The sequence below is a fragment of the Filimonas lacunae genome, from assembly GCF_002355595.1.
GTDB lineage: Bacteria > Bacteroidota > Bacteroidia > Chitinophagales > Chitinophagaceae > Filimonas > Filimonas lacunae.
The window spans coordinates 2422201-2479871 of sequence record NZ_AP017422.1 but is presented as its reverse complement, the minus strand read 5'-3'; the positions used below and the strand labels follow the sequence as shown (position 1 = coordinate 2479871).

At 44.1% G+C, this 57671-nt stretch carries 46 protein-coding genes and 3 tRNA genes (2 of these 49 only partly in view); 17 read left to right on the top strand and 32 right to left on the bottom strand.

What is annotated here, in order from left to right:
* The 14 genes in view from FLA_RS09710 to FLA_RS09650 are tightly spaced (at most 42 nt apart) and all read right to left on the bottom strand, a layout consistent with a single transcriptional unit that may run on beyond the window.
* A protein-coding gene (locus FLA_RS09710; RefSeq protein ID WP_076380284.1) for a contractile injection system tape measure protein crosses the window boundary here: on the bottom strand, positions 1 to 939 show its 5' end (the start). 2562 nt of this gene lie to the left of the window's left edge; 939 of the gene's 3501 nt are visible here — the first part of the coding sequence; the start codon lies at positions 937 to 939; its stop codon lies beyond the left edge, outside the window.
* Positions 936 to 3767 (bottom strand): hypothetical protein, encoded by a 2832-nt coding sequence (locus FLA_RS09705; RefSeq protein WP_076380283.1) that lies wholly within the window; start codon positions 3765 to 3767, stop codon positions 936 to 938. The genes FLA_RS09710 and FLA_RS09705 overlap by 4 nt, the downstream gene beginning before the upstream one ends.
* 8 nt (positions 3768 to 3775) lie before the next feature.
* Positions 3776 to 4567: a hypothetical protein gene (locus FLA_RS09700; RefSeq protein ID WP_076380282.1), complete on the bottom strand. Its 792-nt coding sequence runs from the start codon at positions 4565 to 4567 to the stop codon at positions 3776 to 3778.
* An 11-nt stretch (positions 4568 to 4578) separates the two neighbouring features.
* A complete protein-coding gene (locus FLA_RS09695) occupies positions 4579 to 8385 on the bottom strand; it encodes a hypothetical protein (protein WP_076380281.1) in 3807 nt (1268 codons plus the stop codon).
* A gap of 16 nt (positions 8386 to 8401) precedes the next feature.
* On the bottom strand, positions 8402 to 8818 hold the full coding sequence (locus FLA_RS09690) for a GPW/gp25 family protein (RefSeq protein ID WP_076380280.1): 417 nt from the start codon (positions 8816 to 8818) through the stop codon (positions 8402 to 8404).
* A gap of 4 nt (positions 8819 to 8822) precedes the next feature.
* Positions 8823 to 9119, bottom strand: coding sequence for a PAAR domain-containing protein (locus FLA_RS09685; protein WP_076380279.1), 297 nt, complete (start codon positions 9117 to 9119; stop codon positions 8823 to 8825).
* Positions 9120 to 9132: 13 nt separating this feature from the next.
* Positions 9133 to 10938, bottom strand: a complete 1806-nt coding sequence (vgrG, locus tag FLA_RS09680) for a type VI secretion system tip protein VgrG (protein WP_076380278.1) — start codon at positions 10936 to 10938, stop codon at positions 9133 to 9135.
* A 3-nt stretch (positions 10939 to 10941) separates the two neighbouring features.
* Complete coding sequence (locus FLA_RS09675) at positions 10942 to 11607, bottom strand: CIS tube protein (protein WP_076380277.1); 666 nt, start codon at positions 11605 to 11607, stop codon at positions 10942 to 10944.
* Positions 11608 to 11613: 6 nt separating this feature from the next.
* Positions 11614 to 11781, bottom strand: a complete 168-nt coding sequence (locus tag FLA_RS31445) for a DUF5908 family protein (protein ID WP_159445133.1) — start codon at positions 11779 to 11781, stop codon at positions 11614 to 11616.
* Between the two features lie 18 nt (positions 11782 to 11799).
* On the bottom strand, positions 11800 to 12255 hold the full coding sequence (locus FLA_RS09670) for a phage tail protein (protein WP_076380276.1): 456 nt from the start codon (positions 12253 to 12255) through the stop codon (positions 11800 to 11802).
* A 3-nt stretch (positions 12256 to 12258) separates the two neighbouring features.
* Positions 12259 to 12714, bottom strand: coding sequence for a phage tail protein (locus tag FLA_RS09665; protein WP_076380275.1), 456 nt, complete (start codon positions 12712 to 12714; stop codon positions 12259 to 12261).
* Between the two features lie 26 nt (positions 12715 to 12740).
* Complete coding sequence (locus tag FLA_RS09660) at positions 12741 to 14243, bottom strand: phage tail sheath family protein (RefSeq protein ID WP_076380274.1); 1503 nt, start codon at positions 14241 to 14243, stop codon at positions 12741 to 12743.
* Positions 14244 to 14263: 20 nt separating this feature from the next.
* A complete protein-coding gene (locus FLA_RS09655; RefSeq protein ID WP_076380273.1) occupies positions 14264 to 15100 on the bottom strand; it encodes a hypothetical protein in 837 nt (278 codons plus the stop codon).
* A gap of 42 nt (positions 15101 to 15142) precedes the next feature.
* A complete protein-coding gene (locus FLA_RS09650) occupies positions 15143 to 15691 on the bottom strand; it encodes a DUF4255 domain-containing protein (RefSeq protein WP_076380272.1) in 549 nt (182 codons plus the stop codon).
* A 129-nt stretch (positions 15692 to 15820) separates the two neighbouring features.
* On the opposite strand from FLA_RS09650, the gene FLA_RS09645 reads away from it, so the two are divergent.
* Positions 15821 to 17860: a hypothetical protein gene (locus FLA_RS09645; RefSeq protein WP_096510877.1), complete on the top strand. Its 2040-nt coding sequence runs from the start codon at positions 15821 to 15823 to the stop codon at positions 17858 to 17860.
* Positions 17861 to 18030: 170 nt separating this feature from the next.
* Here the strand turns inward: FLA_RS09645 and FLA_RS09640 are convergent, their stop codons facing one another.
* From FLA_RS09640 to FLA_RS09605, 8 genes are all read right to left on the bottom strand, one after another.
* Positions 18031 to 18876 carry a VOC family protein gene (locus FLA_RS09640; protein WP_231940415.1) on the bottom strand — a complete coding sequence of 282 codons (846 nt, stop codon included), beginning with the start codon at positions 18874 to 18876 and terminating at the stop codon, positions 18031 to 18033.
* Positions 18877 to 18897: 21 nt separating this feature from the next.
* Complete coding sequence (locus FLA_RS09635; RefSeq protein ID WP_076380270.1) at positions 18898 to 19305, bottom strand: hypothetical protein; 408 nt, start codon at positions 19303 to 19305, stop codon at positions 18898 to 18900.
* 152 nt (positions 19306 to 19457) lie between these two features.
* Positions 19458 to 20906, bottom strand: a complete 1449-nt coding sequence (locus tag FLA_RS09630; protein ID WP_231940414.1) for a TolC family protein — start codon at positions 20904 to 20906, stop codon at positions 19458 to 19460.
* Positions 20890 to 24081 (bottom strand): efflux RND transporter permease subunit, encoded by a 3192-nt coding sequence (locus tag FLA_RS09625; RefSeq protein WP_076380268.1) that lies wholly within the window; start codon positions 24079 to 24081, stop codon positions 20890 to 20892. Before FLA_RS09625 ends, FLA_RS09630 begins: the two co-directional genes overlap by 17 nt.
* Before the next feature lie 24 nt (positions 24082 to 24105).
* Positions 24106 to 25188, bottom strand: a complete 1083-nt coding sequence (locus tag FLA_RS09620) for an efflux RND transporter periplasmic adaptor subunit (RefSeq protein WP_076380267.1) — start codon at positions 25186 to 25188, stop codon at positions 24106 to 24108.
* A gap of 173 nt (positions 25189 to 25361) precedes the next feature.
* Positions 25362 to 25781: a hypothetical protein gene (locus FLA_RS09615; protein WP_076380266.1), complete on the bottom strand. Its 420-nt coding sequence runs from the start codon at positions 25779 to 25781 to the stop codon at positions 25362 to 25364.
* A 178-nt stretch (positions 25782 to 25959) separates the two neighbouring features.
* Positions 25960 to 30636: a DUF3320 domain-containing protein gene (locus tag FLA_RS09610; protein ID WP_197705879.1), complete on the bottom strand. Its 4677-nt coding sequence runs from the start codon at positions 30634 to 30636 to the stop codon at positions 25960 to 25962.
* Positions 30637 to 30895: 259 nt separating this feature from the next.
* Positions 30896 to 31792 (bottom strand): helix-turn-helix domain-containing protein, encoded by an 897-nt coding sequence (locus tag FLA_RS09605; RefSeq protein ID WP_076380265.1) that lies wholly within the window; start codon positions 31790 to 31792, stop codon positions 30896 to 30898.
* A 178-nt stretch (positions 31793 to 31970) separates the two neighbouring features.
* On the opposite strand from FLA_RS09605, the gene FLA_RS09600 reads away from it, so the two are divergent.
* Positions 31971 to 32957 (top strand): aldo/keto reductase, encoded by a 987-nt coding sequence (locus FLA_RS09600; RefSeq protein WP_076380264.1) that lies wholly within the window; start codon positions 31971 to 31973, stop codon positions 32955 to 32957.
* Between the two features lie 80 nt (positions 32958 to 33037).
* On the opposite strand, the gene FLA_RS09595 is transcribed toward FLA_RS09600, so the two are convergent.
* Positions 33038 to 33727 carry a hypothetical protein gene (locus FLA_RS09595; protein WP_076380263.1) on the bottom strand — a complete coding sequence of 230 codons (690 nt, stop codon included), beginning with the start codon at positions 33725 to 33727 and terminating at the stop codon, positions 33038 to 33040.
* Positions 33728 to 33787: 60 nt separating this feature from the next.
* On the bottom strand, positions 33788 to 35083 hold the full coding sequence (locus FLA_RS09590) for a hypothetical protein (protein ID WP_076380262.1): 1296 nt from the start codon (positions 35081 to 35083) through the stop codon (positions 33788 to 33790).
* A gap of 329 nt (positions 35084 to 35412) precedes the next feature.
* On the opposite strand from FLA_RS09590, the gene FLA_RS09585 reads away from it, so the two are divergent.
* Entirely contained in the window at positions 35413 to 37002 is a 1590-nt protein-coding gene (locus FLA_RS09585) for an ABC-F family ATP-binding cassette domain-containing protein (protein WP_076380261.1), read from the top strand.
* Between the two features lie 17 nt (positions 37003 to 37019).
* A complete protein-coding gene (locus FLA_RS09580; protein WP_076380260.1) occupies positions 37020 to 37937 on the top strand; it encodes a hypothetical protein in 918 nt (305 codons plus the stop codon).
* Between the two features lie 2 nt (positions 37938 to 37939).
* Here FLA_RS09580 and FLA_RS09575 read toward each other — a convergent pair whose 3' ends face one another.
* Positions 37940 to 39805, bottom strand: a complete 1866-nt coding sequence (locus FLA_RS09575; RefSeq protein WP_144264073.1) for a helix-turn-helix transcriptional regulator — start codon at positions 39803 to 39805, stop codon at positions 37940 to 37942.
* A gap of 199 nt (positions 39806 to 40004) precedes the next feature.
* Here FLA_RS09575 and FLA_RS09570 point away from each other — a divergent pair, with 199 nt between their 5' ends.
* Entirely contained in the window at positions 40005 to 40226 is a 222-nt protein-coding gene (locus tag FLA_RS09570) for a hypothetical protein (RefSeq protein WP_076380258.1), read from the top strand.
* Positions 40227 to 40320: 94 nt separating this feature from the next.
* Here the strand turns inward: FLA_RS09570 and FLA_RS09565 are convergent, their stop codons facing one another.
* From FLA_RS09565 to FLA_RS09555, 4 genes are all read right to left on the bottom strand, one after another.
* The gene (locus FLA_RS09565; protein WP_076380257.1) at positions 40321 to 41898 is read right to left on the bottom strand and encodes a Na+/H+ antiporter; all 1578 of its coding nucleotides are present in this window, start codon (positions 41896 to 41898) and stop codon (positions 40321 to 40323) included.
* Between the two features lie 111 nt (positions 41899 to 42009).
* Positions 42010 to 42094, bottom strand: a tRNA-Tyr gene (locus FLA_RS31135).
* Between the two features lie 7 nt (positions 42095 to 42101).
* Positions 42102 to 42172: transfer RNA gene (locus tag FLA_RS09560), tRNA-Gln, on the bottom strand.
* Between the two features lie 136 nt (positions 42173 to 42308).
* Positions 42309 to 42379, bottom strand: a tRNA-Trp gene (locus FLA_RS09555).
* Between the two features lie 539 nt (positions 42380 to 42918).
* Between FLA_RS09555 and katG the strand changes: the two genes are divergently transcribed.
* Entirely contained in the window at positions 42919 to 45195 is a 2277-nt protein-coding gene (gene katG / locus FLA_RS09550) for a catalase/peroxidase HPI (RefSeq protein WP_076380585.1), read from the top strand.
* Positions 45196 to 45276: 81 nt separating this feature from the next.
* Here the strand turns inward: katG and FLA_RS09545 are convergent, their stop codons facing one another.
* Positions 45277 to 45834: a biliverdin-producing heme oxygenase gene (locus tag FLA_RS09545; RefSeq protein WP_076380256.1), complete on the bottom strand. Its 558-nt coding sequence runs from the start codon at positions 45832 to 45834 to the stop codon at positions 45277 to 45279.
* A gap of 362 nt (positions 45835 to 46196) precedes the next feature.
* Here FLA_RS09545 and FLA_RS09540 point away from each other — a divergent pair, with 362 nt between their 5' ends.
* Entirely contained in the window at positions 46197 to 47498 is a 1302-nt protein-coding gene (locus FLA_RS09540) for a MutS-related protein (protein ID WP_076380255.1), read from the top strand.
* Between the two features lie 47 nt (positions 47499 to 47545).
* Here the strand turns inward: FLA_RS09540 and FLA_RS09535 are convergent, their stop codons facing one another.
* Positions 47546 to 48346, bottom strand: coding sequence for an alpha/beta hydrolase (locus FLA_RS09535; RefSeq protein WP_076380254.1), 801 nt, complete (start codon positions 48344 to 48346; stop codon positions 47546 to 47548).
* Between the two features lie 233 nt (positions 48347 to 48579).
* On the opposite strand from FLA_RS09535, the gene FLA_RS09530 reads away from it, so the two are divergent.
* From FLA_RS09530 to FLA_RS09490, 9 genes are read left to right on the top strand one after another with little or no spacing between them, the layout of a single operon-like run.
* Positions 48580 to 49161: a TerD family protein gene (locus FLA_RS09530; protein ID WP_076380253.1), complete on the top strand. Its 582-nt coding sequence runs from the start codon at positions 48580 to 48582 to the stop codon at positions 49159 to 49161.
* 6 nt (positions 49162 to 49167) lie between these two features.
* Positions 49168 to 49827 carry a TerD family protein gene (locus tag FLA_RS09525; protein ID WP_076380252.1) on the top strand — a complete coding sequence of 220 codons (660 nt, stop codon included), beginning with the start codon at positions 49168 to 49170 and terminating at the stop codon, positions 49825 to 49827.
* A 43-nt stretch (positions 49828 to 49870) separates the two neighbouring features.
* Positions 49871 to 50425 carry a TerD family protein gene (locus tag FLA_RS09520; RefSeq protein WP_076380251.1) on the top strand — a complete coding sequence of 185 codons (555 nt, stop codon included), beginning with the start codon at positions 49871 to 49873 and terminating at the stop codon, positions 50423 to 50425.
* Positions 50426 to 50431: 6 nt separating this feature from the next.
* On the top strand, positions 50432 to 51043 hold the full coding sequence (locus FLA_RS09515) for a TerD family protein (RefSeq protein ID WP_076380250.1): 612 nt from the start codon (positions 50432 to 50434) through the stop codon (positions 51041 to 51043).
* Positions 51044 to 51091: 48 nt separating this feature from the next.
* On the top strand, positions 51092 to 51685 hold the full coding sequence (locus FLA_RS09510) for a vWA domain-containing protein (RefSeq protein WP_231940413.1): 594 nt from the start codon (positions 51092 to 51094) through the stop codon (positions 51683 to 51685).
* A 2-nt stretch (positions 51686 to 51687) separates the two neighbouring features.
* Complete coding sequence (locus tag FLA_RS09505) at positions 51688 to 52326, top strand: vWA domain-containing protein (RefSeq protein WP_076380248.1); 639 nt, start codon at positions 51688 to 51690, stop codon at positions 52324 to 52326.
* Between the two features lie 44 nt (positions 52327 to 52370).
* Positions 52371 to 53789, top strand: a complete 1419-nt coding sequence (locus FLA_RS09500; protein WP_076380584.1) for a PP2C family serine/threonine-protein phosphatase — start codon at positions 52371 to 52373, stop codon at positions 53787 to 53789.
* A 4-nt stretch (positions 53790 to 53793) separates the two neighbouring features.
* A complete protein-coding gene (locus tag FLA_RS09495) occupies positions 53794 to 55305 on the top strand; it encodes a helix-hairpin-helix domain-containing protein (protein ID WP_076380247.1) in 1512 nt (503 codons plus the stop codon).
* 9 nt (positions 55306 to 55314) lie between these two features.
* Complete coding sequence (locus tag FLA_RS09490) at positions 55315 to 56331, top strand: TerC family protein (RefSeq protein ID WP_076380246.1); 1017 nt, start codon at positions 55315 to 55317, stop codon at positions 56329 to 56331.
* A gap of 200 nt (positions 56332 to 56531) precedes the next feature.
* Here FLA_RS09490 and FLA_RS09485 read toward each other — a convergent pair whose 3' ends face one another.
* A complete protein-coding gene (locus FLA_RS09485; protein WP_076380245.1) occupies positions 56532 to 56969 on the bottom strand; it encodes a hypothetical protein in 438 nt (145 codons plus the stop codon).
* 190 nt (positions 56970 to 57159) lie between these two features.
* Between FLA_RS09485 and FLA_RS09480 the strand changes: the two genes are divergently transcribed.
* Positions 57160 to 57671: the 5' portion of an AraC family transcriptional regulator gene (locus FLA_RS09480; RefSeq protein WP_076380244.1), read on the top strand. Its footprint extends 226 nt past the window's final position; 512 of the gene's 738 nt are visible here — the first part of the coding sequence; the start codon lies at positions 57160 to 57162; the stop codon falls past the right edge of the window.

Genomic DNA, 57671 nt, shown 5'->3' with positions numbered 1-57671 from the left:
TGTTGCTACACCATTACTTTCAGTGGGCAAAGCGGCATTATGCGTGTGTAGTTCTTCTTCCAGCACCACTTTCATAAACCAGGTTAAACGGGCGTGTTCAATATCTACCCCTGCTGCATACAAAGCCTGGTACAGCAAGCCCAGCAACGCCGTATAGCCTACGTTAAAGTGTGCCGACATTTGGCGCAGTGTGCTTTTGATAAACATTTTGCGGCTGAACCAGGTTTCTTTTTCTGCCAGCAGAAAGGAAAGGATAAACAACCACAGCGCACGCTGAAAGTCTTCTGTACCCGATTTTACCAGGGCGTATTGTTCCTGCTGCCGGGTAATGCTTTTATGATAAGCAAGGATGAACAGGCTTTCTGCCGGTTCCAGCACTTCCACTATTTTTTGAATAACAGATTCGTTGAACTGCCAGGCAATGCGGCGGCGCACACTTTCATTTTTGCCTTCGCGCAACAATACAGCACGTAACTCTTTGCTATAGTTCTTGTACAACCGTTCTATTACATCTTCCAGTTCGTACACCGTGCTCACGCCTGCCCACCAGGGAAAGCTACCCGTTTGTAAAAAGTATACCAGCAGGCGCAAATAGCCTGCTTCTGTAGTAGTGATAGTATAATCGATAGTAGCACCCGCAGCCGGCCGGCCACCGGGTGTAAAAGAAAAATCAAATGCTTTGTGTAATGCCTGTAACAAACGTTCCGGCAGTTCTTTTTCCAGTTGCTCCAGGGTAATATTGCCCAGGTCCAGCGTAAGGGAATCTATTTTGATGTGTACACCATCCGGTATCGATTCGCTGAAAAACTGCTGTAACAGACTTTCCAGCTGGTAGGTAAACAACCGGCTGATCCTGTTTTGCAGTTCATGCGCCTTTTCACGCGGACGTAAGCCCACATCAAACACCAGGCTTTGTATGTGACTGCTATCATCACTCACAACAGGTTGTATTTAGAAGCTTCCATTAAAAACAGGGTCAGCTGCTCGCTGTAAAAGCTGGTATCGAACTCGTTCCTGTCCCGCAAAGACTGTCCCCATTTCTGGTATATTTCTTCAAAACGTTTCATACGGGGAATGTCCAGCCATAAAAAGGTAGGCTGCATATGCGCAGGCAAATGTGTAAGAAAAAGACTTTGTGCAAACTCGCGAAACCCTTTGTCCTGGAAGCGGCGCGGCCAGTCGGGAAATACGATGGTGGCTTTCCCGTTGAAAAAATCTTCTGTGCCAACGGTTTTATCTTTCCGTTGCACCTCATATTTAAAGCGGGGATAAAAATTGGTATTGCGATAGCGGTATTTCTCCAGTGCCAGGCGGGTTTTACCGGCCAGCTTTGCCTGCTCTTCTTCACTTAACAATTCTACATTGGACACAGGCATGGGTTCGGCGCTATCATTAGGCGCGCGGTAAATAGTAACAGCTGCCTGCAACGCGCGCAACCACTCTATATCTGTTTGTTTTTTGCGTTGTAGCTCCAGCAACTGCCTGATGGCTTCTTCCCGTTGTTCCCAGGTAAGCCAGTCGCGCTGGCTTAACAACAGCTTCCCTTTTTCATCATAAAAACGGAAGGCAAACACTTTTGACTCATGGGATGGTGCAAGCAGTAGGTGCTCTACCACATGAAAGCCTTCTGACGCAATGCTGATGTTGATTAATTTATCAATGAAAGTACGCAGGCCTTCCACGGCTTTAATACGGCTGGAAAAACGGCCAATAGCCACCCATTCGTGCGAGCCGTATTTTTTTATGGTCACCAGGTAATCGCCGGTGCTTACGGGGTGCGGCACTATTTTATAAAAACCAGGATCGGCCCCTTTATTAAAAAAGCCTACGTGCACCTGGCTCACCGAAAAGCTGGCATCCAGCGGCAAATTCTCATCTACCCACAACTCTAATGCTTTATCATCTTCTTCATAGGTTTTGTAAAAAGCCATCTGTGCAGCCGGTTTGGCGCCACTGCTTTTTACCAGGTTGCCTAATGCGTTCACGGCATTAAAAGTGCCCCGCTGCTGAATATGCAGCAGCAAACGCATGTTATTGGCAAAACCTACCCGAATTTCGTCGGATCCAAATTTCAGGTAGTTACGGGCCAGCGTTCTGTTATTATTGATCAACCGGGCGCTTTGCAGCAACGCACTTTTCCAGCGCAATTCTTCATCTATACGCTCTGCGGCATTGGATTGTTTGTAATAAAATTCGTACAACATTACCGGGTAGTGATCCGGTATAATATTAAACCTGCTTAACAAATGATCCAGGCTACGCTTTTTACGCTTGCGGTATACTTCGTCTGTTTCTACAATCTTTTGCAGCGCACTTACATAAGCATTTCCGGCATCCTTCATAAAGTCTTCCCAGGTAGTATTCTTGCTATCTGTAAAAGCTTTGATGATGTCAGATGCACCGGGCACGTTGTATAAAGGTTGTACAAAATAGGTTTTGGCTTTACCGGCATCTACTTCGTAAGAGTACAGATCGCCTACATGCGCCAGTTGCGACAGGTATCCGGCAATCAACTGCTCAAACAACATCAGGTAAGCTTTCAATTGTTTCATCACCGCTTTGCGGGCAGGTGTTTCATACTCTTCTATGCCATCTACCCCCAGGCGGTAAATAGCCGGAAAGTAGTTTTGCAAAGAAGTATACTGTTCGGTATTCCGGTATTTGCCTTTCACGCATTCCGCCACCACTTCATCGTGCATCTTCTCAATAAACCCTCTTTGCACGCTGGCACGTAAACGCCAGAGCAAACTATCAAACACCGCCCCGTTCACGGGTAAGGGCTGATCATCGTAAAACAATTTCACATCGGCATCATCCGGGTTAAACACCAGCAATGGAAAATGATACCGGTCCAGCTGCAACGGCTTTATGCCTTGCTTCTTGCCTGCCAACCCTATTTCCAACCTGCGAATATGCAACACATCTTCCATGCCCGAAATAGCCTTGATCAGCTCCGCAGGATCTATCTGCGTGGTCATCTTCTTCAACTCTTCATCGGGCACAATACCCCCTTTGAGGTTAGGCCCGGCGTAAATCTGTTCGTAGGAATATCCCCTGGCCAGCATTTCTTTTTCGGTATAGAATATAAACGGCGGGTTTAATGCTTTTTCCAGCCGGTGGTATATCTGGGCCAGTATCTCTTCGGGTATGGCTTTTTTAAACAGTACAATCTCGGCGTGTATGGTCATTTCCTGCGGTTGCAGCACCACAAAGGTTTCATACTCTTCTCCTACGTTACGCACCTCGTTCAATACTTCTCTTACACGGTTCACCACCTTTTTTGTTTCCGCTTCTGCTTCCTGGCCGGGCTTTAGCTGTTGCTGCCATTTTTCGTACAGCTGTATAACCACCTTATACCTGCCACGGGAATAAGTTTTGGTATAGGGCGATAAAACAGGCTCCAGCCATATGTTGTTCACTTCATAAATACTGTCAACTACATACTTGCGTAAATCGGTGATAGTAACAGGCGAAGAGGTTAATATCTGCTCCCGGCTAAAGAAAGAATTGGTGGCATAGTTCACCTGTCCTTTGTCGTCGGAAAGCAGGTCGGTAATAGGCACACTGGTACGATAGGCCAGATCGGTTAAAGCAAAACAGATCTGCTCCAGGATAGTAACGCCGGGATCGTGCAGGTTAAAGTCAGTCCATACTTTACCCGAATATTGCTGCACCAGTTCTACGGCCCTTTTCCTTAACCAGGCAAAGTCCATAGCCGGATTACTCTCGTAATTCTTTTCTATCGTAACAGGTTGCTGAATATCCATGCCTTCCCTTAATAGTAATAGGTGTCTGGTAAAAACTTGGTATCATCCCACAGGCGGGTGATATTATAATAGATCTGTACCCCATTGCCGTAATTGCTGCTGGTTTTTATTTCCAGTCTGAAATCGTGCGTGCCGTTGCTGCGCCATCTTAACTTAATCTTGTTCCAGAAAAAGCCGTAATGCGCGCCTGTACGGCGTATGTTGCTGCTGCTTTTACCAAATGCGCTTAATGCAATGGCATGCATAATAGCAAAGCGTCCGCTGGCTTTACGGCCGGTACGCGCCACTACCTCAAATGCCTGGCAGTTATCGAGGTTGGTGGCAATGGGATGCCATTGACCATCGGCTTTTACACTGCCCTGCTTATAGGTACCGGCACGGCCTTCCATGCCTGCAAAACCTTTTACATCCAGCTTAAAATCTTCGTTACAGTGTTTGCCCAATCCCAGGCTGCCATTGCCGTGAAAATAAAAGGTATCGTCTTCCTTTTTCTCTTTACGGGCATCCTGCAATGCCACCGGGCTTAGCTTCAAAGCTGTTTTTTCCTTCTCATCCCGCTCAAATACAAAAAACGGGTCCAGGTCGTCTATGTTCCTGTACAGGGCCATAAAACGACCGGAATGCATAGTAGAAGCTATGATCATCCCGTTATCATCGTCCTTTGAAAAACCATCGTCCTGCTTGTTGATCATAGAATCAATCAACGTGCAAAAATGATCTTCCGATGGTATTTCACCATTGCGGAAATGCTTTTTCAGCTCTTCCCTGCTACGCGTTTTTGTATTCTCAAATGCAGCCATCACGTTTTTATTTAAAGGTCAATTTGAATATCTATCAGTCCTTCTTCCCGTTTGCCCCAATCACGCTGTTGTTTTTCGTTGTGCGTGATGCGGCGGTATATAGTCAGTTCATCCCCTACTATAAAATCGCCAATGCCGGAAGCACCGGGTTTTTTATAATCAGGCGAATCAATAATTGAAACCAGGTGTGTGTCAGATGCTATCAGCACGGCATCGGGCCTGCTGGCTTCCATGTATTGCACCTGGTCTACAGCACTATCCACCACCACGGCATCAAAATGACCGGTAATCATATCCTGCCGTTTGTAAAAATGCAATACCGAAAACGAGGTTACATACCGTACATAAGGTTTACGTTTAATATCGTCCAGTATATCCTGCACATATATTTTACCACCTATTTTTAAATCGTGCCCCTGACCATACAGCCACGGGTTTACAAAGCGGTTGATATCCTCGTTCAGCATTTTGATATAATACCCATCATTGGTGTTCACCCCGTCTTTCTGTATCTGAATGCTGCAAACGATCTTTATTTTTTCATATACCGGGTTACCCACTTCCACGGTGGCAAATACGGATAGCTGCCGGCTGATAAACTGTTTTATACGCAACAGCATATCCAGGCTCACACCCGGCTCTTTACTCAGGTAACGGCCATCTTCTTTTTCACGCGGGATAACAATAATCTGCAGGTTAATGGCTGGTAAAATAAGGTCGCGCGCATCGCCCGAACCAATACATTTCACCATCATAATTTCGGGAAAGGCATCCAGTATCACCTGGGCAATGTCCAGGCTGGTACGTGGACGTTGTTTATGCCGCAAACGTTCGCTGATGCGCAGGTAGTATTGCTGCTTGCTTTCTTCGGGCCTGCCGCCAAAAGAAGGGAACAGTTGCCAGGTTTGCAATATCTCCGGCACTTTGCGTTTAAACCCTTTTATGGAGCCTGGTGGTATCCAGGTGCTATACAGGGTTTGTGCAGTAGATTCTTCTTCCTGCACGCGTGTGGCCGAAACAGCCTGTGTAAACACAGCTACCGCACGCCCGCCACTGCTATGGCTGCTATTAATAGATGCTTTTATCCAGTAACAATCTTCACTTACAATGGTGTTACCGGTGGCTATGTCATCAGGTAGTTTTAATACAATAATACCCGATTCTATAAAGTTGTGAGTGCTGTCGGATAGCACATCCGAATGTTTCAGATATTGCCATTTGTTATTTTTCAGGTAACTCCATTTCACCTTTTCGGTATCATGTGCCGTATGATGAAACTTCATTTCCTCTATCTGAAAAAGGAAAGATACTTCCTGCCCCGGCACCACCTGTTGCAGGCCTATCAGCAAATTGCTTTCCTGGTCAAGCCTGGGCACAAAGGAGATATCTGTCGTATCTTTTCCGGGATATAAGGCGGCATAGCCAAAGGGATATAAATGTATCAGTGATAAATAAGCGTCTTCTTTATTTCTGCCCCTGTTCAACACTTCTGAATGCTCCAGTGTGTAGCTTACCTCTACCGACTTCATCACCGGTATATAAGGCTGCTCGGGCACCGGCACTTTTTTGGCAAAACGTTTGGCGTTGTGCATCACCGCTGCCGGAAACAGGATCGGGTATAAACGATGCCCAAAAGCATCTGCCGGTTGCAGCAGTTCTATACGTACTGCCCCCTCTTTAAAAGCCCCCTGCGCAATGGTTTCTTTATTCAGCAGCATGTTGTTACTGAAAGCAAAAGCCACACCGCCCATATCAGGCGTAACGGTGTCTTTGCTTAAAAACAAATGCCTGTCTTCATCGCGCCAGGTGTTAAACAAAGACACCACCTGTTGCGGCGTAGCTGCGGGCGGGGTTTTACCATTGTTCAAAGGTGCAATGCTTACCGTAAAGCTATCATTCTTCACATGGTTATTATAACCGGCAAAGTAGGTTTCAAAACCACCTGCTTCTGATGGCAGGTCAAACCATTCCATCTGTAGCGAAAAGCTGCGGGTGAAGCGGTTAAATATATTCGTATTCTTAAGATCGAGATAACTGCCTGTGGCCGGCACCGGGCCAAAAGGCTGAAACGGCGTAGCGGCATTTACAGGCCCATAGTTGTTTTGTATCTCCACCATGCGCGAACCTGTTACCTGTGCTATTACGGAAATACGGCTTAGTTCCATATTACGTAAAAAGCCAAAGGCATTGTGGAACGAGCTGTTGTTCACTTCCAGCTTTAACAAAGGCCAGTTGCATTCATAACGGCCCCCATGCAGTTCGGGCTGGTAAACACTTACCGCCTTATCGGTATCGTATAGTTTAAATTTCAGTTCCAGGTAAGGATCGGATGCATTGTCCATATCAAACCGCAGGCTGTACTTCTTAATGGCCATCCATCCCTCTTCCCCGGTAACAGACACCTCAAATGCCTGGCTTAACAGCTGATGCACCACCAGCGATTTCTCGGCATCGGTAACACCTGAAAAGTTCAATATATAACTTTTGAAGAAGCGGTAAGAGTCGGGTTCCAGGTACATTTTCACCTGCATTAACCGGATGCCATCTTCTACATATAATAAGGGCGAGCCTATCAGCAATCCCAATACACCGTCGTCCATAGTTCGCTGACTCAGGGGCAGCTGGGTTTGATCTTCTCCCATCAAAGGCCAGGGCTCGGCCGTGCTAACACTGGCACTAAATGCATCGGGTGTAACCACGGGATAATCCCCTTTAAATACGCGTACTTCTTTAATGCTCTTGTATTCGTACTTCTCGCCGGCTGAAAACTGTACCTGCTTGCTTACAAAACCGGTTTTCAGTTCTTTAATAACGGCCTGACCTATCACGGTTTCCTGATCAATACGATATACAGCGCCTTTTACGGTACCGGCAATATCTGCCAGTAATAACTCCCCTTCCGGTAAGGCCAGCCTGCTTATTTGTGGCCCGGGTTGCAACACCAGGTGCACTTTATCCGGCACAGAAAGCCTGTGTTCTATGCCCAGTATCTGCTGGTAATATAAATCAAGATGGCGCTGGGTAATATGGTTCATTTGCTGCTGCAATAAGCCATGCAGGTCCAGGAAAGCCATATATAAACCCAGGTGCGAATCGTATTCTTTTTCATCCGACCGGTGCTGCAGGTAATACTGCGCAGCCACTACCAGCTGGCTGTATTTATCACGCAAATCGGTAAACAAACTATTTAAAGCAGCGGCCAGCACCTTCACCAGTTTTTTGGTAGAGCCTGTTGTAAACAGGTTTTCGGTAGCTGTTGCCGGAAACTGTAAAGGCTGTGGCAGCAGTGATGCAATTTCAAAATGGGCAATGCCCGGCACCAGGTATAATGCCTGGCTATATAAATGAATAAACCGGGCCGATAACTGGTAACAATCTTCGGTAACGCTCGCTACCGGCAATGCCTGTGCCCTGTTGCGCGAATGACTGCTTTTTACCCTTGTTTTTACCAGTATGTCTACCGCATCAAATAAAAACACAAATAGAGGATTTAACGCAGCCCCCAGCTCCACATCCGTTTCAGCACGCAGCAATGCCTGCTGCATCAGCTCATATTCTTTCAGGGCTGTTTTAATATCAATGCGCCCGATCAGGGTGAGCAGCACATCCATGTCCAGGTCAAAAAACTCTTCCCACGTGCCTTCTATCCTGTTTTGCAGGTTATAGTAATTAAACAGTTTGGCAAGCTCAATAGTAAAACTGAGCAGCTGCCCCGAATCGCGCTCGTCCGGTTTAAAATACCCCGGATGCAGCGCACGTGGAAAACGCTCTGACTGGCTCAGTCCATCTCTTATATCTATGTTTACGTGCCTGCTCATGAATGATTACATACAACTAATCTGATACATTGGTGCCTTCCAGGAAATAGAAAGGATATACAATGTTATGTCTGGTATTGGTGATAATGACTGTAAAAGCTATTTCTAAATGCACCAGTCCTTCCAGCTCGTTTTGCTGAATAACCATGGCTTCTAAAAATTTTACCCGGGGCTCAAAATTCAATAACGCCTGCCGGATAAGATCGTTAATGGTGCTGATGAATACACTGTCTACGCGTTCAAACACCATGCGGCGTAAGGCACAACCGAACGTAGGTTGCATCACGCGTTCGCCCGGCACTGTGCCCAGTATAATACGAATGCTCTGGATAATATCTTCCAGCTCGCTTACCATATTTACCGACATATGCAATTTGTCGAACGAAGGCGGAAACGACCATCCCCTGCCTAAAAAAGATTGTTGCTCATCCATGGGCTTATCCTCCTATCATTACCGTGGGACATCCAAGTATAATAGAGCCACCATGTGCACAGGTATCGCCCATGCGCGCCGCAGGCTTGCCGCAGATCATAACGGTAGCGGAGCCTTTCACTATTACATCGGGCGGACCTACGCAAACCAGGTTATCTCCCATTACGGCAGCCGGTAGTTTACCAATCAGTACCGTAGGTGCGCCAGGCCCTATAATGGGCCCGCCAACATGCGGTATGGGAGGTAAACCCGGTGTTACCATCGGGCAGGTATGCATATCTGTTAATCTTGCAGCCATCATAATTGTTACATTTTTAGTTAATCATCACCAAACCGCCTTTTACAGTGGTTTGTCCCGCTGCCGATAATTCAGCGGTAGCATTTCCTTTACCCACAAACCCGGCCTGCGCAGTAAGGTTTACATTCATACCTGATGCTTCCAGGTTTTGCGTAGCCGATATACTTACCTTACCCGTAGCACTGATACTTACATTACCCGTAGCGCTTAAAGTAATATCCTTACCGCTGTTTAAGGTAATGCCACTATTATTCATTTTAATGCTGTTGCCGTTCTGATCCACTACTTCTATCGCCTTATCCTGATCGGTCAGGGTAATGGTGTTACCTCCAGGCGTAGTAATAGAGATGATCTTATTTTCATCATCAAACTTCACCACCAGCTTGCTTTTGGTAGTAATAGATTTGATATAATTGTTTTCATCTGCGGGTGGCAGGTTAGGCTGCTTAACGCTGCTATACAATGCCCCCAGCACTACCGGGTAGCGTGGATCATTTTCCAGGAAACCTACTACCACCTCATCTCCTATCTCTGGCCAGAAACCCGAGCCGGCACTACTGGTGCCGTAGAAATTGGCATATCGCGCCCATACATCACTTGCGGTTGCAGCATTGGTAGCCAGTGTAACCAGTATACGGTAATGCGAATCGGGATCTTGCGTCAGTTGTTTTACGGTACCTACCTGCAACCCCTGAATACCGGGCACCTGGCCGGTGGCAGGCAGATAGGAAAAATCATTCATGGTATTTACACCTTTGCTATCCAGCCCTATGCGCACCTTCGTTCTCCATTTACCTTCTTCCAGTGTATGCGTAACCGCCGATATAAAGGCATTGCCATTAAACTTTTTGCCCACACCGGTTAATGCTATTAATGAGCCGGTTTTAGGCAATGCAGAGCCTATAAACACCACCTCACCACGTATAGCCGCTAAACGCATGCGCAATAAATGGCCATCAGCCCACGATTGCAGCTCGTCTGTAGCCATAGGTGTAACAGAGTTTAAGGTAGTTGCCAGCTGGCCCAATTTACCCGATAAGGTTTTAGCCGTTACGCTGCCCTGTGCATTCACAGAAGGCTCCGCTGCCGAAGCTTCCTGTAACTTCTGGTTTTTAATATCCCAACCGGTTGCCTTAACAGATGGCGCCTGCTTTTCGGCACTCAGTTCGGCCTGGAAACTCATCAACCCTTCTCCCGGCCCTACAGTTATTACCGGATCGGCACTTACCTTGGGTTTTTGAATAGTAAAGGTGTCGGTATCCATCAATATCAACATACCATTAAACTCAGCACGCGACAATACCAGGTCCCAATCGGTACCCAGCTTCTGTAAAAAGCCTTCGTTTTGAAAGCTGGTGCTGGTAACAGACGAACTTAAACCATATGTACTTAAAATAGCGGAGATAATATCGCTATCTACTTTATTCTGAAAGAAAGCTTCCGTTCTGCCAAAGGTCATGCTTACCGCATTATGCTTGCATACCAGTTTCAGGTTATAGTTACCTACAGTAGCATTAGCTTCCAGCCCATGCTTTACTATTACCCCGGTAAACAGGCTGGTTTCCCCCGCATCGCCATAGCCCGCCGTAATAACAATAGGATTACCCGGTGTAAAATCATCAGAATCGGTAAAAGGAATAGAACTGCCGTCTTCCTCAGCATCACCCGACAGGGTAATTTCCGCATAGGAGATTTTATTCACCTCGTGATGCACACGAATAAAACTTACGGTGTAAGCATCGTTAATACCATTTCCATTTACCTTAACGGTATACCGCAACGAATCGTCTGCTAAGTTCTGTACGGGGGTAGGTGCAGGCATACGTTATTTTTTTAGTGGTGGAAAATACAACTGCATCCCCGGTTTTAAGTGATATATGTTGTCTAATTTATTGTAACGGGCAATTTCCAGGTAATAAGCACTATCACCATATATCTGGTAACTCATCAACGGCAGGGTATCTCCTGCCTTCACTACCCGCATATGTGTAAGGTCGGGCGAATGATTGTCTGCTTCTTTCGCCTTGGTTTTGTTATCAATAGTTGATTTTAAGGTAATGTCTACCGTGGCGCGCAAAGCAGTGCCATCGGGTTTAAACAGTGTGTAGTTGGTATTGAACTGTGTACACACTCCCTTAAAAATAAGGCTACCCCAGGTAACTTTTACAAAAGGCGGTTTGTGCATATCACCATTGTAGGTGTATACCACTTTTTCCAGTTTACTAATATAATCCTGCACACTACTGGCACCCAGTAAAGGAATAACACCTGTGCCGTCTACCATTAACCCATTCAGGTTTAAAGAACCACTGGCCACACCTGCAAACGCCAATGAACCGGCAGGATTATTAATCTCCGGTTCTTCTTCATAGTTTACGCTATTGTTTTTGGTGTATTTTTCCGGGTTTACCAATGCGTTTATACTACCCAGCGCGCTACCTGTACAAGCGGGGTTATTGTAACTCTGTAACAATAGTTTTACCAACGACATAGTCTATTATCTCTCCAGCGAATTTTCCAGTTTTGTTTTAATCTGATCCATGCACTCTTTCACCACCTGGTTTTTTAAAGTCTGCAGTGTTTTAGCCAGGTCGGCCTGCTGTTGCCTGCCTGCCTGTTCTTCTACCGTTACTTTAATCACCAGCTCTCTTATTTCCAATGGCATACCGCTTCTCCTTCTGCTTTAGATATTGGTTCTTGTAAAATAAGTATATGCCAGCTCCAGCGACTCAATGGCTAATGCGTTATCCATGGCCCTGAACGGATCTGTTTTGATAGCTACCGGGTAGGCATTTTTAATGCTCCAGGTAACAATAGGCTTTTTCTGTTCGTCTATCAGCCTTACCTGCACCGGTTGCGGATCAATTAAAAAATTTTGTAAGGCATCAAACACCCAGGTAGTAAGCGGGGAGCCTACCAAAAGCCCCCGCTTTAATACCAGGTTATCATATTTAGCCCTGCCGGGAAGCCTGGTGGTATACAGGTTTACGCCTCCTTCCTTTAACTCTTCGGTTCCAAGCGTAGCGTTTAAACCGCTTACCTCCTGAAACATACCTTCCCCCACCTGGTTCATGGTGCCGACTTTTACATCGAACATAAAGCCCCGCGGGATATTATATGGATAATCCTTATTACTCATTTATTACGATGTCTTCAGTGTAAAGCCTTCGTGTGCTAATTCAATGGTTTCTACCGCTGCTTCGTTGGCATCTGACTTCATATCAGTGATGGTCATTTTGCAGGGGAAAGCATTGGTAAGGTTCCAGGTCATGGCTTCCTTATTGTTTTCGTCCAGCAGGTTAATTACCACCGTTTGACGTGCAATGGTGTTCATTTTAATAGCATTGTACATCGTCCACAGCTTGGTATCGGTCTGGAATATGCCTTTTTTCAAAGTAACGTTACCAAACTTCTTAATACCTGGCATTTTAATGCTGGTATAGCTTTGGCTATTGCCAACACGGTATTCAATTACCTGGGTTTCAGAGCTAAGGCCTGTTACTTCCTGGAAAAGAATTTCATCGCTGCCAATTTTCACAGAGAACTGAAACCTAACCAAAGGCCATATCGTATTCTGTGCTGATCCATTATCTGCCATAAAATATTATTTTTTAATAGTGGAGGTTATGATTGTTGTTGTTGTTGCTGGAAAGTGATTTCGATAAATTCAGCAGGACGAACTACGGCTACTTTCACCGTAATGCGCATAATACCGTCCAGGATATCGTTAGCGGTCATGGTGCTGCCTAAACCAACACTCACGCTGTAAGCCTGCTCAGGAGCAGCACCTACCAGGGCGCCTTGTGTCCACAGGTTATACAGGAAATTGTTAAACATGCTGCTGATGGTGATCCAGGTGCTGGAGTTGTTAGGCTCAAACACATAAGTGCGGGTTGCCAGTTTCAGGCTCTGCTCAATCATAATCAGCGTTCTGCGCACGTTAATATAACGCCAGTCCTGGCTGTTGCCGTCCAGGGTTCTTGCACCCCAAACCAGTATACCTACGCCAGGGAAAGGACGGATTACGTTTACAGATAAACCTGCCATCGCATCTACGTTCAGGTTTTGCTGCTGCTGGTTAGAAATGTTTACAGAAGGGGCGTTTACACTGTTTACCGAAATGTTAGCCGGCGCTTTCCATACACCGCGTGAGCTATCTACCGCAGTGTAAATACCTGCAATAGCCCCAGAAGGTGGCAATTCGTTCAGCTGCGACCTCATTTCTTCCAGTAAATGCGTGTAAGTGATACTGGTAGCTTTTAACGACTGGTGATAGTTCTTTTTCACAATCTCGTTCAGGTCGGCCGGAGCAGTAGCCTTAAACTTAGTTACTACATCTTTCACCTGTGGTTCTGGTAATATAGCAGACAGGTCAACTGCATCGTCGAAGTTTTCGAAAGTCAGTTCTGTAGGCTGTATCACCGAGGTTTTTAACCAGGGATAATATACCGCACCGTAATTCAGGTAAGCATTACCAATTCCGTTACGGAAGCCGCTTACTACATCATCGGTAGTTTGAGTAGGCTCCTGGTGCTCCACGTCGAAAATGCCAAAACGGCTTTGCGTTTTATAGCAATGCGCCAACACCTGCTTATAAATGTCGTAAGTATCTGATGGAGGTAATGCCACGATATCAGGTATTACTACCAGGGTGGGCTCCTGCTCTTTTTCCAGCAACTCAAACACGTTAGGCTTGGTAGTGCTGCCAATGAAATCTTCTTTCAGCACGGGCAACTCAGTTTTACCCTCGTAGGTATCTACTGCTAAAATGTAGCACTCACTGCCTCCATTGGCATAGAATAAACGGATGCTATTGAAAAAATATAAATTGTTATCTTTTTTAATTTTCAAAATAGAATCCTTTCCGTTCAGGCTAAACGGCTCCAGTTTGCTGGCCGGATCATAAGCTTCTACCGTAAACTTTGCATTGAATGCGCCGCCAAACCACTCTGCATACTCTGCAAAAGAGGTTACTTTGGTGGGTTTAAGTTTCAGGCTTTTCCCAAACCTTACTGCTTTTTCAGTATACCCTATAAATACGGGTATAGCCGTTGCCACAGCTACTGCCGAGCCGGGAAAGGCGTTTTGTTCTTTAATGTAGACCCCAGGTGTCTTAAAATCAGACATAACATTGTGGTTTTTTGTTTTTATAAAATAATCTCCGAATAAGAACGAAGGGATGCGGTATCAACACTGGTGTCGATAACCGATAAATGGGTAATATCGGGCGCCGGCAATATCTTCTTCACTACTTTAAACCGCCCTGTTACTTCATCATACTGCTCTACCAGCTGCCAGTCTCTGTTGGGTATTTCGTGAAAAGCTATTTTTTCGCCCGAAACAAAACACAGCGCCTTCCGGTTGTCGGGCAGTGTAATCCATTCCGGTCCTTTAAAAACTGCTTTCGATTGCTTGCCTACAATAGCAGGCTTTTCCAGTTGCTGCAAAAAGCTGGTAGATAATATGTAACGCCAATAGGTTTGCCTGGTGGCAAACTGTACTGTATATAATGCGGCAGTAAGTTGCTTCAAATGCAAACTCATTACTGCAAAAGGCTTTACCGGAAAAAATGCGGTGTCTTTCTGTACGGTTTCATCCGTTACCACAATGTCGTTATCTGCAAATTCACCGGGATGCAATTTTTCATTGCCATGGGTGTTGGAAAATTGAAGCAGGTTTTTGCCCGGAACATAGGCATCCAGCGCTTCGGTATATTGTAAAAAATAAGGATCGGAATTGAGTATATAAAAGCGAAGGACAATATCATGATCACACACCTGCTCACGGCTCCGGGAGGTGCCATATACCAGGCTGTTAAAACAGATGACAAATCTGTTTTCCTGTGTTTTTAATAGCAGGTCGTGCTGCGCCAAAAGCCATTCTGTTTCCTTTGCAGGTAACACGCGAAAGACTTTCAGCTTTTCATCACTGAAATAACTATGTGCAAAGGCAACAGTTACCAGTGGGCTGAAACGGCTATCCATAAGGCAACTTTTAAGCTAAGGGTTAAATTTATTTATAGAGTTTTATATGCTTCCAGCTGTTGAAATTCCCTGAATCACCGGCCTGTATTCCCTGCTCACTTCTGCATCATAGGTTAACATTCTAACGCGGTACATCACCGAAGGCATGTATTTAGCCCCCAATGTTGCCCACAAATTGTTTAACCTGTCCAGGCCACACGTTTCTATCTCCACCGAAATCTTTTCTATACTGTCATGCAGGGCCGGGCTGTTCGCCCTTGTAAACACAGGCTTCTGCTGCATGAAAGAAATAATCAGCGAAAGAAATTTTAATCCTTCCGAATAGTTGTTACTGGAAAAATACACCGCAAACATCACCTGCAAATTAACACTCACACTGGGGGCATCTCTGGTAAGAACTCCTTTGTTAGCTGCCGGTTCTTTTTCAATATTTACTAAGGTTAACGCTATCTTATTTTCACTAGGTATTGCTACTGTTCCATCCTGATTTACCAGTGAACTTAGCACCACTTTATCCTCAGGTATTTTTAGCCTTACCCTGAAATACTCATTTAACTCATCAGCTATACATGTCAAACTTTCGTAAATCATAAGAACAGTATAGGCGGGTAAAACTAGATTATATTTTTTAAAGTTGCTAATACATAAATAATTTTTAATTTCAAGCCGCCTTTATACATTTTGCTCTTTCGTTATGAAAAGAAAATTTACCCTGCCTGTATGCTTCCTAATAACCTTACTGCTTGTTTGCGGCCTGCATTCCAGCGCATTTCCCTATATCCATTATCCCCCAAAGACACTGCTGCAAAGGCTTTTGAAGATACTTTAAAGTCCAAACAAGGAATTTTAAAGTCCATTGCACAGTTCTTTAAATTCAGAGCCAACGCGCAAAAGAGGGAGAAAGAAAGGGTTTTAAACATTATAAAAAGTCTTTCTATCGGTGACTCCATACGCATTACAGCCGACAATCTGAAGCTGATGATTGCTACTATTGCCGACAAGCAAGACCAGCATTACGACACTATTATGGCGTTGATAGATTCGCTGCAAAGCCGCTTCCCGCTTGTAACAACGCTGAAAGATATCACGCACCCCACTACCGACTCTACCGGCGTTACTGACTCTACAGTAACCGATTTAGATATCAGTGAAATTATTAAAAAACTTTTACCTCCTTCTCCCGGAAAACCGTTAACCAAAAAAGAAAAAGAAGAGCGTGCGCAAAAAACCACCACCACGCGCAACATCATAGATATGGGGCCGCAAAGCTTTCGTAAACGGGAAGGGATATCTATTAAAGATTACTCTCTCACCTTACGTAAGCTCACTTCCTTTTATGGCTTTTATAACACAGCCGAACCATATGACTCGCGCAACACTCCCTTTAAAGAGTTTGACTGGTGGATATATGATGCCCTGCAGTTCAATGGCAAAACCGGCAACTTCACGGCATTAAACAACTGGAACACCATACCCAACATTGCAGACACCGCTAAAAATGCCGGTTGTAAAATAGCCTTCACTATTCAACTGGCTAATCCCACTACCACCAGCAGTTTTTTAAAAAGTGTAAAAGCACAACATAAATTATCGGATGGCATACTGGAACTACTGAGCAAACGCCCGGCAGATGGCATCAACATTCACTTTGCCACACTGGACGAAAGCGACAGAAACAGGTTCACCGACTTTGTATCCTTTTTATCTAAAGCTGTAAAGCAGGCGCATCCCGGTTTTCAGGTAGCCCTTACCCTACCTGAGGAAATTACTCCTACCTATATAAACATATCTGATTTAGATTCTTCCTGCGATGCGTTTTTTATTAACGACAGTTCAGCAGTATCTTATTTCCTGAGCCAAAAAGTACCCGCATCCAAATTCATTTTTACCGTACCAGCCAACGCTTACGAAGCCAGTGATTTACCTGCCATTACCGGAAGATTTGAAATGGTTACAGACAACAAGCTCGGTGGCGCCGGTATTTGTTATGTAGGTAATAATGTTAATTATATAGATGTATGGAACTCCATGCTGTACACACTTACTACTATCGATACCACACTGGTAAAAGACAGCACCATCACCAGCACACATCCTTTTACCTTCTGGGAAAAACTATACCGCCGTTTAGCTTTATACAACTATATCATCACCAATCCCTGTGAAGAATGCTTTGAACATATACAGGGCGACTCTTCTATCAATTATCTCTTACAATATGTACACGACCTGGGACTTGATACAGTTGTAAGAGGATATAATAAACAGCAACTACAAAGACGTGACCGGCCGGCAGATCTGCGCCGGGTATTGGTTACCGAATTTGAATATCTCAGCAATGAGCTTACCCGGTTTCTTTTATGCGCATCCCTGATCATGCTGCTGGGCTGTATTATATTCGGCGTTGTGTATGTTTACAACCTCAAGAACAAGGGCGACGACTGGAGCTATAAAAAACCAGTAGCCCGTATACTCATGGCCTTCACCATCCTGCTTACCCTATTTGCCTTTTCGTATGTGTTTGTAAACGACCAGTTGCCTTTCTTTGGCGTAGGTAACACCGTTAAAATACACTGGGAAACGATAGGGATTAAATCGGGTAGTTACTTCAAAAAATCATTAAAGTGCATGCCCGATCCGGATTGTGTAAACATATCCTTGTATACCTTACTGGGCATTATTACCCTGGGTGGTATTGTAGGCATATTAACCGCAAGATTTCTGATATTACCGTTGTTAAAGCAGAATGATGTGCCTTAGTAAAAGAGTAGAAGATTCAATACTTTTTAAATTGGGTTTGGGTTATCAATAAAGGGTTACGCCGCAAAGATATCCGGCGGTCATATATATCCAAAATAAATCTGATTAACATACAATGGCCCGTTGATACGCATTGTACAACGGGCCATTTATTGACAGAAAATATTATTTTATGCGTTTTCCAATTCTGCTTTGATCAGTTTCTTCATTTTCAGCATCTTTTCCACTGCCCGCGGCCCTTTTTCCGGGTCATTGAACAGCTTCCCTATATTATCCGGTATTATCTGCCAGCGAAGGCCATATTTATCTACTAACCAGCCACAGGCCACCTCTTTACCACCATCGGCAGTTAAGGTATTCCAGTATTGGTCAATTTCCTCCTGGGTAGCGCACTCCACCACCAGCGAAACCGCATCGGTAAAGCCAAAACCATGATTATACGAACTATCCATAGCCATCACCCAATAGCCATTCAGCGAAAACTGCGCATGTTTCACATTGTCTGTGCTATCTCCCTCCCCTTCTGCATATTTCAGAATGCCCTGTATGCTGGAATGAGGAAACACGGTCGTGTAATAATGAATCGCTTCTGATGCCTTACCGGCATTATCACCTGTGAACATTAGTGTAGGAGATATCCTTTGCTCCTGTTCGGTTTTAGTGCCGGTATACAGCTGCCACGAAATGCCATATTTATCAGCCACCCAGCCGTATTTATCACTCCAGGGATAAGTGCCCAGCTCCATCATCACCTTCCCCCCTTCAGCCAGTGCCTGATAGTATTTTTCGGTTTCCTCTGCAGTGTCACTCAGCACCATAAAAGAGATAGCAGGTGTGGGCTGTGTGTCGGGCCCATCATTCAATAACATCATTTTTTGTCCGTGCACGGTTATCTGCACTACAAAAGGCATACGCTGCGCCACAGCAGCATGGCCAAAAGTGCTGATGTAAAAATCAGCGGCTTCTTCTGCCTTTCCTTTCAGAATAAAGCAAGGGTACATGGAATTATTTATCATAATGGAAATTTTAATCGTTACTTATTTCATCCTTACCATACAACGGCAAAGCCCCAGGCTTAAATACCATTCAATGCAAAAACCGTCCGCCGCCATTCTCTCATCCGCTATCAGCTGTTCAAATGCCTGCCCTATACCAGGCCGGTTTTTCATAAAATCCGGTACATCTATATACAGGTAATCTCCTTTCGCCAAACAAATGGTTTCCAGCTGAAACCGGTCCAGCTCGCCTTTATCCAAAGCGGTAACGCCCGCTTTGTAGAGAATAATGCCCTTTTCATCGCGCCGCGACAGGCCAAAATAATTGCGCCTGTCCACGTTAGGCACCAGGGCATGCAACGTTTCATGCGCCTGCCTTACGCCTTCGGGAAACGAACTGGCAGTAACGCAATGCACCAGCATATCCTCGGTTAATGTGGTTGTTTTCACTGTTACGGTTTTTGTAGTGTAAACTTACACCACTCACCGGCAGGTGACCGGGTGCAAAAAAGACATAAAACCGGGTATTTGAGACGTAAAAGGGCCGGCAAAAGCCGGCCCTTATTCATACACATCACACAATAGTTAAAAGCCTGAATATATTACCAGCCGCCGCCTAATGCACGGTACACATTTACCATCGCATTCATTTGCTGCTTTTTGGTTTCTACCAGTTCAAACTTCGACTCCAGCGCATCGCGTTGGGTCATCAACACTTCCATATAATCTGCACGCGCCGATTTAAACAGGGCATTTGAAATGTCAATGGATTGCGTTAATGCATCTACCTGCTGCGATTTCAGATCGTAGCTTTTTTCCAGGTTGCCTATTTTAGACAACTGATTGGCTACTTCTACATACGCGTTAATCACCGTTTTCTGGTAATTATACACTGCCTGTATCTGTTTGGCACTGGCATTCATATAAGTGGCTTTAATGGCGTTCCTGTTTACCAGTGGCGCCATTAAATCGCCAGCCAGGGAATATAAAATACTCTCCGGGGTATGTAAGAAATAAGAGGGGTTAAATGCCTGGTAACCGAAAGCGGCCGATATACCCAAAGAAGGATAAAACTGCGCTTTGGCTACTTTAATGTCCAGCTTGGCAGCTGTAATTTCCAGCTCGGCCTGCCTGATATCCGGACGGTTGGCCAACAGTTGTGCCGGCATACCTGCATGAATAGCGGGTGGAACCAGGCTATTGAACGACTGGTCGTTACGTGCAATAGGCTGTGGATAGCGACCTAACAGAAAGTTGATCTTATTCTCCGTTTCCGTAACCTGCTGTTTAATATCATACTGCATGCTCTTCGTTTTCAGCACTTCAGCCTCAAACTTTTTCACCGCCAGCTCTGTAACGCGGGTGGCTTCTTTCTGCATCTTTACAATTTCCAGCGCGCTGGTTAAAATTTCGATATTCTTATTTACAATATCCAGCTGGTTGTCCAACGCCAGTAATTCATAATAAGAATTGGCCACCTCTGCAATCAGGTTAGTGATTACAAAGTTCCGGCCTTCCATACTGGCCAGGAAATGATTGTAAGAAGCCTTGGTGGCATTATGCAACTTGTTCCAGATATCTATTTCCCAATTGGCATACACCCCCAGCAGGAAATCACCTACCGGTTTCGGGTTTTCTTTATCGTCTACAATAGGCACTTTCTCTTCCAATGCACCCTGTAGCGTGTATTTGGCTGCCTTCTCTGCCCCTACCCCTGCTCTCACACCTACAAAAGGTAAATACTCCCCTTTGCGGGCACGTACCTCGTTGCGGCTCATTTCAATTTCCTGTAAGGTAATGTTCAGCTCCTGGTTGTTTACCAGCGCTGTATCAATCAGGGCATTTAAGTAAGGATCTGTAAAGTATTCTTTCCACTTAATCTTGGCAGCGCTAAGTGTATCCTGCGAGTTGCCATAACTCGCAGGAAGATTATTGTTTTCAGTTTTCTCCACAACAGCGGGCAGCTTACATGCAGTGATACTGAGTGCTGCCGAAGCAATTGCCAGGCTGCTATATTTCAATTTTTTTACCATGTTATTCTCCTTCTTCATTGTGTGAAAAATCATCTATCTGATGCACGAATCCTTCGGACAGTGAAGTCTCTTCTTCAAACTTAATCAGCTTGCGACCGTTGGCCAGTGAACCGAAAATGTAGTACAAACCAGGCACTATAATTACGCCGAACACAGTACCGAACAGCATACCACCTAACGCAGCGCCACCCAGTGTGCGGTTACCGATGGCACCTGCACCTTTGGCAATTACCAATGGTATCAAACCTGCGATAAAGGCGAATGAGGTCATTAAGATAGGACGGAAACGCACTTTAGCGCCTTCTATGGCTGCCTCGGTAATGGTAAGACCTTCTGAACGTTTCTGCACCGCAAACTCCACAATCAATACGGCGTTTTTACCTAACAGCCCCACCAGCATGATCAAACCTACCTGAGCATAGATGTTGTTTTCCAGGCCCATCATTTTCAGGAAGAAGAAAGTACCGAAAATACCTACCGGTAAGGAGATGATCACCGCCAGCGGAATGATAAAGCTTTCATATTGTGCAGCCAGTACAAAGTATACGAATATCAATACAATCGCGAAGATGTAAATGGCTTCGTTACCCTTGTTCGCTTCATCGAACGATAAACCTTCCCAGGCAATATCATACCCTTTAGGCAGTTTTTTAGCCACTTCTTTCACCGCTGCAATGGCGTCGGCGGTAGTATAACCTTCGGCAGGTAAACCCTGGATAGCCGCAGAGTTGTACATGTTATAGCGGGTAATCTCATTGGGGCCCTGGGTTTTCCTCAGTTTCATAAACGCAGAGTATGGCACCATTTCACCCTGATCGTTCTTTACATATAAATTAAGGATGTCGGAAGGCAATCTTCTGAACTGCGGATCGGACTGAACATATACTTTGAAGAAACGGTTGAACTTGATAAAGCCCTGCTCGTAAGTACTACCGATCATGATGTCCAGGTTTTCCATGGCCTTGCCTATTGACACCCCTTTCTGCATAGCCAGATCGTTATCCACTTCCAGCTCGTACTGAGGATAGTTGGCCGCAAAGAAGCTGAACAAACCTGTTAGTTCTTTATGCTTGGCCAGTTCTTCCATAAACGCTTTTTGCACCTTGTCAAAATCCTGGTAATCGGTAGTGGTGTTTTTATCCAGCAAACGCATAGAGAAACCACCGGAAGCACCAAAGCCCGGAATAGCTGGCGGTTCAAAGAATTCAATTTTGGCACCCAGATCTTTGGATTTCTCTTCCAGCTCCTTCATGATCTCGGTAACCTTGTGTTTTCTTTCACCCCATGATTTCAGGTTAATTAAACAGGTACCGGCGTTGGAACCGCGGCCTTCTGTCATAATCTCATAACCTGCCAGTGACGATACAGATTCTACGCCGTCAACCTCTTCACAAATCTTCTGTAATCTGCGCGATACCTCGTTGGTGGTTTCCAGTGTGGAACCCGGAGGCGTTTGAATAATGGCGTAAATAGTACCCTGGTCTTCAATAGGAATAAAGCCGGAAGGCAGTGATTTATTCACAAAATAAGTCCCGGCACAGAAAGCTATCAACACGATGAACGTAACCCATCTTCTGTTAACAATCCTTTTTAATATGCTTACATAACCGCCGGTCATTTTATCAAAGCCACGGTTGAAGCTATCTAGTGCACGGGTAAATAAATTTTTCTTTTTCGGATGACCATGATGGTTTTTCAACAGCATGGCACATAATACCGGCGTAAGCGTAAGGGCGATGATAGCCGAGATTACGATAGAGCTGGCCATGGTGATAGAGAACTGACGGTAGAATGTACCTACAGGTCCGGACATGAACGAAATAGGAATGAATACCGACACCATCACCGCGGTAATAGCGATGATAGCACCACTGATTTCACCCAGCACCATCTTCACTGCTCTGTAAGGTGAAATATGCGGATGCTCTTCAAACTTCGCATGCACCGCTTCCACCACCACAATGGCGTCATCGACCACAATACCAATAGCCAGTACCAACGCAAACAAAGTAACCAGGTTAATGGTAATACCAAAAAACTGGATAACGAAGAAGGCACCTACCAGCGATACAGGTACCGCCAGAATCGGGATCAACGTAGAGCGCCAGTCGCCCAGGAAGATGAATACCACAATAGCCACCAGGATAAACGCATCACGCAGCGTATCAATTACCTGCTCAATAGAAGCGTCCAGGAATTTAGATACGTCATAGCTGATTTTGTAATCCAGGCCCGGAGGGAAGGTTTCCTTCATTTCCTCCAGCTTCTTTTTCACACTTTCAATTACCTCGTTGGCGTTACTGCCATAGTTCTGCTTTAATACGATAGAAGCGGATGGATGCCCATCGAGGTTAGAATAAATATCAAAGAATTCACTACCTAACTCTGCTTTACCAATATCTTTTAAACGAATGCGCTCACCGTTGGCGTTGGCGCGTACAATCACATTTTCGTATTGCTCCGGTTCACTGAAACGTCCTTTATAGGTTAATACGTATTCGAGTGACTGCGCTTTAATACCAGAGCTTTGACCTATACGTCCGGGACGGCCTACAATACTTTGTTCGCCCAGCGCTTTCATTACATCATCTACAGAAACATTGTATGCACGCATACGATCCGGGTTCAGCCATATACGCATGGCATAGGTACGGCTACCTAATATCTGTGAACGTGCTACACCCTTGATACGGTTAATTTCAGGGAGCATTTTTACGTTGGCATAGTTGTACAGGAATTTTTCATCCATGTTCTTATCCTTCGCATACAGGTTCACATACATCAACATACTGGGCTGTATGGGGGTGATTACCACCCCTTCGCGCTGTACCAGTTCAGGTAACAGCGGCATTACCTGGTCTACCCGGGTCTTCACCCGTATCACCGCCTGGTTGGGGTCGGTGCCCGGCTCAAAAATGATTCTTAATGTGGCTTCACCCGCACTGGTGGCATCTGTGGCCATGTAACGCATGTCCTGCACACCATTGATGGCGTTTTCCAGGGTAATGAGTGTGGATTGCACCAGTACATCGGCACTGGCGCCGGGATAGGCAATAAAGATATTGACCGTAGTAGGCGCAATATCGGGAAACTGGGAGGTTGGCAATTTGAGGATTGCCAGGGTACCCATAAATACAATAACAATCGAAATCACTATCGCAAATACAGGCCTATGTATAAATTTAGAAAACATAATTTCTGTCTTTTGGTGATACGATTATTCAGCATATAATTCCAGGTGCGATAACACTTCTTCTGGCTTCTCAAACTTGTATTCTATCTTTTCATTTTCTTTTACCTGACGCAAACCTTCCAGCAGGATTTTATCGCCTGTAGAAAGGCCTTCCTGAATGATGAAAATATGTGGCAACTCTGCTCCAATTTTGATTTCTCTGGATTGCACCTTGTTGTCTTTATCAATCACGTACACATATTTCTTTTCCAGTACTTCAAAAGTGGCTTTTTGTGGAATAAGCATAGCGCCTTTCAGCGGGTCAGTTACCCTTATAGCACCAGTTTCGCCATTACGCAGCAACCCTTTAGGGTTAGGGAATGTAGCCCTGAATGCAATGTTGCCGGTTTCGTTGTTAAAATCGGCTTCAATGGTTTCTACAATACCCGGATGCTCAAACATTTCGTTGTTGGCCATACGCAGTTTCACTTTCAGTTTTCCCTGCGCTTTTACCATTTGCTGGTAGTTCAGGTACTCCTGCTCAGACACGTTGAAATACACCCACATCTGGCTGTTATCGCTTAAGCTGGTCAGTAATTCACCTTCTTCTACCAGGCTACCCAGCTTCATGTGTAAACGATCTATCAAACCATCAAAAGGCGCCCTGATTTCTGTAAAGGCCAGGTGTGCTTTTGATAATTCCAGCTCTGCTTTAGCCTTGCCCAGCTTAGCTTTAGCCATAGCCAGTTCATTTTTAGATACAATGTTCTTATCTGCCAGTGGCTGTGTGTTGGCTACTTCAATTTCAGCAGCATTTACTTCGGCCTGTGACTTCTGCATTTCTGCTTCGTACAACAGGGGCATGATCTTAAACAGCAGCTGTCCTTTCTTTACAAACTGCCCTTCATCTACATAAATATTCTGGAGGTAACCCTTTTCCTGGGTTCTCAGTTCAATGCTACGGATAGAACGAATTTGTGCTACATAATCTTTGGTAACAGTGGTGTCCATTGTAATGGGCGATGTTACCAGGAATTTAGTAGCTTCTTCTTTTTCTTTTTCTTTTGGTTTGCAACTTGTATGGTATACTACCACATACAAACTCACGAACAGAAGGATTCTCTTCATATTGTTTCTGGGTTATTAGTTAGGACTATTTTGATAATGTGTTTGTGAAAACTATTGCATAGCAAATGCTAACCTCTATAGCGAAAAGCTATGACGGCAAGCAATACATCGTTAAATGGCATAGAGAGGTATGGGCACAGATAATTAGCCCGCATAAAAAGCCACACTGATTATCACACGCGAATGCTGCGGTGTACGATGTACTTGCTGGAAGAAGAATAGGAAAAATGCTTACAGAATGGTAAGCGGTTGTTATGGATACAAACGAAGTTCCCAGGAACCTGGGTGAATATAAAACTTACTGTGAAGTTGGAGATTTCGGAATACTTTCTGAAAGAGATAGACTCATCATCATCTTCTACTTCCGTAGCATCCTCTTTATCATACACACTGTTTTTACCGGATGCCGCATCATTAAAACTGAATACCTGAACCTCGTGGCAGTCATCTACATGACTGGCTACTAATTCCAACAGTATTTTATGGGGCGATTGTGCCAGACCGGCATGGTAAGAATGGGCGTGCAGCTGACCGTTCCCCTTAAACAGGAGAAAACTTATAGATAGTATAATTCGGAGTAACCACCTAGTCATCTGAGGTCAAAAATAGGGTGAAGTTCTTTAAGTAGTTCAAATTGTGAATTGTTAAATATCTAAAATACAGTTACCCACAGGAGAAAAGCACCTTAAAATTGTCCAAAACACAGATTTAAACCTTAAAAATACGTGCTTGTCGCAGTTTTGGATGTACAAAACGGACAAGCACCTGTTTTTATCGGCCAGTTTGAGCGGTTAACACCTCGCCTTCTTTTTGAATAATCCGTTTATCTACACTTATATCAATCACCTTTAATATCTCTTTCCGGGTTTCTTCCGTGGTACGGGAAAAACCAAGCATACGGGCTACAAATGGCACCGCAGCATCCGGCGAAATGGCTATAGAGCTTTCCACCACCTGTTTAATGGCCAGGCTAATTTCTTCCGGGGCCACATATTGTATCTTTTTAGAAGTAGCCGGCAGGTGGCTACGCTCCCGCACTATAGGTGTATCCATGGTATGATGCCAGAGAAAATCTTCTTTCACGATAATACGGCCGTTTTGTACCGCATGCTGTATAGCCTGCTGCAACGATTCCCGGATGCGTCCCCCCAGCTTGCCCACACCTGCTGCCGTTAGCACGCGTTTAGCCGCTTCTTCAAAATGCACCGGGCTTTCTACCTTTACCACTTCTTCCACCCAGCCTGATAACTTGCTCACCGGATGCAGGTGCATTTCCTGGCCGCTGATTTCTGCGGCCGATAACACCGCAAACTGGTAAGATGGTTGCAACACTTCCTGCATCACCACTTCTTCTCTTATCAGCCCGCCCTTCGATTCCTGCATTTCTTCCTCTATGCTATCGTCCAGGCTTAGCTGCACTTTGGCAGCTTCTATGATTGCTATCAAACGCTGCAATTCCCTGTCGGGGTTACGATACCAATCTGTACTCCACACCTGGCATATCTGCCAGCCCATTCCTTTCAGCACCTGCTCGCGTAAGCGATCACGGTCACGGGCCGATTTAGCAGCAGCATAAGTAGCACCATCACACTGAATGCCCAGCACATAACGGCCAGGATGTTCCGCATCCACTACCGCCATATCCAGGTAAAACCCGGCACTTCCCACCTGCTTCCTCACAGTATACCCTGCCGCTTCCAGCCCGGCAGCCACTACATCTTCAAAAGGAGCCGCTTCTGTTTTACGGCGTTCATCCCCCATATCCAGCTTGCCATATTGCGCAAAGAACAGGAAGTTTTTCAGGGCCTTGATGCCAGGCCTGTCGCTGTTCACATCTGCCGCCGTAATATTGGTGAACACCTCGCAACGTTGTTTGGCCCTGGTGATTAATACGTTTAAACGCCTTTCGCCCCCTTCATTATTCAAAGGACCAAAATTCATAGGCACTTTACCTTCCTCTGTTTTACCGTAGCCTATGCTAATGAATATCACATCTCGTTCATCGCCTTGCACGTTTTCCAGGTTCTTTACAAAAAAGGGTTCGTGGCTATGATTTTTAAAGAAAGCTTCGGTTTCCGGATGCTTTCTTCTTTGTATTTCCAATGCCAGTTGAATGGCCTGCATTTGCGAAGTGCTGAAAGCAACTACTCCTAAAGTTTGTTTAGGATGTTTTTGGGCATGGGCTATTACAGCCGCCGCTACCGTTTCGGCTTCCTGCTGGTTGGTACGGCTTTTACCCCTGTCGTAAACAGCATCGGGCAAATGATGAAACACCAATCCCATCTGGTGTTGCGAACCCGGACTAGGAAATATCACCAGTTTGTTTTCATAAAACTCATGGTTGGATAAACTGATGAGCGATTCGTGCCTGCTTCTGTAATGCCAGCGCAACATAAGATGCGGCGCACCCTGCCCATCGCACATGCCTAAAATGCTTTGCACATCGGCAGTCATGTTCTCTTCTTCATCCACCTCTTTATTCATGGTATCGAAGAAGCTGGTGGGTGGCAACTGCCTGGAATCGCCCACTACAACCAGCTGCTTGCCCCGAATGATAGCTCCTAGCGCTTCAACAGGACGCACCTGGCTGGCTTCATCAAATATTACCAGGTCAAACTCCAGGCTACCTGGCGCTAAAAAGTTGGCAATAGACATAGGGCTCATCATAAACACAGGTTTTATGGCCTGTATAGCCATACCCGCTTCCTGCATCAGCCTGCGCACAGGCATATGTCTTGCACGTTTATTAAACTCTGTTTTCAGCACATTCACCTGTCCGCCTGCTTCTGCTCTTGGCACATTTTCCCAGTGCTTTAAAGCCACGCGGGCGCGGTTATATTGCAGGCTCAGTACATCCAGCTGCTGAAACTTCTGCACGATCTCTTCGTGTGTAGCCCTTTCAAATTTCCGCAATGCCCCCAGGCTTTCAAAGGCTTGCTGTATCAGGTGTTCATACCATATCTTTTGCAATAACACGGTAAGATATTCCTGTGCATGATCCCAATGAGTAGCGGTTTGTACCAACCCGTCAAAGCCTTCCTTATGCACCGCATCAACCAGGTTATTCCACCCGATAGCTTTATGAATTTCGGGCAGGTTGTTGGCCCAGGCATGCAACTTTTCCTGTTGTGCAGTAAAATAAGCATTACCAAAAGGCACGCCCTCTATGGTGTAATCATGGGTAAAACCCAATTGTTGTAATGCCTGGTTTATAGCAGGCTCGTAAGTGGCAAAAGCTCCGGTAAGTGCAGCGGTGAAAGCTTCCAGCTCTTTGGTATCAGTGGCTTTAGCCAGGTATTCCAGTAACGAAGCCGGACATTTACCCGCAGCAATTTGCTGGTGCACTTCTTTTACATAACGAAACACTGTTTGCAACACCTCCCAGTTCGATCTGTTTTTTTGCCACCGGATGCCAAACAAAGCAGCCCCTAACTCCTCATTGGCATTAATCACCGTTTCGGCTCTTTTAGCGCCTAATATGGCATCTACATAAGCCAGCTTGCCGGCCACCTCTTTAGGTAAACCCACTGCTGTTACAGAGGCCAGTTGCCTTACACTTTGTTTATACCTGCCTATTAAAAAGCGGTACCATACATTACCATAGGCTACCAGGTTTTGTCTTATCTCCAGCACGGGCAAATCCCATGCTTCCGGTAATAAAACTGTTTTATATTCTGCCTGTATCTGCGCATATATCTTTCCCTGCTCCAGCAACTCTTCAATAGCATCTGCCTGTTGCAACCATAACGGACTGGTTATATCCACACCCTGTAAACCCGGGTTACGCAACGCCAGCTGTGCTATATCCAGCAAAGTATACACAGCCTGTTTTTGCAAAGGCGCCTGTAAGTTCAAATGCTGCGACAAAGCCGCAGCTCTGTGTTGCAGTTCAGTAATCACTGTTATGACATGATGCAGCACCGGCGGCATTTTCTCCTCTTCATGCTTTAGCAACACCCTTAACCCGCTGCCCTGAAACAACATGCGGGCAGGTGTACCGGTGTCTTTTACCTTGGCCCGTATTTTATCGGCAGCCGCTTCAGCATAATGCATTTTATACGCATCCCAGGCAGCAATGTCTGGTATAGGAATCACTGGCAATGCTACGCCAGCAAGCCGCTGATTGGCCTGCAGCAACAAGCCAATAATCTGATGTGGCGATAATCCGCTTTGCGCTATCGTTTTATTCACGGCCTTACTATAATCGTTCAATTCTTCCTTATAACCTGCCAGTAAGGATATTTCTTTTTCCAGGTGGGCTAAGGTGGGGCGTCCCAGATCCAGCACACGCCGTAACTCTTCGTGTAGTTCTTTCTTATTCGCTTTGTGACTATGCAGCTCCAGACATGCCACGCCTAATTGTATATTATCTAACCGGCGTTTTACCACATCCAAAGCCGCCATTTTTTCTGCCACAAACAACACCTTCTTGCCTTTGCCCAATGCATTGGCTATAATATTGGTAATGGTTTGCGATTTACCAGTACCCGGAGGACCCTGTATCACCAGGTTGCGGCCTTCATCTACCGCCAGCATAGCCAGCGCCTGCGAGCTATCAGAATCTATTACATACAAAAGTGCATCAGCACGGGCATCTTCATCCAGATTGTCCGCTTCGGTAGTGGTAGGCGGCGCATCGGTAAACCCTTCGTGAAAGATGGCTTGTATAATGGTATGATCATAAGGTTTTTCCGCTTCCGGCCATTTCTCTATGTCCAGATCGTGATACAACATAAACTTACCAAACGAGAAAAAGCCCAGCTGTATATTATCCCGCTCAACGCTCCATCCCGGGTTGCGTTTAATACGTTGTTCAATCTCTTCAAAATAGGCTTCTATGGCAAAGTCTTCCAACTCCTGTATATCGGGAATGGTGATATGAAAATCGGCCAGCATTTTCGCTTGCAAGGATAGATTCGCGCCTATTTCACTGGAAGTATACCGCAGCTTAAAACGCTCCTGTGCACTTGACCTGTCGAGGGCAACAGGAATAAGCACTATCGGAGCTTTTCTTACATTTTCCCCATTGCCTTCTTCGTACCAGTTAAGCATGCCCAACGCCATATATAATATATTCACACCTTGCTCTTCAATGCTGGTACGGGCGGCATAATAAGTGTTCAGTAACTTGGTTTGCAGCTTGCCTTCCACCTCATTGGTCTGCAGCCGGGTATCGTAAAAAGCTTCCTGCTGCGCTTCTTCCGATAAAGCCGGCAACTCTGCTACTTCACTGGATTCATCTTTACCCGAACGGCCGGTAAAAGTCATGCCTTTACCCTGCTTTACCAGTATATCAAATACGGCAGCAGATTTCTCCTGCACCATTTGCAGGCCCCTGGCTTTAGACGCTTTGTAGTTTAATAACGGGTTGCGTAAACCCAGGTCTAATAATTCTTTGCGGGACGATTCCAGGCGGGCATGGATAAGGTTGCTCAAGTGATCCTTCATTCAGTAATAAGTTGTGTTTAGGAAAAGGCTACGTTTAATAACTCCTTTAGGGCGCTTTATAGTATGTAACAGGTAAATAATAACATTTTACATGCCAATTATACTATCGCATCATACTCAGGCAGTTAGTAAAGCATAGCAGGCTTTGCCAGGGGAAGAGGAACAGGCCAGCCGCTATCTTATGTTATTCAATAATAAGAAGAAAAAAGTGAAATTACAAGCATGCCACCGGGCTAAATTTTATACAATACGCTGTGCCTTAATTTAAGGCCCGGTACTCATTAGGCGACACCCCCACTTTTTGTTTAAACAAACGGGTAAAATGATTGGGATATTTAAAACCCAGCTCATAAGCCACCTGGCTTACCGATTTTTCTATATCAAAAATGCGTTCTTTGGCCACATCAATCACCTTGTTTTGTATATACTCCTGGGGCGATTTCCCAGTTTCCTTTTTAATAAGATCTCCAAAATAATTAGCGCTCAAATGCAGTTCTTCCGCACACTGCGCCACAGAAGGCAATCCCGCCTGCATAGGCTTATCCGAAGCAAAGTAGCCGTTCAGCAGCGATTCAAATTTCTCTACTACCCCTTTGTTGGCATTGTCGCGGGTAATAAACTGGCGGTCGTAAAAGCGGATACAATAGTTTAAAAACAATTCTATATTAGAAGCAATCAGCATTTTGCTATGCTTGTCAATGGCATGCTGCAATTCGTACCGAATTTTAGTAAAACAGTCCAGCACCATCTGCTGTTCTTTGTCCGACAAGTGCAAAGCTTCGTTTACATCATACGAAAAGAAGGAATACTGCGCCATTTGCCTGCCTAATGAGGTACCTTTTATAAAATCAGGGTGAAACAAAAGCGCCCAGCCCTTTAAAGCAGTTACTTCCGTTTTCCTTTGCACACTCATTACCTGCCCCGGCGCTACAAACACCAGGGTGCCTTCCTGGTAGTCGTAATGACTACGGCCATACCGTAACTCTCCACATTTCAGCTCCTTCAGGTATATAATATATAATCCCATATTGAAGGTTTTCTCAGGCATAGGCTTCGCTGTTGACAAATCCATCACCGACACTAATGGATGTAATGTTTCCACTCCCCGTAACTGGTTGTATTGCGATACACTGTCCATTTTTACAATCTCTTCCATAGCACATCCTGTTATTACCCCAAAGGTAAATATTCCGCCAGGGCCATCACCATCCTACACGCCTTATCAGTAATTTTGGTAGCAAAAGCAGTAACCTGTATAGCAACACCTGCTGATTCTGTTCAGACCTTTGCCCTGTTCAACAAACCATATTCACGTTTCATAAAATAGTTATCAAATGCTACAACAACGTACACTGGGCAAAAGCGGATTAGCAGTAAGTGCATTAGGATTGGGTTGCATGGGTTTAAGTACTGGTTATGGCCCGGCAGCAACTAAACAGGAAGCGATTACATTATTACGGGCAGCCTATGAAGCAGGCATCACCTTTTTTGACACTGCAGAAGCCTACGGCCCCTATGTCAATGAAGAACTGTTGGGCGAAGCGCTGGCTCCCTTTCGCGACAAAGTGGTGATTGCCACTAAATTCGGCTTTAAACAGGGCCAGCCCCCATTAGGCGTAGACAGCACCCCGCAAAACATACGGGCGGTGGTAGAAGCTTCCCTGAAAAGACTGCAAACCGATTATATCGACCTGTTTTATCAGCACCGCGTTGATCCGAACGTGCCTATTGAAGAGGTAGCCGGCACCATTAGCAAGCTAATACAAGAAGGCAAAATTAAACATTGGGGCATGTCAGAAGCCAACGCTTCTACCATACGCAAAGCACACGCTGTGCAACCTGTAGCCGCTTTACAAAGTGAATACAGTTTATGGTGGCGCGAACCTGAACAGGAAATACTGCCAACATTGGAAGAACTGGGTATTGGCTTTGTGCCCTTTAGCCCCTTGGGTCGCGGCTTTTTAACAGGCGCTATTACCGAAAACACCCAGTTTGATAAAAACGATTTTCGGAACGCCCTTCCCCGCTTTGCAGAAGAAAACCGGAAAGCCAACCTGGCCTTTATCACACTGTTGCAAAGCATTGCCGCAGAAAAGAATGCCACTCCCGCACAAATTGCATTAGCCTGGTTGCTGGCACAGAAACCTTGGATAGCACCCATCCCCGGCACCACCAAACTGCACCGTTTGCAGGAGAACATTGGGGCATTGTCCATTGAATTGAACGCAGCAGATTTAAGCAGTATAGCAGCTGCCGCCGCTCAAATAGATGTGCAAGGCGCCAGGTATCCGGAAAGCATGCAGAAAATGGTAGGTAAATAATACACAGGGCAATTACTATAGACATAAAAAAGGAACAAGTGCTATTAAACGCTTGTTCCTTTTTTTATAACCAGCATTTTTTAAATGCCTATTAAAACAAACCTGTCCTTATAAAATCCATTTACAATTCTCCATATTACACTATATCCACCAGCGCCATCACCATTATTTGCCTGTATATATAATGTATTACTCGTTTTATCAAAATTCACCTCTGTAAATTCAAAGCCAGGTTCATATAAATCGCTAAAAGTTGTCCGGGGCAATGCAAAGGTTTTACTTCCCATTTTAACAATAATAGATACATACTCCTCTCTTGGTATTCCACCATCTGTTCCCCACGCCTTCTTGTTATCAATCAATTCAATAAAATTCTTATTGCGCTTGTAGGTGTGTTTGCTTTCGTCAAAAGGCCTGCTCACTATCGCCACTTCTATGCTATCCTTTTTCCATTTTACTGTACTGGTTCCTTTAACAACAACCGGAATCTTTTTAAAAGAAGATACAAATACATACCTGTCTTTATAAATAGTTCCCTCATTCGACTCTTCCAAACCCGCCTTGACGTAAGCTATAGACTTCCAGCTACCTACTTCATCAAAATCATAACAAAAGATAACGTGGCCATTACTAAGCGTATCAATAACACGCTCTTTTGTAGAAGCCCCTGCTCTTATATTCACATAACCATCTTTATCAGATACTACCGCAAACTGCCCGTAACAACAAACGGATAACAAAACGCTCAGAAGCAAAAAAGTCCTTTTCATGGTGAAGGGTTGTATTAAAAAAAAGGGTTATTACAATATGCTATCCAACAAATATAACAATTACGGTTTGGTACTGATATCAATTAAAAATGGCTTCAATGATAGTCCTGTTGTTGACATAAAACGACTGGTAGCCACTAATTGATAATGCATTCCGGGTTTAAGCTCAGCTTCAAATGTAAAGGCTTTTCTATCTTCCGAAAAACCAATTACTTTTTTCACCCTCAGCACATGACCTTCTCCCAAAGGTCCGAAATCAAAGCCGCGGACATTCGTATTCATGGGTATAGAGAAATGCAGCGTAATAGTTGTTAAGCCCGGAGCCACCTGTTTACTGCCGTTGGCAAAAGGTGCAATTGCCTTAACAAGCGGACGCACTTTGTCGTAATTGCCTGTAATCACCGCTAAAGGCTGCGTAAAAAAGCCCGATGCATCTATGATACGAGCTACGGTCTTTTCATTTGCATAATCCAACTCCATTAGATCGGCCACAGCCTGTTGCTTATTTTTAGCCTTCTTATAATAGTTTTCGCAAATACGGTATCCTACATAATAACCCAACTCTCTCTCCTTGAATGAATTTTTATTCTCTCCCCATATCCAGTTGTACATATGGGATGGTACAAACACATCCAGTATAAACGAATCCCGTACCTCCGCTTCATGCTGTGCGCCGAAATGAAAGGAAGGTATACTGGAAGTCTTCCCTGTTACCAGGCATGATAAAAACTCTGCCACACCCTCACGCAACGATTGGTGCAGCAAATCATCTGCTCCCTCTTTTTGCTGGGTATGTACATATTCATGTGTACATAGTAAACCAATGTCCCGTAAAGGATGGTATTGTTTATAAAAGTTTTGTAACCCTACCGGCAACTCATCTGTTACTACCGAAGCATCAGCAGTGGAAAACTCGCAACCTATCAGTACTTTGTTGCCCTGGTTGGTACCAGGGGTTCTAAAAGCACCGATAGCAAAATAAACATCGGAAGCAGTTAACGCAGGATAGGCCTTTTTCAGCTTCACAATAGAAGAGTCCATTTCTGCCAGATGATCTTTTACGCGAAAAGTATTGTTCCGTAAGGAAGTCCAGAACCGGGGTGAACGATGTATTACCTCTATAAAATCTTTCTCTGTATAATGCCGCACCTCCACCAGGCCCTGCAAACCCGGTGTTGCTTTATCAAGGTACAAGGTTTTTAAATAAGCGTATTGCTGTGCGCTATCACTGGTGGAGGTTATTTTATCATAAGCTGTCCAGAAATTGTCAATATCCGTGGTTACAAAGCGTGTCGTTTGGGCTTTCCCGTAAACAAAAGCAATCAGTAGTGCTGCTACAAATACAATGCGGTTCATGTATATATTTTGGTAAAAGGAGGAGATTATCGCCCCATAAAACGTATAATCTGCCTATTAGTTACACTATCCAATATAAATAATTACTTATAGCCGCCCACGCTGTAAGGGGTCAAAGGTTTATTATTGGCAGTAACGGCAATTAAACCTGCCCGGTGATCAATTTTTATGCGGGAAATATTCGTATTTAAAAAAATCCCTACATTTGCCTTCTCAAAGCATATACACGTACATCATCATGTAGTAGATTCTTTCTTTCAGATAACCAGTTTAACAAACGCCTACAGGCGGTTTTGTTGTATTGTATCACCTCTTACAAGAAAGAAATCATGCTTATTCTGCAGGATATATCCTACATCCATCCCAATAAAGATTTGCTGTTTAATAACATCCACCTTACAGTAAATAACCATCATAAAATGGCCCTCATTGGCAATAACGGCATTGGTAAATCCACCCTGTTAAAAATGATAGCAGGTCAGCTGTCACCCGCCAGCGGACAGCTGATTTCCAGTAGCACGCCCTATTATGTGCCACAGATATTTGGCCAGTATAACCACCTGTCTATAGCCCAGGCACTACATATAGATGGCAAGCTGCATGCCCTGCACCAGATACTCCAAGGCAATACTGATGAAGCCAATTTTGCTGCATTGGAAGACGACTGGACCATTGAAGACCGCTGCCAGGAAGCCTTACAATACTGGCAGTTACAGCAGCTGGACATATCACAACCCTTATCCACACTTAGTGGCGGCCAAAAAACCAAAGTTTTCCTGGCAGGTATTACCATACACCAGCCCAACCTGGTGCTGCTGGACGAACCCAGCAACCACCTGGATACCGCCGGACGGCAACAACTGTATGAGTTTATCCGGACTACTTCCTGTGCTGCTATTGTAGTAAGCCACGACCGTACACTGCTTAATCAACTGAATACCGTTTGTGAAATGAGCGCACACGGCATGAAGATATATGGTGGCAACTATGATTTTTACGAAGCACAGAAACAGATAGAAAACGAGGCTTTACACCAGGATATTCACAGCAAGGAAAAAGCCTTGCGCAAAGCCAAAGAAAAGGAACGCGAAACCATAGAGCGTCAGCAAAAGCTCAATGCCCGCGGCAAAGCCAAACAGGAAAAAGCAGGAGTTGCGCGTATTATGATGAACACCCTGCGCAACAATGCAGAAAACAGCACGTCTAAATTAAAAAGTGCACACACCGAAAAGATCGACGGCATTTCGCAGGAGCTACAGGAACTGCGCGCTACACTTCCCGATGTAGATAAAATGAAATTCGATTTCGACAACTCTACCCTGCACAAGGGCAAAGTTTTATTTACAGCGCAGCACATCAATTTCAGTTATCAGCAGCAGCCACTCTGGAAAGAAGACCTCAGCATTCAAATCACCAGCGGTGAACGCATTGCACTAAAGGGACTAAATGGCTCGGGCAAAACCACCCTCATTAAATTACTCACCGGCAGCCTGCAACCTCAAACCGGCAACATCCAGCACGCCGACAACCACGCCATATACATCGACCAGGAGTATTCACTCATTAACAACCAATTGAAAGTATACGAGCAGGCACAACAGTTTAACAGCGGAGGTTTACAGGAACATGAAATAAAAATCAGGCTTAACCGTTTCCTGTTCACCAAAGAAGCCTGGGATAAACCCTGCCATGCCCTCAGCGGCGGCGAACGCATGCGATTAATGCTCTGCTGCCTGAACATTCACCACCAGGCTCCCGATATTATTATACTCGATGAACCTACCAACAACCTGGATATTCAGAACATAGAAATATTAACTACCGCCGTGAACGATTACGAGGGTACGTTAATAGTGGTATCGCATGATGCCCATTTTTTACAGGAGGTGAACATGGAACGGGAAATTGTACTAACTTAAGCACACACACTCTTCCCATGTCACCTAAACTTCTATTTGTTGCATGTCTAAGCTTTATTACCCTGTCATGCAACAATGCTGCTTCCTCCTTCAAAGTTGCAGTAGATTCTATTGTTCCCGTTATGGATACCGCAAAAGGCGGCTACCAATACGATCGTATACACGATTCTTTGAGAATAAAACAGGAACAGGATAGCTTCCATGCAATGAAGCCTATAGCCACATTCTATTCCGACAAAGCAGGACTAGCCTTCGACAAGCTGGTTGCCGCTGTAATTGACACTACCGGGCTTACCAAAACGCCTGTTGCCTTTTCTGACACCAGTATTATTACTTACAACAAAGACCGGACACCTGTTTATGAATGTCAGATCCTCCGCAATCAACAATTTGTGATAAAGCTGATAAAAACAACCACAACTGACAATATAACCACCAGCCATTTATACATCAATGGCCGGGAACAAAGACAAGGAATTGAAATTGACACATCCCTCTCCAATGAGGATCATTTATTCAGGCTAACTTTTACCCCCAACAATTGCCAGATCATCACACTGGGTTCCAACAGGTACTTGTTATTAAATGGCTTTATTGAAAAGTGCAATGGAAGAGGATGCGGCGTTCGTTATTACATCGTGCACAATCCCACACTACATAAAACTATCATATTGGAACAGCTGAGATCAGAAGTTGTTTTTGGGCGAAATACACATGAAAACACTCTCGCTTTTCTCAGAATGACATCCAGACTTACCTACGATCATCAATTTCAGTGTTTCCTGTTTTCAGGGGAAGCATTCTATCTGGACTATCACGGCAACACGCACCCATACAACAATAACCTCCACCAACAATACGGCTTCACCGCTTATTCTAAAGAAAGCGAAGACACACTTTTGCTGACAAATGGAAACCTGCGTTCTACTCAATAGCTCTATGACAACGAACGGATATAATTATCCAGTTCTTCTTCCCTGCCCAGGCCAAGCTTTTGTTTAATACGATAACGCGACATCAGGATGCTTTTAGGAGCCACCCCCAGCTTCTGAGAAGCTTCTTTATTCGTAAGCCCCAGGAATATGTAAGAGCAATGTTTTAAGTCCAGCTTGGATAAAGCATTGGAAGAGCGTTCGCGCAGCTTTTCAAAAAAATCCGGGTGAATATCATCCAGACCCACTTTGTTATCAGCCAACGATTCATCCACTCGTTTATCGTTATCAATAATACGGCTTAGCTGGTTTAATACAGAGCTATCATGCTTATTTTCGGTTATCTTCTTTTGCAGGGTTTGCAGCAGCTCTGTTTTCTGCTCTACCTGTAGCGTACCCGCCAGCAGATCTTTTTGCAGGCGGTCCTGCCTTTCCTGCATCAACTGCTGCTCCGCCAGCAATCGCATGGCTTCTTCATTTTTAAGTAAGGCCTGCAATTCTGCTTCCTGTTTTTCCATCGCCAGCTGCTTGTTTTCCTGTTGTTGCAACTGTGCCAGCAGGGCAGCATCATTCTTCGCCTTTTCAGCCAGTTGAAGCCGGAAACGGAATGAACGAAGCACAAAAAAAGCAGCTGTAATAGATGCCAACGTCAAACCTATGTACAAATAGCCTAAGCGTTTATGCAACACTGCTGTTTGCTGCAACGCTTTCAATGCCATCACATGTTTTTCTGCCTGATATTGCGCTTCCAGCTCTTTGGTCATATTCATCTTATCCTCGTTATAGAGGTCGGTATACAACTGCTCATGCTGTTTAAAGTATTGTAAGGCTTCCCGGTAATCGCCACGTTTTTCAGCCAGGCTGGCCAATGCTGCCATAAACTGCATTTTGGTAGCCAGGTTTTTAGCACTGTCTGCACTTACCACGGCAAGGCCTTTTTGCAGTAACACCGCTGCATTATCATAGTTCCCGGCAGCCATTTCGTAGTCGCTTTTCATACCATAGCAGTTCGCCACCACCTCTACGTGATGCGTTTCCGCGCCTATTCGCTGGGCATAATCCAGGTAATAAAACACCGTGTCCCGGTAAGTAGCCGGAAAATATTGGGCAAATAAGTCTGCCGTATTCAACGCCACAATTGCCATGGTGCTATGGAAAACGATGCTATTCTTCCTTTCCAGGAAGGTTTGCATGGCTAGCCTGTTATAGTATAAAGCAGAATCCAGCGAAGCACGATCATTGGTATGATGTAGATGATTATACTGCCAATAGGTTCCTAAGCTTTGATAAGCACAAAGCAGGTTATCATCATCGCCTTTTTCCAGTGCTGTTTGCAAACTCAGCTGCGCATATTTCTTATGCAAAGGCCCATCTTCCAGGTTGGCGTAAATGCTGGCTATGATATAATAAACACTCGATTGCCACGAAGTAAGCCCTTCTGCATCCAGGTATTTCAGCGATTGCTGGGCACTTGCCAATGCTTCTTTCGACTTTCCTTTTACATTTTCTATCCAACTCTTCCTATACCAGGCCACTCCTTTTGCCAACGAACTGGATGTTTTTCCCGAATAATACACAGCACTATCTACAGCTTGTGCAGCCTTGCTAATATCATCATGCTGCAGATACACCTGCGCCAGCATGGCATAGGCAATGGCGGTATACTGTGCATCAGGCAACGCATAACTCAACTGCACCGCCTGCACCCCTGTTTGTATAGCCTGGTCTGTAGCAGTAATAGAAGTAGCCTTGGCAAGCATACTCAATGCCGTTACTCTTTGTGCCGGCGTAATGTCCTTTTTGCTTAACACTACCCTCAACGAATCGGACTGTGTTTGTGCAAAGCTGACAGCGCCAGAAAATAAACACACGACAACTGTCCATGCTATCTTATTGACAATCTGAAACTTGCACACATCTGTATAGTGCCTGTAGTAAACTTTTGTAGATGCCTGTAGAGTATTTGTAGATACTGGATTTTCCTGTCTGATGTTCACGGTTGCTATTTTCGGGTACAAAACAAAACGAGGTGTAAATATAATTTATAAGCAGCTAAAAGCCAGAGGATTAATGATGCAGTACTTTGAATTTCAGAACGGAAGTTCCTTTTTGGAAATTACCCAGGAGAACACCACAATAAAAACACGTTGTGGACAAAAAGGCACAGAAGGCACTATTACAGAGCAGGTATTCCAGGATACAGATACTGCTACCCAGGAGTACAATCGCCTTGTACAGGAACAAAAAAAAGACGATTCGTATTACTTTATTCTGGGAGATTACAGGCTATAACCTGTAAGGGGGAGCAGCAGCACCTTGCAGGCAAGAACCCATCAACAGAATACTCTTGCTTGCGGTGCATGTTGCATTTTATCAACTATTGTTATTACTTGTATTTTAATTTCTCCTCTTCCAGGTCTATGTAATGTAAAAACTTTCTCACAACCTCTTCATCCACCCGCTGCTCCTGCCTGTTCATATTCAGCAGCAACTGGCGCTGCCTGTCCAGCACTTCCAGGTAAATGGTTTTTACTTCACTGGAATAAACATTTCCCTCCGATGCTTTCACCTGTAGCTCCCATAAGTTAGCCAACCGTTGCAAAGTCAGGCTTCTGTTCATATCATCCTGATGGCTCTCTTTTAAAAAAGCCAATGCGTCTTTTGCCAGGGCTTCCCGTATCCTGTTCTCGGTTTCCTCTTCCGGGAAATGATCATTGAAGTTCTGGATCTTTACCTTTCTAATCAATGCCGGTAAGGTTAATCCCTGTAACACCAGGGTAACCAGTATCACCACAAACGTAATATATAACACCAGGTTGCGCTGCGGAAAACGCATGCCATTATCCATAATCACCGGGATAGACAAGGCAGCCGCCAACGACACCACGCCCCTCATACCCGTCCAACCCAATATAATAGGCGCTTTAAAACCGGGGCTTTTATCTGCTACCGTAATAAATCTGCCGGCAACAATGGTTACTATCACGGCTCCATAAGCAGCCAGCATACGCCCCACAATCAGTACCCCTGTAATTAGCAAACCATATCCTGTAGCCTGCATAAAACTGACCCCATCCTCTTTCAACCCCGAAACAATTTCAGTAAGGTCCAGTCCAATCAACAGAAACACCAACCCATTCAACACAAACACCAGGCTCTGCCATACATTCTCGCTTCGCAGTCGCGATGAGCCTATTAAAAAAGAATGCCGGTGATACGACAGGAATAAACCGCCGCTCACCACCGCCAGCACACCCGAACTATGCAGCTCTTCCGCCGCTATATACATGGCATAAGGTGTTACCAGCGTAAGCACAATATCCATATTTACATCTGTAGGTAACCATTTGTGGGCTTTTATAAATATCAGTCCCACCAGCAAGCCAATACCCACTCCCCCCAATACCATCCAACCAAAACTGAAAGCCGCTTTATAAAAAACAAACTGGCCGGTAGCCACCGCAATCATGGCAAAACGGAAAATGATAAGTGAAGAAGCATCGTTCAGCAAGCTCTCTCCTTCCAATATAGACGCCATTCTTTTCGGCACTTTCACAAACTTCAATATCGCACTGGCGCTTACAGCATCTGGTGGCGACACAATGCCACCCAGCAAAAAACCTAATGCCAGCGAAAAACCGGGAATAAAAGCATTGGCCACCAACGCCACTGAAATAGCCGTGAGAAACACTACTACAAAAGCAAAGCTACCTATCACCCTGCGCCAATGCCACAACTCCTTCCACGAATTGGCCCAGGCAGCTTCATACAATAAAGGCGGCAGGAATATAATAAAGATAAGTTCGGGATCTATTTTCAACACAGGCACGCCTGGCACAATGCTTAATACTAAACCAGCCAACACCAGCAGCACCGGGTAAGCTACTTTAATTTTATTGCCCAGCATGATTAACAATACAATCAAAACAATCAGGGCCAGGTAAAAAGGGAAATGATCCAGCATAGGAAATGTTAATGCCTAAAGATATTACAGAAAAACTAACGCACAACAGGCAAACAAACAGACCGGATAAATAATAGTCCACCCCGCCTTCATTTCGTTTTCAAAAATTTGTTGGAGCAGGGCGAATCGAACACCCAAGGTCGTGAGACACCTGATTTACAGTCAGGGCCGCTTCCACTTACGGGACTATGCTCCAATATATGTTACCCCTAAAGGAATCGAACCTCTATACTCAGAACCAAAATCTGATGCCTTACCGTTAGGCAAAGGGGCATTGTATATAAATATTTATATACTAAACAGCGGAAAACAGTGGCCCTGATCCACATACGTGTTACCGTACCGACACCTTAGCAGGGTGCGCCTACCCGAGTAGATTTGCTTTCCATTTTGTTATGGACATAACGCTGCACGGGTTGCAGGATTCGAACCTACACCACCGGTTTTGGAGACCAGTATTCTACCGTTGAAGTAAACCCGTGTAAAAACAAAAAACCCGCTTAGTCAATAACCAAGCGGGTTCTACGAAACATTCCTAAAGAATGTCACACAATAGCCCGCCTGACGTCACTATATTGACTCCAGCTGTTTGAACTATAATATGACTGTTGTTGTTTCATGAGAGCAAAGATATAATTAATTATTATCAAACAAAATTTATTCTCTTTTTTTCAACAAAACATGCTGCTCTTTCATAACACATCTTATACATCACATAACCTCTCTTCTTTACAACTTACCTCAACCGGCCATTGTATCCTCCTATTCATAAATCCCCTCTCCATTAGTTAGTCATCTTATTCCATCTCTTATACCCTTTACCTGTAAACCATGCCAACTGACTTCTTATTACCATTTTTACAACTAGGCGGTTTATAGAACAATTTCCCCACAGGAGTGTTCTTAATAGGTTTTGCCTATGATGTGATAGAATCAAGTGATGATGAAGCATGGCGCGAAGCCCTAATTTTACCCCGTATCAAAACCACATTGTTCATTCAGTACCATAAACTTATAAAAATGTCAAAAGAATCTAACGACATCAGTAAATGCCCCTTCCACAACGGCAGTTTAAAATCGAATGTAGGCGGTGGTGGCACCCGTAACACAGATTGGTGGCCCAACCAGCTTAAGTTAAACATTCTGCGTCAGCACTCCACTTTATCCAACCCCATGGGTGAAGACTTTAATTATGCAGAAGCCTTTAAAAGCCTGGACCTGGAAGCGGTAAAGAAAGACCTGCATGCACTCATGACCGACTCGCAGGACTGGTGGCCCGCAGATTTCGGCCATTATGGCCCTTTATTTATCCGCATGGCCTGGCATAGTGCAGGTACCTATCGTGTAACGGACGGCCGTGGCGGTGGTGGCGCTGGCTTGCAACGCTTTGCCCCTTTAAACAGCTGGCCCGATAACGTTAGCCTGGACAAAGCCCGCAGGTTACTATGGCCTATTAAACAGAAATATGGCAACAAAATATCCTGGGCCGACTTACTGATCCTTACCGGTAACATAGCGCTGGAATCTATGGGCTTTAAAACCTTTGGCTTTGCCGGTGGCCGTGCCGATGTATGGGAAGCGGACGAGTCGGTATACTGGGGTTCTGAAACTACCTGGCTGGGCGGCGATCTGCGTTATGCGCACGGCTCACCTGGCGTAGCAGAAGACCACGGGGTACTGGTGTCTGACGATGATGCCGATGGTAATGTACACTCCCGTAATCTGGAAAAACCACTGGCAGCTGTACAGATGGGTTTAATATATGTAAACCCGGAAGGACCAGATGGCAACCCCGATCCCATTCTTGCCGCTAAAGATATCCGCGACACATTCGGCCGTATGGCTATGAACGACGAAGAAACCGTAGCATTGATAGCCGGCGGACACAGTTTTGGCAAAACCCATGGTGCTGCCCCCGCTGACAATGTAGGCAAAGAGCCGGAAGCTGCCGGAATAGAACAACAAGGCTTAGGCTGGAGCAACAGCTATGGCAGCGGTAAAGGTGCACACACTATTACCAGTGGCTTGGAAGTTACCTGGACTACAACGCCAACTCAATGGAGCAACAACTTTTTCGAAAATCTGTTTGCTTTTGAATGGGAATTAACTAAAAGCCCCGCAGGCGCGCACCAATGGGTAGCTAAAAATGCAGATAGCATTATACCTGACGCCTATGATGGCTCTAAAAAGCATTTACCCACCATGCTCACCACCGATCTGTCGTTAAGATTTGATCCGGAGTATGAAAAAATATCCAGACACTTCCTGGAAAACCCGGATGCGTTTGCAGATGCATTTGCCCGTGCCTGGTTTAAATTAACCCACCGCGATATGGGCCCGCGCGCGCGCTACCTGGGCACAGACATACCACAGGAAGAACTGCTATGGCAAGATCCTATTCCTGCCGTGAATCACGTATTAATAGATGATAACGATACCGCTGCTTTAAAAGCAAAAGTGCTGGCATCCGGCCTGAGTGTTTCAGAACTGGTAGGCGCTGCATGGGCCTCCGCTTCCACTTTCCGTGGTTCAGACAAACGTGGGGGAGCCAACGGTGCCCGCATTCGCCTGGCACCACAAAAACAGTGGATTGTAAATAACCCGGTACAATTGCAAAAAGTACTGAACACACTGGAAGGTATACAACAGGAATTCAACAACGCTCAAAGCAACAGTAAAAAAGTATCGCTGGCCGACCTGATAGTACTGGCAGGTGCAGCAGGTGTAGAAAAAGCCGCCAAAGACGCCGGACACAACATCACCGTACCTTTCACCGCTGGCCGTATGGATGCTTCACAAGAGCAAACGGATGTAGAATCTGTAGCCTATCTGGAACCACTGGCAGATGGCTTCCGCAACTACCGCAACACCCGCATCCGCGTTTCTACCGAAGAACTGTTGATAGATAAAGCGCACTTATTAACCCTTACAGCTCCTGAGTTAACAGTACTGTTAGGCGGCTTACGTGCTATCAACATCAACTTCGACGGTTCTAAAAACGGCATTTTCACTACACGTCCCGGTCAACTCACCAACGATTTCTTCGTAAATCTGCTGGATATGAACACCGCCTGGAAAGCCGCATCACAAGACAGAGAAACCTACATCGGCAGCGATCGCGTTACCGGCCAGGCCAAATGGACAGCCACCCGCGCCGATCTGGTATTCGGCTCCAATTCAGAACTGAGGGCTATTGCAGAGGTATATGGCAGTGCAGATGCACAGGAGAAGTTTGTAAAAGACTTTGTGGCTGCATGGCATAAAGTAATGAACCTGGACAGGTTTGATATAGCTTAGTTAGCTGATCTTATTAGAAACATAAAAAAGGTCCGCCTTCCGGTAATGGGGCGGACCTTTTTATATAAACACTATATTTTACTATGCAGTTACTTCCGCAAAAACATCCGAAAACTTCAGGAATGTTTCCTTGGCGGCTTCTATTGCTACACTTTCCTCTTCTTCTGTTTTAGCCTGTGCATTCATTACGCCAGTGAAAACACCCCACATTTGGCCGGTATTTTCACCATAGCCAGAGTAGAAAGAAACCCCGGTAGTAATATTAGCTTTTTCCAGCATCTTCACAATGATTGGCCCGCCCATAATAGAGCCTTCCATTACATACAAAGCACCCAATGCCTGTAAAGTACTGGTAATTTGCGGTACAGTGGTAGCCGGTAATTCAGAAATATCCGATCCCAGCTCTTCAATATCATTTTTCAGGTACGATGAGTTACGGCGCTGTGCATAATCAGGCAGCACATCAACTGTAATAAAAGGTGCAATTGCCTTTTCTAAATGATTGAAATAAGCATAAAAATGTTTCAGAAAGTCCGCATAATCCTTATTAGTGCGAATTTCTTTCAGCTGCTTTACAACTTTCTTTTCTAAAAACAGGTGCGCCTCTTTGGTCGCCTCTTTAATGGAATTACTGAGCATGTCCTTAATTATTTAAATATTATTAGCTGTGTGTGCTGGGAACAATACCCGTTGAGGATAGAAACGAAGTAAATGGATGCGCAAACTTAAGAGAAAAACTATCATTACGCGCCACCGTTTATCCTTTTCCTGCTAAATATCTTAAAATTAACAGGTTACCTGATCTTTTTAAAATAATTCATACGCTTCTCAAAAGCGTACATACGCAGTTAAGCCCCCCTACGCTTTCACTTTTTTTTACATCTTCTTCCACTACCTGTTCGCCAGGAATCTGCTATTTTCATAACATAGCCCATGCTGCAAAACATGGCCACAATACTTACTTCACCAACAAAACTATCCATCAAAACATCCTGTTTACTATGATGCACTTTGCCGATCTTCAGTTTACCAACCACATTCTACCCCTGTTCGACCACACATTGCACCACGAAAGCAAAATGGCGTTACAAGACCTGTTTCAGCCCCACTCCTTACCACTGGAAGTAATTATAGAACGACAACAAATTATAACAGCATTTTCCGATCAACTGGAACAATGGAAAACTTTCACCTATAACAAAATCAACCTGACTGAAACAAAAGCCTTTATAGAAAACTGCCATAACCACACCATAGAACTAGGAGAAGACAGTTTATTAGGCAGAATGAAAGCAATGACCGACAGCACCGGCACCCTCCGGATAAGAAGCAGATTAGTGCAAACGATACTGTTTTTAGAGAAGGTAGCCTATGTGATACAGGAAATAAATCCCGATCCTTTCCCCGCCATGATGAAGGAAAAGCTGCTTTTCATAGAACGCTTTTTACAGCTTTTTCAACTGGACAAATATCATACACATATCCGGGAAGATCGCTTTGGTGTAAAAGACATCCTACAAGCTGGCAGCATCATAATGAGTGGAAAGATAAAAGAACAAACTCCGGCGTTCTGGAATCATTTTTTCCAGGTAGAAGCCTATATGTCCATAGCCAGAGCACACTCCAGCCTGGGCTTCCGCTTTCCCACTTTTGATAACAACGCCTTTCATATACAACAGGTATATCATCCCTACCTGAAAAAACCAGTATGTAACCATATAACGCTTACACATAACGTAATGCTGTTAACCGGAGCTAATATGTCGGGGAAGTCTACCCTATTCAAGGCCATTTCTATATGTGTGATACTGGCCCATCTTGGCTTGCCAGTACCAGCCACCACCTGCACCATCCCCTATTACCAGCATATCATTATCGCCATCAACAACAATGATAATATTGAAAGTGGCTACAGCCATTTTATGAACGATCTTAAAATATTGAAAGAAACCATACAGTACAGCCGAAACAACGAAAGCTGCTTCCTGGTTTGTGACGAGCTATTTCGCGGCACCAATGCCGATGATGGCGAAGCAATACTCAGCGCCACTATCGAAGGGGCAACGCAACTGAAAACATCCACCTTCCTTTTCTCTACACATTTTCAGTCATTACAATCCATTACTGAAAAACGCTCACTACCCATTGCCCCCTTTCATATAGAATGTCTGCTGGAAAATGGTATGCCCCGGTTTACCTACCTGTTAAAACCGGGGTGGTCCAACCTTACTATCGGCCGCCTGTTATTTGAACAGGAAAATTTATACGATTTATTGCAGGTACCCCACCTGAAAGGCGTGTAGCCGCCTGTTACATCCTCACAAAACACCAGCAGCTACCTGGGTTGTTCCTATCTGGCTAACACTTTTGGCAGCTCCCTTTTATAGTCAGGGTTTTCTGTAATACCATTATGCCCTTGCCCTGCTAATGTTATCAGGGTATCTTGTGGCTTGCATTTCTCTTTTAGCTTTAACGCCGATCCGTAATAGATCATCTCATCTTTATCACCATGAAACAGTACTATCGGCATTTTACATTGCTGGATATATTGATCAGTGGCAAACTTGTATTTCAGAATAAACGTTGGAATAACGGGATAACTATGCCGCATCATATCTGTGATACTATAGTAAGCAGCCTGTAATATCAACAGCCTGGGATGATTATCCGCAGCCACCTTGGTAGCTAAACCTGAACCCAGCGAATACCCCAAAACCACTATTTTATCTTCCGCATAGTCTTTTTTTAAAGTATCATAGGCGGTTTGCACATCCCTGAACATCTGATCCTGCCCGGTAACCACTCCCTCACTTTTCCCAAAACCTCTGTAATCCAACATAAATACATCATATCCCAGGCTGGTATAAGTGCCTGCCAACTCCCCCCAGGAAGCCAGCGACCCCGAATTACCATGTAAATAAAAGATCAGGCCTTTAGCGCTATCCGCCTTAAAAAGCATCCCGCTCAGTAATTTCCCGTCATAGGTGGTGATATTCCGCTCTTCAAACCTTTGCTGGAAAGCAAAAGGGTAACGCTGATCTAGTTTAGCAGGAAAAAAGATAAGCTTCTCCTGAAAAAAATACAGTAGAATACAAACCAGAACGTAAAGCCCTGCAACGATTTTAATAGCTCCAATAATATTTTCTTTCATAACACCCTCCTTCGGCAACTTTAATATAGGAAGATCTTATCAATCTCTTGAGAAGATTTTTTCAAAAGCCCCCCATACAAGCCATACCAGCTATACGTTACTTTTCCTCCTAAGATCCTACCTTAACCTTTTCGCTCACCATCTTCCCCAGTACGGTTTCCCGTAAAACAAAGCGTATTGCCACAGCTATTTTTGGAGTACAAATTATTCAAACTAATTATTCAGTAAATAACATGGCTATCAATTTAAAAAAGGGGCAAAACATAGACGTGGGTCTTACCAATATAACCATAGGGCTAGGATGGGACCCGAACGAAGACAATAATGATGATAATAATTTCGACCTGGATCTGTCGGCTTTCATGCTCAACAGCTCTGAATTAATTCCAACAGAGTCTTTCTTTGTTTTTTTCAATAATATGGACTCCCCTGATGGCGCATTGCACCATACTGGCGATGATCTTTCTGGCAGAAACAGCCTGGATGGAGATGACGAAAGCATTCAGATTGATTTATCAAAAGTAAGCCCGCAGATTATCCAGATCATCTTTGTGGCAACGATTCACGATTACGCCGCCCGGAAACAAAACTTTGGACAAGTCAGTAACTCCTATATACAAATTATGGACGACAACACACAGCAGGTGGTAGCTAAATATGAACTAGGTCAAGATTTCTCCATTGAAACAGCGGTTGAATTTGGGAAATTATATAAACAAAACGGCAAATGGAAATTTGAAGCCTCCGGCGTTGGCCACAAACAAGACTTAGCATTCTTCCTTTCCCGACATTACAAAGGGCAAATAATAAAATAAATAAACATGGCTATCAGCTTACAAAAAATCACTCTGGAAAAAAAAGGCGATTTACACATGATCGACCTTACCAAAAAGACAGACCCTATTACGCAGGAAATAAACATCAACCTCAACTGGTCTAAAACAACTAAAAAAGGATTCCTGGGAGGTTTATTCAGCAGCGACACTGATATCGATTTGGACCTCGGCTGTTTTTATGAACTGAGCGATGGAACTAAAAACGTAATCGATGGCGTACAATTCGCAAAAGGGAACGGAGGTTCTAAAGAAATAAGTACCAGACAAGGCAGATATACTGCTGCGCCCTGGGTATGGCACACTGGTGACGATAGAGGCGTTGCCGCAGGCTCAGGCGAAAACATCATTGTGAACCCCAAAGGTATAGGCGAATTAAAACGTATCGTTATTTACTGCTTTATATACAATGGCGTGGCAAGATGGCAGGAAACCAATGCTACAGTAACTGTAAAGGTTCCTGGAAAAGCAGAAATAGAGGTGCAGATGGGCAAGCAGACAAGCTCAGAGCCATTCTGCGCCATAGCCGAAATACAATTTACTCCCGACTCTATGGGCGTTCGCAAACTGGTAACATTCCACCCCAATCATAGCCACTGTGATGCCGCCTATCATTGGGGCATGAGATGGCAGGCAGGTTCTAAATAAACATTCAATCAACAATATACTATAACATAAAAATTAAAAAACAATGGCAATAAGTCTAATAAAAGGACAAAGAGAAAATATTCAAGCCGCCAGATTTACTATCGGCTTGGGATGGGACACTAACAATTCAGCTACAGGAAGCGCATTCGATCTTGATGCATCGGCTTTCATTCTAGGTGAAAATAAAAAACTGCTATCCGATCAACACTTCATCTTCTACAACAATCTGAAATCGCCCAACGAAGCCGTGATACATACAGGAGACAACCTTACGGGTGACGGAGAAGGAGATGACGAACAAGTACTGGTAGACCTTTCCAGGATAGATGGAAATGCCAGTGAAATCTGCATCGTCATTACCATACATGAAGCTATTGCCCGCAACCAAAATTTTGGACAGGTACGCAACTCTTTCATACGCATCTTCGATTCCGTTACCAACGAAGAGCTATTGAAATATGAACTGGAAGAAGATTTTTCCATCGAAACTGCTGTTGAATTTGGAAGAATTTATAAAAAGAACGGAGAGTGGAAATTTGAAGCCGTTGGAGCAGGCATGAAAGGCGGCCTGCAAGATTATATCAACAAATTCAACTAATACGTTATGGGAATTAGTTTACAAAAAGGACAGCGTATTAATTTGCAGAAAAATAACGGAGCTGTTCTCAATAACATCTGCATAGGAGTTAACTGGGGTGCCATTGAACACAAAGGCCTGTTCGGTAAATCTACAAAAGAAGCAGTAGATCTGGATGCCAGTTGCATACTATTCGACGATAATAAAAATCAGCTGGACCTTGTGTATTTCCGCAACCTGAAATCAAAAGACGGAGCAGTAAAACACAGTGGGGATGATCTTACAGGCGACATTGATGGAGATGATGGACTAGACAATGAAATCATTACAGTTGACTTCTCAAAGCTCAACACCGGTGTAACTCAGATAGCCTTTGTATTGAATAGTTTCAGAGGACACGATTTCAGCACTATTCCATTTGCATCCATTCGTATTTATGAAGGTACTCCTACCAAAGTAAATGAAGTGTTTGCCACTTATAACATTGCACAAGACAATGCATTTGCAGGCCATGTATCCATGGTACTAGGTACTTTCTATCAGAAAAACAACGAATGGAAATTCAATGCCATCGGTGAACCCACAAAAGATAAAAGGTTACAAGAAACCATCCATACCGTACAACAAAAGTATCTATAAAATATGAGAAGACTACCTGTATATCTTCTGTTAGACACCTCTGGATCCATGAGCGGAGAACCAATAGAAGCAGTAAAAAATGGGGTACAGATGATGATTCATTCGCTACGACAAAACCCTCAGGCTATTGAGACGGCTTATGTAAGCATCATCACATTTAACTCCAGCGCCCAACAGATTATTCCACTGACGGACCTTGCTTCTTTTCAGATGGTAGACATCAAAGCTTCCGGGGTAACAGCTATGGGTGCCGCCCTTCAGCTGCTGGCAGACAAACTGCAAACAGAAGTCATTAAAACATCTCCTGAGCAAAAAGGCGACTGGAAACCACTGGTCTTTATTATGACCGATGGTATACCTACTGATGACTGGAAGCCTGGCTACAGCAAACTCAAAATTGCAAACAAAGGACTTATTGTAGGTTGTGCAGCAGGAAGCAGTGCAGATGATGCTGTTTTAAAACAGATTACAAACTCAGTAGTTCGTTTGGACAATGCAGATGCAGAAGGCATTTCCAGGTTCTTTCAGTGGGTTACAGCCTCTATATCCACCACATCCACCAAGGTAGAAGAATCCGGAAAAGAAGTATCGGGACTGGAACAACTACCTCCTCCACCATCGGAATTAGTAATAATATCTTAGCCATGAACAGAAGACTATTAGCCTATTTTCTCCTGGACACCTCTGGCTCAATGAATGGTGAGCCTATCCAGGCTTTGAATAATGGTTTTAACGGACTTATAAATATGCTCAGAGCGGATCCACAGGCAATGGATTCGCTACATATCAGTGTTATTACGTTTGATAAAGATGTAAAAAACATTATTCCCTTGACAGATTTAGCCAGTTTTCAGTCAGTAGCAATAAAATGTGCGGAAAGTGGCCCTACACATACAGGGCAAGCCCTGGAAACACTATGCGATATGGTAAGAATTGAATTAATTAAAGGTTCACCTGATCGAAAAGGAGACTGGAAGCCTATATTATTTGTGTTCACCGATGGAAAACCAGCAGACCTTCAAAAATACCGCACAGCGATTGCTAAGGTAAAATCACTGGAATTTGGTGTTATCGTGGGTTGTGCAGCTGGCCCTAAAGCCGAAGTCAGCTATCTGAAAGAATTAACGGATGACGTAGTGCGACTGGACACAACCGATGCCAACACACTAACCACTTTCTTTAAATGGGTAAGTTCTTCTATCGAAATGGGAAGTAAGTCGCAAGGCACCGGCGAAAACATGACACTACCTCCTCCACCTGGCGAACTGGTTATTGTAATATAAACCCGCTATCATACCTGTTGGTTAAGTCATTCAAAAACATAACAGTGGAAACATTTTTAAAACAACTATTGAGCGAGTTTAATATATCGCAAAGTAAATCCTCCGAAAGTGCAATAGCTAAGCTATCGCACAATGCAAAAATTAACGAACTGGCAAAATCCATCACTGCTGCCAGAAAACAAGCCTTAAACATTTTCCAGATGTATAACGATATGGAAGAATTTAAAGAAAGCCAGCTTATACTACCCAATGCCATTTCTAAAAAATACTATGAGTACCAGTTTAATCTTTCTCAGTTTCCTCATATCAGTATCAAAGAAATAAAGCATCTGGATAAAGTTGGCCTGGCATTCGACACAACATTGGCAAAAATTTACGGCACCCCCAGCGCTGCCGGCAGTATGGACTTGCAAATATCATTTGCAGGAACACAGGCAGAAAACCAGACTGAAGATATTAAAATTGTTACACTCATTGTGAGTGCTGACCCTAAGGATTTATGGCTGAATAAACCCAGCAATAAAAATGATCTGTATCCTAAAGAAGACAATGATAAGTATGCTGGTACATTTCTGAACAAGCACATTGTAGTGGCATCTCAGCGAGGACGGTCACACGCACACGAAGGGAGCTTCCGGGACGATCATTTCTGCGTTAAAAAGTTACCCCTTGACTGGGAAATTATTGCAGTAGCAGATGGGGCCGGATCTGCAAAATTTTCCAGGCAAGGCTCCAGAATAGCAACTGAGTCTCTAACTAATAGCTTCGCAGATGAACTGCTATTGAAAGAGCTTAACGACCGGTGTATTGCCTTTTTTACTTCCGGTTCCGGCACAAAGCCCGAAAGTAACGAACAACCTAATACAATAGTTGAAGACCAGCAGATAAAAAACAAATCATCTATTATCAACATCCTGTACAAGTCGGTACGTGGTCTGCACGCTGAGCTCACACGATTTGCCCAACAGGAAGAAATTCAACTGAAAGACCTCAATACCACACTTATTTTTTCCTTGGCAAAAAAATTTGATTTTGGCTATGTGATATTGACATTCGGTGTTGGCGATTGTCCGATCAATATTATTACAGAAAATCCAGACGACATCAAATTACTCAACATGTTGGATATAGGAGATTTTGGTGGAGGTACCAGGTTTGTTACTATGCCCGAGATATTTAGCAATCCTAACATGGCCAGTCGCTTCGCGATAAATAAGTTTGATCAATTCTCCAAACTTATACTCATGACAGATGGTATTTATGACCCCAAGTTTGTTACCGAAAATAAGCTGGAAGACAAAGAAGCATGGAGAATATTCATGAAAGACCTTAACGGCCAGAATGAAGATAATCTAAAAGTCGATTTTTTGAATAACGAAGGAATAGAGGATCAGTTATTATCCTGGCTCAACTTCTGGAGTAAAGGCAATCATGATGACAGAACACTTGCCATAATTTATTAAAACTATGCACACAGTAAAGGTTAACTCAATTATTGACCCGTCAAAATACTATGAGTATATAGACAATGGTAACCCAAAACAAGGCGGCGTCAAAGATGTTTACTTTTCACCGGATAGAAAGTATGTAGTAGCTTTCTTTAGAAAGCCGCTCGACTTCAATCAAAAAGACCGGATCAAAAGAATAGTAACACTATACCTTGAAAACATTAAAAAAGGCAATGCGGCAGACTACTACCTGCAGGACATTTACCGTTGGCCCTATGATGCTGTGGAACGCGAAGGCAAAACAGGTGTAATAGTTCCTATTTACAACCCCCATTTTTTCTTTAGCAAAGGCTATGGATCCAGCGACAATATCAAAGGTGGAGAAAAGATCGGAAAATGGTTCACAGCTGCTTCGTTCAGAAATAAACAGTATCCATTATCTCTTGACAAGTCAGAGTTGGGAAACTGGCTCAGCTACTTCCAGATTGCCATCAGCATCTGCCGTGGCGTTAAGAAAATGCATCAGATGGGCCTGGCACACTCCGACCTTTCCTACAATAACGTACTGATTGATCCTGTTACTAAATCTGCTAACATCATAGATCTGGATGGACTGGTGGTGCCTGGCCTGTTTCCACCAGAAGTCATTGGCACTGCTGATTTTATTGCGCCCGAAGTACTCAAGACCAAACATCTAAGCCTTAAAGATCCGGGAAGAATTCTACCCAACCAGCAGACCGACCTGCATGCTTTATCTATACTCATTTATATGTACCTGCTTAGAAGACATCCCTTGCGGGGTAGTAAAATATGGGATCAGGATGCAGAAAAAGACGAACTGATGGCTATGGGAGAAAAAGCGCTGTTTGTAGAAAACCCTGCCAACAAAACGAACAGAGTAAAAGCAGACCAGTTACGCAAATGGGATACTTTCTGGGGCAACCCGGATAAAATACCCTATACCATTACAGGCCCTTACCTCACTGAGTTGTTTAAACGCGCTTTTATTGATGGATTACACAACCCCATGTTACGGCCTATAGCCAACGAATGGGAAACCGCACTATTAAAAACCGTTGATCTGATACAACCCTGCAGCAACACAACTTGTGATGAAAAATGGTATGTTTTTGATAATACAGCAAAACCCACTTGCCCTTTTTGTGGAACAGCGCACAAAGGCACCCTCCCAGTTGTTGACTTATATTATAAGTTTAAAAACGATATCTGGAAACCGGAAGGCCATCGACTGATGGTTTACCACAATCAGTACCTTTTTAAATGGCATGTTTCCAAAAAAATTATCCGCAACGAAAGTCTGACAGCAGAGGACAAAAAGCCAGTAGGCTACTTTGCTATTTACCATAAAAAATGGGTACTGGTAAATCAAAGCCTTGATGGCATGAAAGATCTCACAGAAAACAAAGACATTCCCCGTAATGCAATGGTAGAATTAATCAGCGGTAAGAAAATATTGCTATCTAACGAAGAAGGCGGACGACTACTATACATCACTATTACAAATCAATAACTAACAATAATGGAACAAAGCATTTTACAATTACATCCAGGCCTGATTATCTTATTTAGCATTACGGTGCTACTGATGTTACTGTTAGACCTGGGCATTTTTCATAAAAAAAGTCATGTAATTTCCTCAAAAGAAGCAATCACATGGTCAATCATCTGGATTAGCCTGGCAATGATATTTTCCGGTATTCTATTTTGGGTGTTCAATCAAAATGAGAGTAGCAGCACACTGGCAGTTGAAAAGTTCACACAATTTCAGGCTGCTTATTGGATAGAAAAAGCACTTTCTATAGACAATCTTTTCGTTTTTATATTGGTGTTTAATTACTTCAAAGTTCCTCGTGAGCTACACCACAAAGTTTTGTTTTGGGGTATCTTTGGAGCATTGATATTCCGTGCCATATTCATATTTGCAGGTGTTGGCTTGATTAACCTTACCTATTTGAACCCAATTCTGGAATTTTTCGGAGCCAGACCACTTATTTGGAATATAAATATTGTTCTTACGGCATTTGGCTTGTTCCTGATATTTGCAGGCATAAAATCCTGGGGTAAAAACGAAGATGAAGACGAGCAGGATTTCAGCGATTCAGCCGGGGCGCGATTTATACGAAAACTTTACAATGTAAGTGACAGATACGAAGGAGATAAATTTTTCACAGTTAGGAATAGAATAAAGCTTGCAACACCACTGCTTATTGTAGTTGCAGTTATTGAATGTACAGATGTATTGTTTGCTGTAGATTCTATTCCGGCCATCTTTGCTATTTCAAAGGATGCATTTATTCTATACACTTCTAACATTTTTGCTATACTTGGTCTCCGCTCCCTATACTTTCTGCTATCTAACTTCATCCATATGTTTAGCAAGCTCCCCTTTGGCTTGTCAATTATTTTAACATTCATTGGTGTAAAGATGATCATTTCCCCCTGGTACCATATTTCCTCTCCTGTATCACTAGGAATTGTAGGGGGAATTTTAGTGCTGTCCGTAATCCTTTCTCTCCTATTCCCGGAAAAAAATTAACAACATAACTTTTTTGCAATACCATACCCACGCCTCGTCCGTACTGAAACAACTTTCGTCAGTACGGATATTTTCTCCGCATTTCTGTTTAAACAACTTATTTTTAGCGCAGATAGGTACGTATTCTATTTTCAGGATCAAACAGCTTAATAAATCTCCCTCTTGGCAACAATTGTGCTGCTTTCAATTACAAAAATCACTTACAACAACTGAAGCAACATCCTCACCCAATCTTGTTCTTTCTCTGAAAGAACAAGAACCTTGAAGGAATGCAACTCACCCTCCCGCAGTACGCCAGGCGAGTCGTCTACGTGTATATCTATATGGAACGCAGGCGGATACTTAGAAATATAACCAGCCCTCTGCCCCATTACCCGGTCGTGAATCGTTTTATTAATCACTTTATCCAGCATGATACCATATAACCAGAACAGCCATTTAATACGCCTGAAAGACCTATAAGAACTGGTGTATACGTATATTTTATACCCTCTGCTACGTAAGGCAGTAATCAATTCACAGGTTCCGGCCCGTAACCTTTCTTTAGATAACAGACGTTGCCATAACGTTTGGGGTTCTAAAGCAAACTGCTTCACACCAGCAATTAAAGTATCGTCCAGGTCGAATGAAATAACCATAAACTAATGTACAATGTAGTTGCTCTAAACAACCATACGATTTCCCAATCTTTTCCTAATTGCTCACACACATTCCACCTGCTATAAGCTACTCTATTCATTTCTGACATTTAATTACATTTGCCTTACCATTAGCACATAGCCTTACCTATCTGCTATACCCATTTACAAGCAACAGTACTCAATACGGATGAAAAGCCAGGTTTACACACCATTTATCCTTGCCCTCAAAGCACACAATCTCACGGTAGAAATCCATCATCATTCTGCCTATCAAATTGTGTTATCAAACGACAATCCTTTTACATCCACCATTAACGGAAAGTTACATAAACACATAGATGGCTTTTTAATAAAGCCCCAGGTGCCCCATTTTTGCGTTGCCGAAAAAGGAACATTAAACGTGCTCAACATAGAGCCTTATTCCCATATAGGACTTCAACTTGCCGGTCAATTTGCAGAAAATCAGGATTATATTGTTTTTAGTACCCCATCCGAAACCAATACCTTTTTCCAGACCGCAAATGACAGTCTGAGCATTACCAACATCATCCAGGCACTACTGGCACAGTTACCCACCAGCCAGTATGATGAAAGAGTAACCATCATAACAGAATACATTAAAACCAATTACCACCGGCAGGACATTACCCCACAAACATTTGTCGATATAATCTTTCTATCCCCCTCCCGTTTAGCCTC

What these genes read in the sequence shown, in the direction of transcription:
- FLA_RS09520 (WP_076380251.1), top strand. Translation starts at nt 49,871, where the DNA reads ATGGCAATAAGTCTAATAAAAGGACAAAGAGAAAATATTCAAGCCGCC.
- FLA_RS09675 (WP_076380277.1), bottom strand. Translation starts at nt 11,607, where the DNA reads ATGTCGTTGGTAAAACTATTGTTACAGAGTTACAATAACCCCGCTTGT.
- FLA_RS09510 (WP_231940413.1), top strand. Translation starts at nt 51,092, where the DNA reads ATGAGCGGAGAACCAATAGAAGCAGTAAAAAATGGGGTACAGATGATG.
- FLA_RS09525 (WP_076380252.1), top strand. Translation starts at nt 49,168, where the DNA reads ATGGCTATCAGCTTACAAAAAATCACTCTGGAAAAAAAAGGCGATTTA.
- FLA_RS09615 (WP_076380266.1), bottom strand. Translation starts at nt 25,781, where the DNA reads ATGACTAGGTGGTTACTCCGAATTATACTATCTATAAGTTTTCTCCTG.
- FLA_RS31445 (WP_159445133.1), bottom strand. Translation starts at nt 11,781, where the DNA reads ATGCCATTGGAAATAAGAGAGCTGGTGATTAAAGTAACGGTAGAAGAA.
- FLA_RS09570 (WP_076380258.1), top strand. Translation starts at nt 40,005, where the DNA reads ATGATGCAGTACTTTGAATTTCAGAACGGAAGTTCCTTTTTGGAAATT.
- FLA_RS09590 (WP_076380262.1), bottom strand. Translation starts at nt 35,083, where the DNA reads ATGAACCGCATTGTATTTGTAGCAGCACTACTGATTGCTTTTGTTTAC.
- FLA_RS09535 (WP_076380254.1), bottom strand. Translation starts at nt 48,346, where the DNA reads ATGAAAGAAAATATTATTGGAGCTATTAAAATCGTTGCAGGGCTTTAC.
- FLA_RS09685 (WP_076380279.1), bottom strand. Translation starts at nt 9,119, where the DNA reads ATGATGGCTGCAAGATTAACAGATATGCATACCTGCCCGATGGTAACA.
- FLA_RS09585 (WP_076380261.1), top strand. Translation starts at nt 35,413, where the DNA reads ATGCTTATTCTGCAGGATATATCCTACATCCATCCCAATAAAGATTTG.
- FLA_RS09610 (WP_197705879.1), bottom strand. Translation starts at nt 30,636, where the DNA reads ATGAAGGATCACTTGAGCAACCTTATCCATGCCCGCCTGGAATCGTCC.
- FLA_RS09515 (WP_076380250.1), top strand. Translation starts at nt 50,432, where the DNA reads ATGGGAATTAGTTTACAAAAAGGACAGCGTATTAATTTGCAGAAAAAT.
- FLA_RS09650 (WP_076380272.1), bottom strand. Translation starts at nt 15,691, where the DNA reads ATGATTTACGAAAGTTTGACATGTATAGCTGATGAGTTAAATGAGTAT.
- FLA_RS09700 (WP_076380282.1), bottom strand. Translation starts at nt 4,567, where the DNA reads ATGGCTGCATTTGAGAATACAAAAACGCGTAGCAGGGAAGAGCTGAAA.
- FLA_RS09625 (WP_076380268.1), bottom strand. Translation starts at nt 24,081, where the DNA reads ATGTTTTCTAAATTTATACATAGGCCTGTATTTGCGATAGTGATTTCG.
- katG (WP_076380585.1), top strand. Translation starts at nt 42,919, where the DNA reads ATGTCAAAAGAATCTAACGACATCAGTAAATGCCCCTTCCACAACGGC.
- FLA_RS09490 (WP_076380246.1), top strand. Translation starts at nt 55,315, where the DNA reads ATGGAACAAAGCATTTTACAATTACATCCAGGCCTGATTATCTTATTT.
- FLA_RS09565 (WP_076380257.1), bottom strand. Translation starts at nt 41,898, where the DNA reads ATGCTGGATCATTTCCCTTTTTACCTGGCCCTGATTGTTTTGATTGTA.
- FLA_RS09545 (WP_076380256.1), bottom strand. Translation starts at nt 45,834, where the DNA reads ATGCTCAGTAATTCCATTAAAGAGGCGACCAAAGAGGCGCACCTGTTT.
- FLA_RS09580 (WP_076380260.1), top strand. Translation starts at nt 37,020, where the DNA reads ATGTCACCTAAACTTCTATTTGTTGCATGTCTAAGCTTTATTACCCTG.
- FLA_RS09660 (WP_076380274.1), bottom strand. Translation starts at nt 14,243, where the DNA reads ATGTCTGATTTTAAGACACCTGGGGTCTACATTAAAGAACAAAACGCC.
- FLA_RS09665 (WP_076380275.1), bottom strand. Translation starts at nt 12,714, where the DNA reads ATGGCAGATAATGGATCAGCACAGAATACGATATGGCCTTTGGTTAGG.
- FLA_RS09705 (WP_076380283.1), bottom strand. Translation starts at nt 3,767, where the DNA reads ATGGATATTCAGCAACCTGTTACGATAGAAAAGAATTACGAGAGTAAT.
- FLA_RS09600 (WP_076380264.1), top strand. Translation starts at nt 31,971, where the DNA reads ATGCTACAACAACGTACACTGGGCAAAAGCGGATTAGCAGTAAGTGCA.
- FLA_RS09670 (WP_076380276.1), bottom strand. Translation starts at nt 12,255, where the DNA reads ATGAGTAATAAGGATTATCCATATAATATCCCGCGGGGCTTTATGTTC.
- FLA_RS09485 (WP_076380245.1), bottom strand. Translation starts at nt 56,969, where the DNA reads ATGGTTATTTCATTCGACCTGGACGATACTTTAATTGCTGGTGTGAAG.
- FLA_RS09640 (WP_231940415.1), bottom strand. Translation starts at nt 18,876, where the DNA reads ATGATAAATAATTCCATGTACCCTTGCTTTATTCTGAAAGGAAAGGCA.
- FLA_RS09690 (WP_076380280.1), bottom strand. Translation starts at nt 8,818, where the DNA reads ATGGATGAGCAACAATCTTTTTTAGGCAGGGGATGGTCGTTTCCGCCT.
- vgrG (WP_076380278.1), bottom strand. Translation starts at nt 10,938, where the DNA reads ATGCCTGCACCTACCCCCGTACAGAACTTAGCAGACGATTCGTTGCGG.
- FLA_RS09655 (WP_076380273.1), bottom strand. Translation starts at nt 15,100, where the DNA reads ATGGATAGCCGTTTCAGCCCACTGGTAACTGTTGCCTTTGCACATAGT.
- FLA_RS09530 (WP_076380253.1), top strand. Translation starts at nt 48,580, where the DNA reads ATGGCTATCAATTTAAAAAAGGGGCAAAACATAGACGTGGGTCTTACC.
- FLA_RS09505 (WP_076380248.1), top strand. Translation starts at nt 51,688, where the DNA reads ATGAACAGAAGACTATTAGCCTATTTTCTCCTGGACACCTCTGGCTCA.
- FLA_RS09540 (WP_076380255.1), top strand. Translation starts at nt 46,197, where the DNA reads ATGATGCACTTTGCCGATCTTCAGTTTACCAACCACATTCTACCCCTG.
- FLA_RS09595 (WP_076380263.1), bottom strand. Translation starts at nt 33,727, where the DNA reads ATGAAAAGGACTTTTTTGCTTCTGAGCGTTTTGTTATCCGTTTGTTGT.
- FLA_RS09605 (WP_076380265.1), bottom strand. Translation starts at nt 31,792, where the DNA reads ATGGAAGAGATTGTAAAAATGGACAGTGTATCGCAATACAACCAGTTA.
- FLA_RS09630 (WP_231940414.1), bottom strand. Translation starts at nt 20,906, where the DNA reads ATGAAGAAGGAGAATAACATGGTAAAAAAATTGAAATATAGCAGCCTG.
- FLA_RS09645 (WP_096510877.1), top strand. Translation starts at nt 15,821, where the DNA reads ATGCTTCCTAATAACCTTACTGCTTGTTTGCGGCCTGCATTCCAGCGC.
- FLA_RS09695 (WP_076380281.1), bottom strand. Translation starts at nt 8,385, where the DNA reads ATGAGCAGGCACGTAAACATAGATATAAGAGATGGACTGAGCCAGTCA.
- FLA_RS09495 (WP_076380247.1), top strand. Translation starts at nt 53,794, where the DNA reads ATGCACACAGTAAAGGTTAACTCAATTATTGACCCGTCAAAATACTAT.
- FLA_RS09620 (WP_076380267.1), bottom strand. Translation starts at nt 25,188, where the DNA reads ATGAAGAGAATCCTTCTGTTCGTGAGTTTGTATGTGGTAGTATACCAT.